General features: G+C 50.1%; 43 protein-coding genes and 1 riboswitch. Of the genes, 18 read left to right on the top strand and 25 right to left on the bottom strand.

Annotated elements, in window-relative coordinates; genetic code table 11:
• Window positions 1–105: 105 nt before the first annotated feature.
• Complete coding sequence (locus tag IE064_RS16110) at window positions 106–246, bottom strand: hypothetical protein (RefSeq protein WP_229800105.1); 141 nt, start codon at window positions 244–246, stop codon at window positions 106–108.
• A gap of 98 nt (window positions 247–344) precedes the next feature.
• Here IE064_RS16110 and IE064_RS16105 point away from each other — a divergent pair, with 98 nt between their 5' ends.
• Window positions 345–1,262, top strand: coding sequence for a LysR family transcriptional regulator (locus tag IE064_RS16105; RefSeq protein ID WP_189618738.1), 918 nt, complete (start codon window positions 345–347; stop codon window positions 1,260–1,262).
• Between the two features lie 107 nt (window positions 1,263–1,369).
• Here IE064_RS16105 and IE064_RS16100 read toward each other — a convergent pair whose 3' ends face one another.
• Complete coding sequence (locus IE064_RS16100; RefSeq protein ID WP_189618737.1) at window positions 1,370–3,199, bottom strand: diguanylate cyclase; 1,830 nt, start codon at window positions 3,197–3,199, stop codon at window positions 1,370–1,372.
• A 367-nt stretch (window positions 3,200–3,566) separates the two neighbouring features.
• Here IE064_RS16100 and IE064_RS16095 point away from each other — a divergent pair, with 367 nt between their 5' ends.
• On the top strand, window positions 3,567–5,849 hold the full coding sequence (locus tag IE064_RS16095; protein ID WP_189618736.1) for a S9 family peptidase: 2,283 nt from the start codon (window positions 3,567–3,569) through the stop codon (window positions 5,847–5,849).
• Between the two features lie 73 nt (window positions 5,850–5,922).
• Here IE064_RS16095 and IE064_RS16090 read toward each other — a convergent pair whose 3' ends face one another.
• The 4 genes from IE064_RS16090 to IE064_RS16075 all read right to left on the bottom strand — a co-directional run bounded on the left by IE064_RS16090 (window position 5,923) and on the right by IE064_RS16075 (window position 12,437).
• A complete protein-coding gene (locus IE064_RS16090) occupies window positions 5,923–7,080 on the bottom strand; it encodes a DUF4340 domain-containing protein (protein WP_189618735.1) in 1,158 nt (385 codons plus the stop codon).
• 4 nt (window positions 7,081–7,084) lie between these two features.
• Window positions 7,085–9,946 (bottom strand): Gldg family protein, encoded by a 2,862-nt coding sequence (locus tag IE064_RS16085; RefSeq protein WP_189618734.1) that lies wholly within the window; start codon window positions 9,944–9,946, stop codon window positions 7,085–7,087.
• Entirely contained in the window at window positions 9,939–10,853 is a 915-nt protein-coding gene (locus tag IE064_RS16080; protein WP_189618733.1) for an ABC transporter ATP-binding protein, read from the bottom strand. Before IE064_RS16080 ends, IE064_RS16085 begins: the two co-directional genes overlap by 8 nt.
• A gap of 519 nt (window positions 10,854–11,372) precedes the next feature.
• Window positions 11,373–12,437, bottom strand: a complete 1,065-nt coding sequence (locus IE064_RS16075) for a GGDEF domain-containing protein (protein WP_189618732.1) — start codon at window positions 12,435–12,437, stop codon at window positions 11,373–11,375.
• A 317-nt stretch (window positions 12,438–12,754) separates the two neighbouring features.
• Here IE064_RS16075 and IE064_RS16070 point away from each other — a divergent pair, with 317 nt between their 5' ends.
• Entirely contained in the window at window positions 12,755–13,795 is a 1,041-nt protein-coding gene (locus tag IE064_RS16070; RefSeq protein ID WP_189618731.1) for a GGDEF domain-containing protein, read from the top strand.
• Between the two features lie 23 nt (window positions 13,796–13,818).
• On the opposite strand, the gene IE064_RS16065 is transcribed toward IE064_RS16070, so the two are convergent.
• From IE064_RS16065 to IE064_RS16050, 4 genes are all read right to left on the bottom strand, one after another.
• Window positions 13,819–15,717, bottom strand: a complete 1,899-nt coding sequence (locus IE064_RS16065; protein ID WP_189618730.1) for a methyl-accepting chemotaxis protein — start codon at window positions 15,715–15,717, stop codon at window positions 13,819–13,821.
• A gap of 270 nt (window positions 15,718–15,987) precedes the next feature.
• Entirely contained in the window at window positions 15,988–17,376 is a 1,389-nt protein-coding gene (locus IE064_RS16060; protein WP_189618729.1) for an efflux transporter outer membrane subunit, read from the bottom strand.
• 4 nt (window positions 17,377–17,380) lie between these two features.
• On the bottom strand, window positions 17,381–19,324 hold the full coding sequence (locus IE064_RS16055) for a MacB family efflux pump subunit (protein ID WP_189618728.1): 1,944 nt from the start codon (window positions 19,322–19,324) through the stop codon (window positions 17,381–17,383).
• A gap of 3 nt (window positions 19,325–19,327) precedes the next feature.
• A complete protein-coding gene (locus IE064_RS16050) occupies window positions 19,328–20,596 on the bottom strand; it encodes an efflux RND transporter periplasmic adaptor subunit (RefSeq protein WP_189618727.1) in 1,269 nt (422 codons plus the stop codon).
• A 307-nt stretch (window positions 20,597–20,903) separates the two neighbouring features.
• Here IE064_RS16050 and IE064_RS16045 point away from each other — a divergent pair, with 307 nt between their 5' ends.
• Both IE064_RS16045 and IE064_RS16040 read left to right on the top strand, forming a co-directional pair.
• Window positions 20,904–22,832 (top strand): methyl-accepting chemotaxis protein, encoded by a 1,929-nt coding sequence (locus IE064_RS16045; protein ID WP_189618726.1) that lies wholly within the window; start codon window positions 20,904–20,906, stop codon window positions 22,830–22,832.
• Between the two features lie 125 nt (window positions 22,833–22,957).
• Window positions 22,958–25,399 (top strand): PepSY domain-containing protein, encoded by a 2,442-nt coding sequence (locus tag IE064_RS16040; RefSeq protein WP_189618725.1) that lies wholly within the window; start codon window positions 22,958–22,960, stop codon window positions 25,397–25,399.
• A 6-nt stretch (window positions 25,400–25,405) separates the two neighbouring features.
• Here the strand turns inward: IE064_RS16040 and IE064_RS16035 are convergent, their stop codons facing one another.
• Complete coding sequence (locus tag IE064_RS16035; RefSeq protein ID WP_189618724.1) at window positions 25,406–26,374, bottom strand: alpha/beta hydrolase; 969 nt, start codon at window positions 26,372–26,374, stop codon at window positions 25,406–25,408.
• Window positions 26,375–26,401: 27 nt separating this feature from the next.
• Window positions 26,402–26,524, bottom strand: coding sequence for a hypothetical protein (locus tag IE064_RS18250; RefSeq protein WP_268244784.1), 123 nt, complete (start codon window positions 26,522–26,524; stop codon window positions 26,402–26,404).
• An 83-nt stretch (window positions 26,525–26,607) separates the two neighbouring features.
• Here IE064_RS18250 and glyA point away from each other — a divergent pair, with 83 nt between their 5' ends.
• From glyA to IE064_RS15990, 9 genes are all read left to right on the top strand, one after another.
• Window positions 26,608–27,861, top strand: coding sequence for a serine hydroxymethyltransferase (gene glyA, locus IE064_RS16030; RefSeq protein WP_189618723.1), 1,254 nt, complete (start codon window positions 26,608–26,610; stop codon window positions 27,859–27,861).
• A gap of 105 nt (window positions 27,862–27,966) precedes the next feature.
• Window positions 27,967–28,419 (top strand): transcriptional regulator NrdR, encoded by a 453-nt coding sequence (gene nrdR, locus IE064_RS16025; RefSeq protein WP_133039304.1) that lies wholly within the window; start codon window positions 27,967–27,969, stop codon window positions 28,417–28,419.
• A gap of 2 nt (window positions 28,420–28,421) precedes the next feature.
• Window positions 28,422–29,546: a bifunctional diaminohydroxyphosphoribosylaminopyrimidine deaminase/5-amino-6-(5-phosphoribosylamino)uracil reductase RibD gene (gene ribD / locus IE064_RS16020; protein WP_189618722.1), complete on the top strand. Its 1,125-nt coding sequence runs from the start codon at window positions 28,422–28,424 to the stop codon at window positions 29,544–29,546.
• Window positions 29,547–29,548: 2 nt separating this feature from the next.
• A complete protein-coding gene (locus IE064_RS16015) occupies window positions 29,549–30,205 on the top strand; it encodes a riboflavin synthase (RefSeq protein ID WP_189618721.1) in 657 nt (218 codons plus the stop codon).
• 135 nt (window positions 30,206–30,340) lie between these two features.
• Entirely contained in the window at window positions 30,341–31,459 is a 1,119-nt protein-coding gene (gene ribBA, locus IE064_RS16010; RefSeq protein WP_189618720.1) for a bifunctional 3,4-dihydroxy-2-butanone-4-phosphate synthase/GTP cyclohydrolase II, read from the top strand.
• Window positions 31,460–31,562: 103 nt separating this feature from the next.
• Complete coding sequence (gene ribH, locus IE064_RS16005; protein ID WP_133039243.1) at window positions 31,563–32,039, top strand: 6,7-dimethyl-8-ribityllumazine synthase; 477 nt, start codon at window positions 31,563–31,565, stop codon at window positions 32,037–32,039.
• Between the two features lie 11 nt (window positions 32,040–32,050).
• Window positions 32,051–32,458, top strand: a complete 408-nt coding sequence (gene nusB / locus IE064_RS16000; protein ID WP_189618719.1) for a transcription antitermination factor NusB — start codon at window positions 32,051–32,053, stop codon at window positions 32,456–32,458.
• A gap of 80 nt (window positions 32,459–32,538) precedes the next feature.
• Window positions 32,539–33,498 (top strand): thiamine-phosphate kinase, encoded by a 960-nt coding sequence (gene thiL / locus IE064_RS15995; protein WP_189618718.1) that lies wholly within the window; start codon window positions 32,539–32,541, stop codon window positions 33,496–33,498.
• A complete protein-coding gene (locus tag IE064_RS15990) occupies window positions 33,495–33,986 on the top strand; it encodes a phosphatidylglycerophosphatase A family protein (protein ID WP_189618717.1) in 492 nt (163 codons plus the stop codon). The genes thiL and IE064_RS15990 overlap by 4 nt, the downstream gene beginning before the upstream one ends.
• A gap of 133 nt (window positions 33,987–34,119) precedes the next feature.
• Here IE064_RS15990 and IE064_RS15985 read toward each other — a convergent pair whose 3' ends face one another.
• From IE064_RS15985 to nadK, 6 genes are all read right to left on the bottom strand, one after another.
• On the bottom strand, window positions 34,120–34,689 hold the full coding sequence (locus tag IE064_RS15985; protein WP_189618716.1) for a LutC/YkgG family protein: 570 nt from the start codon (window positions 34,687–34,689) through the stop codon (window positions 34,120–34,122).
• A 1-nt stretch (window position 34,690) separates the two neighbouring features.
• Window positions 34,691–36,070 (bottom strand): lactate utilization protein B, encoded by a 1,380-nt coding sequence (locus tag IE064_RS15980; protein ID WP_189618715.1) that lies wholly within the window; start codon window positions 36,068–36,070, stop codon window positions 34,691–34,693.
• Window positions 36,071–36,081: 11 nt separating this feature from the next.
• A complete protein-coding gene (locus IE064_RS15975; RefSeq protein ID WP_189618714.1) occupies window positions 36,082–36,825 on the bottom strand; it encodes a (Fe-S)-binding protein in 744 nt (247 codons plus the stop codon).
• Window positions 36,826–37,125: 300 nt separating this feature from the next.
• Window positions 37,126–39,930: an FAD-binding and (Fe-S)-binding domain-containing protein gene (locus tag IE064_RS15970; RefSeq protein WP_189618713.1), complete on the bottom strand. Its 2,805-nt coding sequence runs from the start codon at window positions 39,928–39,930 to the stop codon at window positions 37,126–37,128.
• An 82-nt stretch (window positions 39,931–40,012) separates the two neighbouring features.
• A complete protein-coding gene (locus IE064_RS15965; RefSeq protein WP_133039235.1) occupies window positions 40,013–41,653 on the bottom strand; it encodes an L-lactate permease in 1,641 nt (546 codons plus the stop codon).
• Between the two features lie 582 nt (window positions 41,654–42,235).
• Entirely contained in the window at window positions 42,236–43,117 is an 882-nt protein-coding gene (gene nadK / locus IE064_RS15960) for an NAD(+) kinase (RefSeq protein ID WP_133040606.1), read from the bottom strand.
• Between the two features lie 101 nt (window positions 43,118–43,218).
• On the opposite strand from nadK, the gene grpE reads away from it, so the two are divergent.
• Window positions 43,219–43,836, top strand: coding sequence for a nucleotide exchange factor GrpE (gene grpE / locus IE064_RS15955; RefSeq protein ID WP_133040607.1), 618 nt, complete (start codon window positions 43,219–43,221; stop codon window positions 43,834–43,836).
• A 105-nt stretch (window positions 43,837–43,941) separates the two neighbouring features.
• Here grpE and IE064_RS15950 read toward each other — a convergent pair whose 3' ends face one another.
• From IE064_RS15950 to IE064_RS15920, 7 genes are all read right to left on the bottom strand, one after another.
• Window positions 43,942–45,654: a proline--tRNA ligase gene (locus tag IE064_RS15950; RefSeq protein ID WP_189618712.1), complete on the bottom strand. Its 1,713-nt coding sequence runs from the start codon at window positions 45,652–45,654 to the stop codon at window positions 43,942–43,944.
• Between the two features lie 96 nt (window positions 45,655–45,750).
• On the bottom strand, window positions 45,751–46,407 hold the full coding sequence (locus tag IE064_RS15945) for an acyltransferase (protein WP_189618711.1): 657 nt from the start codon (window positions 46,405–46,407) through the stop codon (window positions 45,751–45,753).
• Window positions 46,394–47,140: a tRNA (N6-threonylcarbamoyladenosine(37)-N6)-methyltransferase TrmO gene (tsaA, locus tag IE064_RS15940; RefSeq protein WP_189618710.1), complete on the bottom strand. Its 747-nt coding sequence runs from the start codon at window positions 47,138–47,140 to the stop codon at window positions 46,394–46,396. The genes IE064_RS15945 and tsaA overlap by 14 nt, the downstream gene beginning before the upstream one ends.
• A gap of 10 nt (window positions 47,141–47,150) precedes the next feature.
• On the bottom strand, window positions 47,151–47,528 hold the full coding sequence (rcsF, locus tag IE064_RS15935) for an Rcs stress response system protein RcsF (RefSeq protein ID WP_133040611.1): 378 nt from the start codon (window positions 47,526–47,528) through the stop codon (window positions 47,151–47,153).
• Between the two features lie 64 nt (window positions 47,529–47,592).
• On the bottom strand, window positions 47,593–48,870 hold the full coding sequence (locus IE064_RS15930; RefSeq protein ID WP_373295283.1) for an amidohydrolase family protein: 1,278 nt from the start codon (window positions 48,868–48,870) through the stop codon (window positions 47,593–47,595).
• Window positions 48,867–51,917, bottom strand: a complete 3,051-nt coding sequence (locus IE064_RS15925) for an amidohydrolase family protein (RefSeq protein ID WP_189618709.1) — start codon at window positions 51,915–51,917, stop codon at window positions 48,867–48,869. The genes IE064_RS15930 and IE064_RS15925 overlap by 4 nt, the downstream gene beginning before the upstream one ends.
• Before the next feature lie 169 nt (window positions 51,918–52,086).
• The gene (locus IE064_RS15920; RefSeq protein WP_133040613.1) at window positions 52,087–52,482 is read right to left on the bottom strand and encodes an H-NS histone family protein; all 396 of its coding nucleotides are present in this window, start codon (window positions 52,480–52,482) and stop codon (window positions 52,087–52,089) included.
• A gap of 319 nt (window positions 52,483–52,801) precedes the next feature.
• Between IE064_RS15920 and IE064_RS15915 the strand changes: the two genes are divergently transcribed.
• From IE064_RS15915 to IE064_RS15905, 3 genes are all read left to right on the top strand, one after another.
• The gene (locus IE064_RS15915; RefSeq protein ID WP_189618708.1) at window positions 52,802–53,551 is read left to right on the top strand and encodes an electron transfer flavoprotein subunit beta/FixA family protein; all 750 of its coding nucleotides are present in this window, start codon (window positions 52,802–52,804) and stop codon (window positions 53,549–53,551) included.
• Between the two features lies 1 nt (window position 53,552).
• Entirely contained in the window at window positions 53,553–54,476 is a 924-nt protein-coding gene (locus IE064_RS15910; protein ID WP_189618707.1) for an electron transfer flavoprotein subunit alpha/FixB family protein, read from the top strand.
• An 82-nt stretch (window positions 54,477–54,558) separates the two neighbouring features.
• A riboswitch (Lysine riboswitch) is annotated at window positions 54,559–54,751 on the top strand.
• A 96-nt stretch (window positions 54,752–54,847) separates the two neighbouring features.
• Window positions 54,848–56,407 carry a Na+/H+ antiporter NhaC family protein gene (locus tag IE064_RS15905; RefSeq protein WP_189618706.1) on the top strand — a complete coding sequence of 520 codons (1,560 nt, stop codon included), beginning with the start codon at window positions 54,848–54,850 and terminating at the stop codon, window positions 56,405–56,407.
• The last annotated feature ends 140 nt before the right edge of the window (window positions 56,408–56,547 follow it).

The raw sequence follows: 56,547 nt of genomic DNA, 5'->3' as shown, positions 1-56,547 counted from the left end.
CATAGTGGTGCTAAGATGGCCATTCTCAGTCCTCGGCGAGTGGTGGGTTTGTTTGGCGATAGATCTGATCGCTCAAACAGGACTGAGTTCCCTTCCTGTGATCTACTATTTGGAACAGTTATTTAGGTCTAGCGTTGCCAGTGATTCCTGTTCATCTGCGGCACCATAGAATTCACTCATGCCCATGCAGCCAAGTGCCAATGCTGAAACCTGTGGGCCATTGGCCCCTAACGTTCTGTGTTGCATCTTGAATCTCCCTTATGTCGGTGGACATAGCATCTTTGTTTTTACTTTTAGGATAAAGATGCTTATAACAGTTTTAGAATTCATAAATCACGAACAATATGGATAGGCTGCAAACCCTAGCGATTTATCAACGCGTGTGTGAAAGTCACAGTTTTACCAAGGCGGCGGTGAGCTTCAATCTGCCGCGCTCGACCGTAACTCAGGCGATACAACGCCTGGAGCAGCAACTGAATATGCAGTTGTTGCAGCGTACTACGCGCCAGGTACGGCTGACGGAATCCGGGACAGCCGTTCTGGAAAAAGCCCGGCAATTGCTGGCGGATTGGGATGAACTGGCAGGATTGTTTGCCGAAGATCACCAGCCAAGTGGGGTGTTGCGTATCAGTGTGCCAACGCATTTCGCGCGGATGCTGATTATCCCAGCGTTGGCGGAATTTCGGCAGCGTTATCCAGGGATCGAGCTGAATATCGGCGTCACTGATAGTCGGGTGGATCTGCTCGAAAGCGGTGTCGACCTAGTGTTACGTGCTGGGCCTTTGAATGACAGCAATCTGATTGGGCGCGACCTTGGCGCTATTCCTATTGTTACTTTGGCGAGTCCAGGCTATTTGCAACAATTCGGTGTGCCGTTATGCCCAGATGATCTTAATGAACATCAGATGGTGGGATATGTACTTCCTTCCTCTGGCCGGGTGGAACCGCTGGAGTTTTTGCTAGAGGGCAAATATCAGAAGTTAATGTTGCCCCATCCCATTACCACTAATGGTTCGGATGCCTATATCGCGGCAGGATTGGCGGGCATGGGATTAGTGCAGGTGCCCGTTTATGGCATTGCACAATATCTGCAACAGGGATTACTGCAACGGGTGCTGGCGGATTATCCCCCATCAGCAATGCCAATCGCCATGTTGTACCCTAAAAATCGCAATACCAGCCAGCGCTTACAAGTGTTTATCGATTGGTTGTCGCAAACTATCCGAGAACAAGTGCCGTTGCAGCGTGGAGTCCCGCGATAAGTTATTACTGTGTCTGCTGCCTTGGCTGTTATAGGGCGCGACTGGACAACATCGCAGTGCACCTTGGTCATTAGCTGCTGACGGTTTGGATAAAATACGCCACAGGGTTAACTGTTAGCGCGACGTCGCATATCGTCGATGGCAACATCATTTTTTTCAAAATGTTTAATTAAGTACATGGCGCTGTCGGCACGGCGCAATAGTGATGATGAGTCTACCAGATGGGGATCGCCAAAACAGATGCCGATACTGGTGCCAATTCTGACGGTGCTGCCGTTGGGTAACAACACCGCCTGAGTCAGTATCTGTTTCACTTTCTGCCCAAACTGCTGCAAGGTGGGTTTGTCGTGAAAACGGTCAGATAACAGCACAAATTCATCCCCACCTAAGCGGGCCACCATGTCGTTTTCAACGGCACAGCTATTGAGCCTTTGGGCAATGATTTGTAGCAGATGATCGCCCATGCTATGGCCGTGTTTGTCGTTAATCAGCTTGAAATCATCAAGGTCGATCAGCAGCAGCGCCAATATCCGTTGCTGGCGGCGCGAATGCTGGTACACCTCATCCAGCATATGTTCGAGACCATTGCGATTATAGAGTTTGGTCAGAGGATCTTTATAGACCATATTCTCTAACTCCAGCTTGGCCGCTTCCAGTTCGGCTGTGCGCTGTAACACTTTTTGTTCCAGTAGTGACTCCTGATGCACCAGGGTTTCGACCAGTGCTGCTTGGGCGGCTTCTTTCTGGCGTTTCATCTCATTGAAACGGGAGGCCAATCCCAACGACAACAGCAGCATTTCGATGGTGGAGCCAAGTTGCATACCGTAAAAGGTGATGAAATTGTCAGGCAACCAACCCATGTTACGCAGCGATACCATAGCGGTGCCGATTAACATACAGATCCATCCGGCTAAAAAGTATCGGGCGGCAGGTATCTTACGATAAACGCCGAAAACACCACACCACATCATCAACGCGGCAATGGATACGCCGATTGCCGACATAATCTGTACGCCAATCTGCACTGGTAATATTACGGTTGCCAGTGCTGCCACCGTGCAAAATCGGGCCGCCCACTTGAGGGTCATATCTACAACAGGTGCCCGCTGTTTGGTTGCCATATAATCCCGGGCAAATAGCAATGCCAGCACTACGGCGGTGGAATAGCCGGTGGGCACCACATGATTGATTATCGGCCCTAATAGCGGCCACAGATACAGGGAACCGTGCCCAATAGCGGTGACAGTAGTGATGCCAAATACCAGCAGATAAGCACTGTAGGACAGGTAAGGGCGCTGTTTCAGTACCAATCCCAGAAACATGTTGTAGCACCACAATGCCAAAAACATTCCAGCAAAGATCGTCTGAAATAAAAGGTTACGGTTACTGTGTGCGTGAAATGCCCACTGCGGATAGAGCGTGGCATTGAGTGTCATGCTGCCGTAGGCTTTGACTCGAATATAGACGGTAACAATTTCATTAGCGGGTAACGTTAACCAAAATGCCGGGGTACCATTAGCGATAGCACGGTCAACCGGTGGCACCGCAAAACCGTTGCGCTGATGTACTGTTCGGCCATCCGAGTATTCGATATAAGCATCTAGTTGATCCAGATACCCATAATGGAAATCCATTACCCAGGGGGCTGGAGCGTTTGCAGTGGCACTAAGTTGTAGTTTCAGCCAGACGGCATCAGTGGTGTAACCAATATGCAATGCTTCACTATTGCCATACTGGTGAAATGTACGTTGCTTGACCTCGGATAGTGATAACTTACCCGATGGATCCCGTAACATCGCAAAGGCACTGTCTAACAATTTCGGGGTGTTGAGGTCTTGCAGCTGTAGTGGTGAAGCTTGAGCCGTTGCGAGCGCCAGCAGTAGCCAAATGCACAACTGCAGTCCACGACGGTAAAAAATATGTAAAACAACGCTCATATTACGGACGGCCTACCGAACAGCGAGAAAGGCGCATTGTAACGAGTTCGGCCCGGTAATACAGCTACTGAGTGACGTAAAAATGTAAGTTGGCATTAATCGAATTACTGTCAATACCATAAACTCACTTTATGAAATGACATTCTATATCACCATGATTAATAAGATAAATATTATATAGTGTTCACTTTTTGTATATTTTATTCATATTGAATAAACAGTTAGCACATCAATTATCATGGTCAGAATGATATTGATTGTATATTGCACTGATTTGCAATTATATATATTTGGTATACGGTATTCAAAATAACTAATGACAGTACCACTGTTTACGGGTGGCTTTTAAGGGAAAGAAAATATCACTATGACACATGCTTTATTACCGAGATTTCTGGCAAGTGCGCTGTTATTAATGATTACGCCTGTGTCAGTAATGGCAGCAACCGCTGCAGATATTCAAGCCAGTGTTGAGCTACGCCAGAATTGGCAGGGACTAACGCGTGATCTGGCCTTTCCGGCTCAGTGGCTGCCGGGGACTCATGAATTCTATTACCGCGTGACGGTTGCGGGTGGCTTTGCTTTTATCAAAGAAAATGCCGACAGCGGACAGAAAGGCCCGGCCTTTGACCAAACCCTGGTCGCCAAAGGGCTGAGCAAGGCTCAAGCTGACAATGTAACGGCGTTAGCACTGCCATTTGACGACTTCTGGTATGAGGATGACGGCATCGGCTTTTACCTGCACTATGAGCCCTGGCATTGCAGTTTGACTCAGGCCGTTTGTGCCAAGAAACCTGAGACTTCGCAGTCGATTGCCGATGATGAAGTGCGCGATCTTCGCGTGCCTGCGGACAATCATTTACGGCCATCGCCAGATGGCAAGCTACAAGCGCATGTGTTTGATCATAACCTGCAAGTTATTGATCAACATGGTCAAACTGTATTGTTGAGTCAGGAGGGAACCGCCGGCAATTTTTACGACCCACAAACCATTCAGTGGTCGCCAGATTCCCGTTATTTAGTGATCTTCCGCGTAACCCCTGGTTATGCGCGTTATGTGACGCGGGTTTTGTCATCGCCGCAGACGCAATTGCAGCCCGAGGTGATCAAACAGCTCTATCCTAAGCCCGGCGATGCTATCGATATGGAGCAACCCGTCCTATTTGATCTGCACACTGGCAAACATACCGATATTGATGCCAGCTTGTTCCCGAATGCCTATGATCTTGCCAATTTACACTGGCGAGCCGACAGCAAAACCTTTGCTTTTGAATACACTCGCCGAGGGCATCAGCAGGCGCGTTTAATTGAAGTTGATGCCGCCAGTGGCAAGGGGCGGGTGGTGATTGATGAAACCAGCAACACCTTTATCTATCAATGGCGGGGCTATCGCCATGACGTCAGTCAGCTTGGTAAGGAAGTGATCTGGCTGTCGGAGCGCGATGGCTGGGCGCATCTGTATCTGTATGACGGCAAGCGCGGCAAGGTGAAAAACCTGATAACTCAGGGTAACTGGCCAGTGCGTGAAGTGGTGCATGTCGATGATGAGAAACGACAAATCTGGTTTGCCGCCAGCGGTGTCAACGCGGGGGAAGACCCTTACTTTGTGCACTATTATCGGGTGAATTTTGATGGCTCAGGACTGACGGAAATCACCCAAACGGCAGCCAATCACCACGTCAGTTTCTCTGATGATATGCAGTATTTTGTCGACAACTATTCACGGGTTGATTTGCCCAATATCGCCGAACTGAAAAAAGCCGATGGCACCTTAGTGCGGGTAATTGCTAAAGCCGACATTTCCCAATTAACGGCGGCGGGATTCAAAGCGCCACAGGTGTTTGTGGCAAAAGGCCGTGATGGCAAGAGTGATATCTGGGGCTTGATAGTAAAACCGCAGCATTTTGATCCCAGTAAACACTACCCGGTAATTGAGAATATCTATGCCGGGCCACACGATAGCTTTGTGCCAAAAGATTTCTGGCCGTTTGGTTATCACTCCGGTGGCGACAAAGTCATCGGTATGCAGGCGCTGGCAAATTTGGGTTTTATCGTGGTGCAAATGGATGGCATGGGTACTGCCAATCGCTCCAAAGCATTTCACGATGTGGCCTGGAAAAATCTGGGGGATTCAGGTTTCCCAGATCGTATCTTGTGGCATCAGGCGGCTGCCAAGAAGTTCCCCTGGTATGACATCAGCAAAGGTGTGGGCATATATGGTGCTTCTGCGGGCGGCCAGAGTACGCTGAGTGCCTTGTTGTTCCATCCAGATTTTTACACTGTTGGGGTCGCCTTTGCCGGTTGCTATGACAACCGCATGGATAAAATGAGCTGGAATGAACAGTGGATGGGCTGGCCGGTAGATGAGAGCTATCTGCGCAGTTCGGCGGTGGTGAATGCGGCCAAGTTGCAAGGGCAACTGCTGATCATCTTTGGTGAGCAGGACAGTAACGTCGATCCCTCTTCGTCATTGCAGTTGGTGAATGCGCTTATTAATGCCAATAAAGATTTTGAGCTGCTGGAAGTGCCGGGCGGCGAGCACTCGGTTGGTCGTTCTACCGGGCCGATTGACTATGTGCAGCGGCGGCAGTTTATGTTCTTTATTCAGCATCTGTTACAGCAGCCAACTCCGAACTGGAATAAGCAGTAATAGCGCGGCTTTATTATAAAAAGGCCACCATGAACGGTGGCCTTTGGCTGCTTTGGTTGGGGGGAAGAAAATGTTACTTAACGTGCTCCTTTGGGCCAGTTGTTGACTCAGCCACAGTTTTTGGGGGATTGCTACCGAGCTTAGCTTTATCGGTTTTGGCGGGTGTTAGTGGTTCACTAAAGGCGCTGGGGTTAAATGCAGCGGCAAAAGCGGCACCTTGCGCTTGCGGCAGACGGAAATACTGCTGACTCAGTGAAGATTTGAGTACATAGTCTTTACTGTCACTCATTTGCCCTAAGCGGTAGTTGACATCATCTCCCTGATTACGTTGTACCGTAAGCTGCAACAGGGGAGTATCCAGGCCAAAATTGGCTTTTTGCTCCACCCCGAGCAGGTCACTGACACGCAGGGAGGTCAGTTGCTGTAGCGCCTGATTGACGGCACCCAGATTGACGCGATTACCGGCAGGTAATGGAGTCAACTGCCAACCTGAGTTCTCAGGGGGCGTTGATGCTGCATTTTTCAGGTCTTTGCTATTGCCGTTATCATCAATCAGTTTATCTACCATTTTCTGTACTTTGCCATTGTCGGCAATGGTTGCTGGCAACGGCTGCTGGGACGCTGAGGTTTGGGCATGGTCTATTTTCCGGCTCAACGTCATATCGCCTATTTTTAACGCTTTGATGTTAGTGGTTTTCAACTGCAGTAAATCCTGCTGCATCCACTCCTTATTGGTGACTGGCAAGCGGTAAACCGGCAGATTGGCCAGATACACTTGCGCTTCACCTTCCAGCCGCAAATGGGTTTCCCGCATACTTGCTGACGTGCCCAAATACAGGGTTGCCATATCAACGTGCTGCTGTGACAACACCACTTTTCGTTCAAAGCTGTCTTTTGCCACTTTGAAGCGGTGAGCGGCGTTGTCACTGTCAGCAACAGCCAAACCGTGTTTCAGTGATAGGATCTGCGTCAGCAGCGATGTTACCTGCTGCTGATTAGCCGGAAAATCTGACTGGTCGGACAGCAGCCATTTGCCGTTGGTTCTGGCGAGGTTAACGACTTTGCCATCGTTACCACTGATGCTGATATGGTCGATATCATTGTCCTGCAGTGCCAGTAACGCCTTGGGTTTTGCGGCACCTTGAATGCCACTGTGCTGCGCATTCACGACCACGGTTAGCAACAGTTGCAATACCAGCAGACCACTCAGAATATATATGAGTTTTTTCATCTTGTTATACCTCCGCCAGGATCTGCTGATAACGGCGCAGATCGCTGCTTTTCACCTGTCGGCGCCACAGCCAGATCAGTGCCAGTCCCAATAGCACCAGACCGTAGTTGAGATATTCCCAGTACTGCTGTTGCTCCAGTTTCATCCCTAATAGGGTTCTGGCTAGCTGGGTACGTCCACGCAAGGCCAGCAATGCCGGGTCTTCCAGTGACCAGTCGATACTGTTCTGGATGAAGTCCAACGGTTTGGTGTAGTAAGTGCTCAGCCCCTGAGATTCCAGTTGCAGCGTCGCATCACTGGCAAAGCCGTTACTGGCCACCAGGATTAACCGTGCAGACTCAGGCGAGTGCTCGATGACACCATCAAAACTATTATCGGGCTGCGTTTTTGCCGGGGGATTCGCATTGGCGGTTGTGGTGGTGCTGTTATCTGCGAGTAACGGCGACGGTTTGCCGGCAAAGAAGGAATCAAAACTCCCGGTTTCAGCGACTGCCAGTGGATATGACTGCTGTTTGCCTTCCAGCTTGAAGCCATTACTTGGATAACCGCGGTAATCCGGGACTAGGTTCATGCTGGCAGAACTCCAGCTATCGGCAGAACTGGTGAGTAGTTTGCTGATATCGCGGTTACCGGCTTTGTTGCTGTCGATAGTCACCGGAGAGGCCCAGTTCAATGTCAGCTGGCCCAGTTGCGCGGTGACCGGATTGTCTGGTGACAACTGATTACCACGTAAGTCAGGGAAATACGGATAAGGCAGCATGCGTACTTCTCTTAAGGTGATACCACCCACATTGCGCTCTACGGGCAGCGGTAGCGCCGCATTGCGCGGATCGAGCACCATGCGTGGCGCGATGCTCAAGCCATAATGTGCCAGCCATTTATCCAGACCACTCTGTTGCTGTTGGGCAGTGAGTGACTGGCTGATGTTAACGGCAAAGGGGGAGGTTGCCATCATCACACTGCCGCCACGCATCAAGAACTGATCAATGGCAAACAACGCTTTATTGCTGAGGTTTTCTGGGGCCATGACCAGCAGGAAGTCGGCATCCTGAGACACCTTGCCATCGCTAAGATCTTCGTCAACTACCCGCAGGTTTTTGCTCAACACTTCCCGCAGCATACTGTAGCTAGCGCCACCTTGCTGCATGTAATTGGGCTTGGGGACCACTAAGGCCACAGTCTTCATAAAACCAGGCGCTAACCGTTGCAACGCCGACTGAATGCTGCGTTTCAAAGCGTCCTTATCCAGTTTCTCTGGCAGTGGGATCTGCACATGGCTGCCACCGTTTTCCAACGTCATGTAAAACCAGAATGGATGACGATCTGTTAACCCCATCACTTGTGGCGCAAAGCCGTACTGTTGCTTCAGCGTTTTTGCTAATTCACTGTTGTTTTGCGGATCATCAAATTGGGTCAGCAGTTTGCCATCGGCATTTTTGCCAAGCTGTTTGAGCACTTCGTCCAGTTCTGCACGTAACTTTTGTAATGGTTGTGGCAACTGCGTCGTGGCCGACATATAACCGTGGAAGGTCACTTTGCCATTGATTGCCGCAAACGGGCTGCCACCATCCTGCCACTTGTGCTGGACATTACGAATGGCGCTGGTGATAGCGTATTCTGGATTTTTCAACAATACATCCAAGTGGTCGCCGCGACCTTTTACTTCAATTAGATCTTGATAATTCAATACCTTGTATTGATCGCCATAGGCAATTACCACGTTAAAGTAGGAACTCATGACCCCCGCGGAGTATTTACTGGCGGTTTCAAACGACAATGGCTGGATACCATAACGAGCGGCGGCTTCCTGCTCGGCTTTTTGGTTCTTCTGTGGGTCGACAAACTCTACCCGGACTTTGTTACCTGAGGCGACTGCGTATTCCTGCAATAGGTCCTTTATCTGCGGTACTAAGGGTTCCAGCAACGGGTGGGTTTTAGCCGAAAAATAACCACGGATCAGTAACGGTTCTTGCAGTTGTTGCAAATAATGCTTGCTGGCATCAGAGAGGGTGTATTGTTGCCCTTGGGTCATATCCAACCGTGCCCAGCCTATGGGGGTCAACCACAAATTGGCCGCCACCAAGTTGATGATGGCTAATGCACTCAGCAGTCGCCACTGGCGGTGATGACGGTTATCTGGATTACTGGCCCAGCGTAAACGCTCCAGTCGCAGCAGATTCAGAGTAATAAAAATTCCCACCAGCGACAGGTAATAGTAAAGATCCCGCAGATCCAGTACCCCGCGAGTGATTGACTGGAAATGGGCATCGGTGCTGAGGGCGCGCAGCATATCGCCGGTTTCGTAGCCAAACAGATTGGTCAATTGTGGTGTGCCAATAAGGTAAAACAGACCACAGACCACTACGGTCAGGATCAATGCCACGATTGCATTATCGGTACGGGAACTCATGTACAGACCGATAGCGATATAGGCTGCCGCCAGAAACAGCGAGGCGACATAACCGCCGATCACTGGCCCCCAGTCCAAGGGGCCCATAAAAGAAACGGTAATCGGCAGTGGCAACGTCAGCAGTAACGCCAGTGCCACTAACGACAGCATAGCGACAAATTTACCGACCACCAGCTTGAGCGGGGTGACCGGGCTGGTCAGCAATGATTCCAGCGTGCCACTGCGTTGTTCTTCTGACCAACTGCGCATAGTCAATGCTGCCACCAGAAAGATCATCAACAGCGGCATCCATTGAAACAGCGGTCTGATATCGGCGATGTTACGGGCAAAGAAGCCCGCAACCCAGAACACCACAAACAGACAAATCGCGAGAAACGCACCTAAAAACAGGAATGCCGCCGGGGAATTGAAAAAACCACGAAACTCTTTACGAGCGATTTGACGGATCTCAGCCATGAGCAACCTCCCGGTTAACATCCGCGAACACACTTTCCAGATTACGTTTCTGGATTTCCAGGGTATACAGCTGTAAGCCTGCGTTGCAGATGGCATTGGCAATCTGTGGCGCCAGTGTTATTTCTGCCTCAACATGGCAGTGCCATAGACCATCATTTGCTGCATGTGGGGTGATGGTGGTAACGCCGTGCAGTTGCTGCAAGGTCTGGCTAGCATCTTGATTGACGGCTAGATGCAGACCATGAGCTGTCTGCAATTCATCAATTCTGGCATCCACGACTAACTGTCCTTGGCGCATAATCAGTACCCGTTCACACACGGCCTGCACCTCCTGCAGAATATGGGTCGATACAATAACCGTGGCCGTTTCTGCCAGTTCTTTGATCAATTGCCGCATCTGTAAGATCTGTGTGGGATCAAGACCATTTGTCGGCTCGTCCAGAATGATAATATCTGGCTGGTGCAGCAGTGCTTGCGCCACGCCAACGCGCTGGCGATAGCCTCGAGACAGGGTCTGAATGGTGGCAGTTGCTTTTTCTTTGAGAGCGCAGCGCCGGATCACCTCGGCTACGCGCCGGGGAATGAGTAGTGGTGCCACGCCATGCAAAGCTGCCTGATACTCCAGGTAATCAATCACGGTCATTTCCGGCCATACCGGACAGTTTTCCGGCAGGTAACCAATGCGCGCCTGGATCACCTGAGTGTCTTTACCTATCTGGAGTTTATCGATGTAAATATTACCGGCAGTAGGTTCAAGAAAGCCGGTCAGCATTTTCATGATGGTGGATTTACCGGCACCGTTATGGCCCAGCAAACCGACCACTTCGCCTTGGCCGATTTGGAAACTCACGTCATTCACTGCGGTAAATGCGTCGTATCGGCGGGTCAGGTGTTCAACCTGTATCATATTGTTCTCCGGTGTTTGGGTAACAATTTCCGCGATAACAAATCGCGGCATTAAACGAATAAGAAAAGACCCGCTTGGGGGTTAGCGGGTGTCGGGCCAAGGAGAGCCCGTAGGAAGCCGCCGATAAAGGGGGGTAGCGGCTTTGATGGAAGCTGTGTTGGTTAAACGATGCAGAGGCAAGATAGTTGGCGCTGTCATCATTCCGTTCTCCATAGGAATAGATCTTTGTTAATGTTGTTGTTGACCTTAATGGGGTCCTCTTTGCAAGACTCAGAAAAATTTAGGTAAGTTCCAGAAATTAACGGATGTTAATCTGACGGAAATATTGCGTTTGCTAAAATAAAATTAATGTTTTGATTTAATTGTATTTTTATGAGTTGCATGTGTGGAAATGTTAAACGGGATCTAACGACTTTAGCCCGCATTGGCGGGCTGGATGGTATCAGTTAGGCGAGTCTTGGTGATAGACGTCAGCGCAGCCAGCTAAGTGAATCGACATTCACGCTGATCAGTGCGGAATTAACCGCGGCCAGTCACAATTTGGTTGCGGCCTTGGCGCTTGGCTTCATAGAGGTGCATATCTGCTTGACGATACAACCCGTCAAAATCACCGCCATCGACAGGCCATTGTGCTAAACCGATGCTCACAGTGAAATGAATCGGATGTTGATGGAACATGAGATGCAGTTGCTCGACATCGGTGCGTAACCGTTCTGCCAGTTCTATGGCTTTGGCTTTAGGGGTTTTAGGTAATAGGATGCAGAATTCCTCACCGCCAACGCGGAACAGCCAGTCGCTTTCACGGGTATGGTGTGTCATGCATTGACTGAGTTGGCACAACACCATATCGCCTGCCTCATGGCCGTTTTCATCATTGATGTGTTTAAAGTGATCAATATCTAGCAGCAACAGGGTAAATGGGGTGCTCTCTTTGGCATGCAATGCCGCGATCTGAGCAAATATGTTCTCCAGATGCAGACGATTGTGTAATCCGGTCATGGGGTCTCGCGCTGCCATTTCCCGTAATTGACGCACCATCTGGCTGCGTTTTAATTCAAAAATATGGCTCATTCCCCACAGGAATAGATAACTGACGCTGGCATTGATTAACAGCGCTATATCCAGACTGCCATCGAGTGCTGGTTGTGCCCATACCATTACGGCAACGCCCAGTACCCCAAAGCAGAGCGTGAACACGCCGCCTAGAAGCAGTCCCAGCAGTAGCAAATTGGCGGGGGGCATCAGCAGCAGCCAGTAAAAACCATCGGTATAGAGCCCTTTGCTATACATACCATAAATGATGACACTGCCGATGATCAGCATCAGGCCGGAGGTCCACCAAAGCAGATAAGGCGTCTGTTGCACCCGTAATAGAAACACTAAGCAATACAGTGCAATACAGGACTCCATCACGGAAACTATTTTCACATCGTGGTGCAGATTACTCAGTGACAAAGCGAAAGCCACCAGTGCTATCACCCACAGAATGATACGCAGCAATGTACGGCGATATGCCATTTCATCTTCCCACATTGCTGGGGAACGCATAATCGCTGGAGAACGTATAAATGAACGCGGTGGCATTCAATCACCTTCGACCTCTGTCCACGACAGTAAGCCGCTAAATCGGATATTTATTGGCGGACAAAATACCTTGCTTAACAATAGATTTCCATGATTCGCTCACTGATATGATGAGTTGTATCAATAATTGAAATCTTGCGGATAAATAAACAGTTTGTTAGGCATTGATGCATAGCCTGTGCCGGAAAATAACCATCAGCCACAGGATTCGGCATTGAATGAGAATTTTTTATGGTTTTACAGGGAGTTTACAGTTAAGGTTTGTGACCTGTTTCATAATATTAGGTCGCTACCGTTCCTGTGAAGGGTTTATCACCATGTCGATGCTACAACATGATGTTTATTTTGAACAATCTCCAGAACAGGAAGATGATAATCGTCGGGCAATTTTGCGCATCATTCTGTGGATCATTGCTGCGCTTGGCCTCATTCTTTGTCTCTCTAACCTGCATCACGGATCTGTAGTCGTTGCCTGGCTGGAGTTAGGGATTGTACTGTTTTGTAGTGTTTTTTTATATAAGGTGAAACGGACATCCAAGCTGAAGTTGTGGACCACATTGTTACTGATACTGGTATTTGTGGTGGTGGTTTACAGCATGCAGATACGTGCACTCAGCGCTGGCAGCTATTACTGGATCCTTGTTATGCCGCCGCTGTCATTACTGTTATTAGGGTTGCATTGGGGCAGTTGGCTGTCGTTGCTGTTTGGCATTGGGGCCATGCTGCAGATGCTGTATACCCAGGCGACACAATTGCAGCAGCTTAATGTATCTCTGACTAATAACGCACTATTCAGTTACCTGACAATTTGGGCTGTTAGCCATGTTTATGAATACAAACGTAGTTATGTCGTCCAACAACTGCAGAAGCTGGCATCGGTGGACCCGTTGACCGGACTCTATAACCGACGGCAACTGACAGCAGTATTTGAGCACTGTTTAGTTACGCATCGGCGGAGTGAAGAGCAGTTTGGTTTACTGCTGTTGGATGTTGATCATTTCAAAATCATCAACGATACATATGGCCATGATGCTGGCGATCTGATGCTGACACACCTCGCCAGCCTGATGAAAGTTCACAGTCGTCATAATGACTGGGCATTCCGTGTCGGTGGTGAAGAGTTTTGTTTACTGGTGACGCAGTCAAATGCGCAGCTGTTGCCACAGGTCGCAGAACGCTTACGCCAGGATGTTGAACAACATCCTGGATTGTACAACGACCAAAGGATCTCTTTTACCGTTAGCATCGGTATCGCCGTGTGGCCGGAAGATGGCAGTACCTTTGCCAGCCTCTATCGCCAAGCAGATCGCCGGTTGTATCAAGCAAAAAAAGACGGTCGTAATACAGTCGTGGCGTGAGAAAACGGTTCAGATAAACGTTTTCAAATGCGGAACTGTCCCACTTCGGTCGCTAGTTGCTTTGCCAAAGATTCTAAGGTTTGTGCCTGTCGGGCCGATTGCTCCACTTCCGCTGACAGACCACCTGACACTTCGCGGATAGACTCAGTATTGCGGTTTATTTCGGCCGTAACGGATGTTTGTTCTTCCGCCGCGGTTGCAATCTGCCGTGCCATATCCGAAATCTGATTGATGGCCGCGCTGATCTGTTGCAGGCTGACATTGGCCGCTTCGACATCTGTTACCGATACTTCTGTCATCTGCTGACTCTTGTTCATGGTGTTAACCGCATTGTTGGCGATCTGCTGCAACGTGGTGATCATGGTTTGGATCTCTTGAGTGGAGGCGTGCGTACGTTGCGATAACACCCGTACCTCGTCAGCGACTACGGCAAATCCTCGACCTTGATCGCCAGCGCGAGCGGCTTCAATGGCCGCATTCAATGCCAGCAGGTTAGTCTGTTCTGCAATATCACTGATGGTCAGCAAAATACTATTGATCTTGCGGGAGTGCTGATCCAATTCGGCAATAATCTGACTGGCGTTACCAACTTCAGAGGCTAATTGGAGGATAGAATTACGTGACTTGCCCGCCTGCTGTTGAACCGTGGACGTGAGTGCTACGGTTTCTTCGGCAGTATGGGCTGTCGTTTCGGCGTTACCGGAGATCTCCTGTGTTGCAGAGGCCATTTCGGTCACCGCGGTAGCCACCATAGTGACATCATCAAGCTGTGTTGCGATGGCGGCGCTGTTGTTGTCGGCAACCTTGCGGGTGTCACTGGCCTCGCTCGTCAGATGTGTGGCGATAGTTTCTAGGCGTCCGACCATTTGCGCCAGCAAGGCGACAAAACGGTTGAATCCCTGCGCTAACTGACCAATTTCATCATGCTGGTTGTGCGTATGGATACGCACTGTTAGATCGCCTCCACCGTTGGAAATAGATTCCAGTGCTTGAGAGACATTCTCCAGATCGCGGAACTGACTGCGGAAGATAAATATCAACACCACGGCAAAAACTAATAAAGCTGTAATTGCTGTGGCTATCATGGTGACGGTTAACTGATCGGCCTGCGCTGTGATAACGTTTTTGTCCATCACAAACAGTAATGACCAGTCGGTGCCGGGAACCTGAGTGAGGTAGAACAGGTTCTGCCGACCCTTGAAACTGTCCTCATGTAATGAATCCTGCGCCGTCAGCTGTTGTAGCCATTGGGTGGTGAACTCGGGATCAATGTCAGTCAATGACTTGTTATTAAAAGCTGTGTCAGGATAACTGATCACATTGCCGTGGTTATCTATCAATGTGGCAAAACCGTTGCCAGGTACTTTAAGCTGTCCAATTTTATCGGTTATTTGGGTTAGTGTCATATTACTGCCAACCACACCTCTCAGCTTGCCGTTATCATCCATGACGGGGGCGCAAAATGTGACGACCATTTTTTTGAGCGAGGTACTTATGTGTGGTGGTTCAATAGTCAGCTGTCCAGATGCTTTAGTTTTTTTGTACCAATCACGGACTCTAGGATCAAACCCGGGCACGTATAGTGCCGGATCATGACGATACATTTCCCCTTGTTCGTTGCCATACATAGATAAACTGTAGTTAAGCGCACTTTGGGCAAAAGCTAACATGAATGTCGGATCTTGATCGGCTGGCAGACGTTCTATCGCGTCCCGTAAACTCAGTAAGCCATTTTTCTTGCCTTCAAACCAACTGCTTATATTGGATGCGAACAGTTCGCCAGTCTGTTGCACTTGTTTTTTTGTCAGACTCAGGGACATCTGGTGGATAGCGCTGAAAGATAACGCGCTGAGAATGACAGATACAATCAATACGGCCGACAGGCTAGCGCCTAACAAACGGGTTTTTAATGTAATTTTCATGAGTCACGATATGGACATTGATATAGCGTTTTTTTATTATAAAGGTCAATTGTATTTCATTGATGTTATTAATAAATTTTGAAAACGGCTTCAGTATTTTTTAAATTCATTATCGCTGAATTGCGGTATGAAAGAGGCGTACTATCGTTTTAGTCGCAGGCGTGTAGAGAGGCTCTTAATTGGCGTAGCGGTGAGCCGATATTGTTCAGGGTTCAGACGCAACGACTCATCAAAAAAACGGTGTTTGCACACCGTTTTTTGTCTCTAAAACTAAGGTTGTTTGGGGGCCACTTCGCTTCCGCCAAGCGCTTGATACAGGGTCGCTTGGGCGGTCAACAGGTTGTAATGGTTCTGCAACAGTGACTCTTCCGCGCTACGTCGAGTCTCCTGTGCATCCAGCCAGTTCTGTATGGCGATGGCACCGTGGCGATACTGGCTTTCATAGATTTTTTCTGCAGCCGCGGCTGCATCGTATTGTAGCTGCAACTTCTCGCCTTGGTAAGCATACTGGCGTCTGGCTGAAATGGCGTTGTCTACATCTTCAAACGCTTGATACAGGGTTTTACGGTAAGTTACCACCGCCGTTTGATAATCAACATCGGCAATCTTGTTGTTGATTTTCATCTGTTGCCACTGCAAAAACGGCAAAGTCAGTCCGGCGCCAAGTGTGCCGATAGGGTTGCGTAGCAGTTCTTTAAGTTCATTAGATGAATCCCCGACGCTGCCTGTCAGGCTTAAACTCGGAAAATAACTGGCGAAGGTAGCATCCTTACTGGCAAGTGCCGCGCGCAATGAGTACAACGCCGCTTTGACATCTGGACGACGAACCAGCAAATCTGCGGGTATACCCGCCGCAATTTGCGGCACGGCCCCCTCCGGCAGTTTTGCTATCTGCAACGGTAGTTGCTCTGGTGGTCGGTTAAACAGTATTGCCATCGCATTCTGTGCTTCGGTCAGCTGCTGCAGTAGTTCACTATGGCTAGACTCCTGTCCCGCGAGGTTACGCTGGGCTTCGAGGACATTAAGCTTAGAAACGGCGCCTGCGGCATATTGGTTTTGCGTCAGTTGCAGTGTTTGTTTGGCATAAGCAATGCTGTTTTGACTGAGGGCAATGCGTTGTTTCAGATAGCCAATCTGCCAGTAAAGTGACGCGGTAGTCGCCACCAGACTCTGGGCGGTACTTTCCCGATCTTCAGCACTTGCCATAGCATTCCAACTGGCGGCATCCACATCGGCAGAAACTTTGCCCCACAGATCCACTTCGTAGCTTACTGACAGACTGGCCTGATAGCTGCTACTGCTGTCACCGCCGTCTAATGGCTTGCTCTTGTTGGCAGCACCATTTGCCGATAACTGTGGCCACAAGTCGGTACGGGTTAAACCAGCCTGTAGTCGCGCTTTTTGCAGCGTCAATGTTGCCAATGCAAGGTCGTTGTTGGTGTTTAAGACCTCGGTGATCAGTTGGTTGAGTTCTGGGTTATTGAACTTCTGCCACCAGGGATCAAGACTGACTTGCTGATTAACACTGGTCTGTTGCCAACTGGCGGGAATGTTAACTTCTGGAGCCTGAAAGTCACTGTGGGTAAACATCCCACAACCACTGAGCGCACCGATGCTGAGTGCGATGGCTGAAATACGAAATATGTTAATATACTGCATTGCATTACTCCCGGGCCAAGGCTTCTACCGGATCCAACTGGGCAGCATTACGTGCCGGCAGGAAGCCGAACAGGATGCCAATCAAGGTAGAGCAGGCGAAGGCCGCCACAATCGAGGTGGTGGAATAGATCATTTTGAAATCTGTGCTGGCTGAAGAAAACGCGGCACCTATTAGGAATGACAGCGCAATCCCTAGGACACCGCCACACAGGCACACCAGCACGGCTTCAATCAAAAATTGTCGCAGAATATCTCCCTGACGGGCACCAACGGCCATGCGAACGCCAATTTCCCGTGTGCGTTCTGTGACGGAGACCAACATGATATTCATCACCCCGATGCCTCCCACAACCAGTGAAATCACCGCAATAGCGGAGATCAGCAAGGTCATGGTCGCCGTTGTCTTCTCGATACTCTGGCGAATGGTATCGGTATTAATGGTGAAAAAGTCCTGCGTGCCGTGACGCATTTTCAGTAACGTGATAATCCCTTGTTCAGCGGCATTGCTGGGGGCAGACTGGTTAATGCGCACCGTGATGCCGCCAAGATAGTGTTGGCCCACCATTCGTCCGCCAACCGTGGTATAGGGCACCCAGATGGTCAGGGCGTCATTATTGCCAAAAGCACTGTCTTTTTTCTGGGTGACGCCGATAATCCGTATCGGCAATTTACCAAGGAACACCACTTGTCCGAGGGCATCGTGATCAGGAAACAGTTCTTTTTCCGTGTTGTAATCAATGACCGCTTCCTGCGCCAGCGCATCGACACTAGCATCATCGAAGTATTGTCCTTCTGCCAGTTCATAGCCCCGTACCCGGAAATATTCCGGGCCAACACCTGAAACAGAAGCCGACACGGCCTGATTGCCATAACGGATGGTGACGCTGGTACTGATGGTCGGCGTAACGCTGTCAACAAATGGCAGATTTTTCAGCGATTGTGCATCGTTGGCCGTCAGGGTTCGAATACGCCCAGCGCGTCTGTCACCAAAACCACTACCGGGGCGGATATCAATAGTATTGGTCCCCATTGAACTGATGTTTTTGAGAATTGCTTGTCGCGATCCTTCCCCCAGTGCTACTACTGACACCACTGAGGCAATGCCAATAATGATCCCCAGCATGGTCAGAAAAGTACGCAGCCGATGCGATGACATTGCCAATAGTGCCATTTTCAGCGCTTCGCCGTAACGATCTAGCCCGCCAAACCAGCTACGTTTGGGCTTGGTTTCTGGTTTAACATCGGCAATGTCTGGGCGCTGTTGCTTGCGATGGTCGGCAATAATCACCCCATCTTTGATTTCAATGATGCGGTCGGCATACTGCGCTACATGCATATCGTGCGTTACGATAATGATGGTGTGGCCGTCGTGGTGCAGCTCTTGCAGCAGTTTCATCATCTCTTCGCCGCTGTGGCTGTCGAGCGCGCCAGTGGGTTCATCGGCTAGGATAACATCGCCGCCGTTCATCAATGCCCGGGCCACGCTTACTCGCTGTTGCTGGCCGCCACTGAGCTGACTGGGTTTGTGATCCAGCCGGTCTCCCAAACCTAGACGACTGAGCAGCAGTTCTGCGCGATCGCGTCGTTGCTGTCGATCTTTGGCCGCATAAACTGCCGGAACTTCGACATTGCCCACCGCTGTAAGATCGCCTAAGAGATGATAGCGCTGGAAGATAAAACCGAAATGTTCACGGCGTAGTTCGGCCAGTTCATCAGCTTCCATCGCCGAGGTATCCTGGCCATTGATGAAATATTTGCCTTGGCTAGGTTTATCCAGACAACCCAAAATATTCATCAGCGTTGATTTGCCGGAACCCGAGGCGCCAACGATTGCCACCATTTCACCGCGCGCGATGCTGAGATTGACATCTTGTAGCACCGTCAGTTGCTGGTCGCCTGCGGGAAACGAGCGGTAGACTCCGGCGACTTCAAGTAATGCTGTACTCATCAATTAGAATCCCATCGGTGAGCGGCGAAAGCGATTGTTACTGCCTGAGGATGGCATGCCAATGATCACTTCTTCACCTTCCTTGAGGCCCTCGGTGATTTCTGCATTGATTTTGTTATTAATGCCGACTTTGACATCGCGATATTCTACCTGCCCGTTGACCAGCACAGGGACTTGATAGTGCGCCTGTTCCTCACTGTTAATTCGCGGGCGTTTAGCCCCTGCGTTTGGCGCTTGTGCCGAGGCAGAAGCAGTAGGTTTAGCCGCCATTTTCGCTGGTCGACCACTCTTTTGGACGAGGATCTGCGATGGAACCAGTAACACGTCTTTGGCTTGCTTCAAAATAATAGAGACTTGCGCCGTCATGCCGATGCGCAATATCCGATCGGGATTTTCGACATCAAACAGACCGTTGAAATAGATAGCATCAGAATCGCTGGAGGTCATGTCCTTATCGTTACCATCCATAGAGGTTGGCCCGGGTTCGATAGCCCGCAACTTGGCGCGGTATTTATGGTACGGTTTGCCTAGAATGGTGAAATACACCTCTTGGCCTGGGTGAACGTTCACAACGTCGGCTTCAGAGATCTGTGCCTTGATGGTCATGGTGTCCAACTGGGCAATCTCAACGATGGTTGGTGTGGTCTGATTGGCGTTGACGGTCTGGCCGACTTCCACGGCGGTGTACACCACTGTACCGTCTAATGGCGCGGTAATGGTGGTATAGCCCAGATTGACCTTGGCGCTGTCTACCTGGATCTCTGCCTGTTGTCGCTGTGCCTGTAACTGTTTCAACTCGGCTTTATATACAGTGAGGTTGGCTTCGGCACTTTCATAATCGGCGCGAGAACTGGCGTTATCCACCAACATGGCCTTCTGGCGGTCATACTCCAGCTGTGCTTGGCGGATTTGCGCTTGTTTGGCGTCATATTGGGCATTAATGCTGTTCAGCGATGCCTGTGCCTCTTTCAGACTATTTTGCTGATTCAGACTGTCGATCTGCGCAATCAGCTCGCCTTTTTTAATTTGTTGCCCCAAGGTTACCGGCAGGTTTTTGATCTGACCGGATACCTGCGCACCCACACTCACCAGTTTGTAGGCTTGCAACATGCCGTTGGCCAGCACCGTATTTTCAATGTTGCCACGGTGTACCGCTTCGGTCGCGTAGCTTGGCGCTGGTGCCTTACGCATAGCAAAGAACAGCACCGTAGCCAGCACAACCAGAGCGATGATCACCAGGAACACCCATTTGCGTTTGGAGGACTTTTTCATTTTGGCAGTTTTACCCTGATGCCTGTCGGACTTGTGAGGCCGAAAATTAGTAATGTCGGCAGTATATCGACATGGTGGGCGCAGCAAATGGGAAAAGTGTAAGGATTGCGTAAATTTCTTCAAAAATGTGTACGAATCCCCATGACACCGTTGCGACAGACACATCTCCTTATAAATATTAACTTTTTGAAATATTTTTGATTGCCAGTTGCTAACAGGTTGGCGTCAGCACTGTCATCTGCGTGTCATCAAAACGTCTTAAACTCGGCCATTGTCCAGGGTGCCGGTTGCGGGAGAACAGTTGTATATGGCCAGACCGCTGTCATATGTGTCAAAACCGCTGCAATTACTGTTTGCGCGAATGAAGCTGTCACTTACCCAGAAAGTAATGTTCGGGTTGCTATTGCTGGTGTTGTGTCTCCTAATGGGCAGTGTCACCAATATGCTGGCCTCGGCCCAAGTACGACATCAGGTCGCGACCATGACCGACAAAACCACCCCTTTGGTGCTGAACGCTAATGCGCTGGCGCAAGTGCTACTCAATGCTGATCGTCAGTTAAAAACAGTACCGGGTCTGCAGGATGAGCATCTAACCATCACCACCATCAATAATTTTGCCGAGTTGCAGCAACATTTTGCTGAGGCGCTGGCGCGTTTAAAGCAAACCGCTGGCGATAGCGAAGAGTTGCAATCGCTGATTTCACCGCTGGATAGCTTGGATGAAGATTACTTTGCCCAAGGCAAAGCGCTGGGACAGCAACATTTGGCGCAGTTAACGGCGCGCGCACAGCTGGATGAGTTGCGCCATCAATGGCGCGAAGCGGCGGTTACTACTGCTGCGCAGGGTATCGATATTGGCCATTGGCAAAGTGCCATGTTGCAACTGTTGGAGGCCGAAGATGATTTTGCGCTGTCACGGGCCACTGACGCGGTAGAACAGGCTCAGGGAGATACGGCTACCCATCCACAAGCGGCAGCTTTAGCTGCGCTGTTAAGCAAAATGTTGCAAACGCAGCAGCAATATATTGCGGCAACTACCGAATTGGCGTCTTTGACTGAACTGACCGGGGGCAGTATTGACTACGCCACCGCAGTATTGGGTACGGTTGATCAGGTGGCTCATGATCGGGTGGGGCAAGGGGCTGATAAGATCCATCGGTCACTAGATCTGGGTTTCTGGTTGTCGATTGGGCTACTCGGTGGGTCATTAGTCCTAGCGTTATTAGTGTCCATCAATATTTACCGCTCTATCAAACGCCCTTTATCAGAACTTCTAGCCGTGCAACGAGCCGCAGTTGATGGCGATGTGACCCGCAATGTCGCTTACCAAAGTCACAACGAGTTTGGTTTGCTGGCTGACAGTACCAATCAGCTGTTGGCACATATCCGCCAGTTGTTGACGCAGTTGAATCATGGGGCCGCGCAGTTGGCGCAAGTCTCCACTGAAAATCGGCGTCAGGCTGGCAATGCCCATCGGTCGTTGGAGCAGCAGCGGCAGCAAACTATGCAGGTTACGGTTGCCATGGGGCAGATGGGCTCGGCAGTTCAAGAGGTCGCACAAGCTGCAGCGGCATCGCTGGAAAGTGTCCTGACGATGGAACAGGCGGTGCATGTTGGTCGTGAGCAGGTGCGGGAAACGATTACCGGTAGTCGCAAGCTGGCGGCACAGTTGCAACAGGCGGCGGTATCACTGCAAAGTGTGGATCACTCTTCACAGCAGATAGGGGGCGTGTTGGATGTTATCCGCGGGGTGGCGGAGCAGACTAATTTGCTGGCGCTGAACGCCGCTATTGAAGCGGCCAGAGCCGGTGATCATGGGCGCGGTTTTGCAGTGGTTGCCACTGAAGTACGGACGCTTGCCCAGCAAACGGCAGAATCAGCGAATACTATCAAGAGCATTATCGAGCAACTGCAATTAGGTGCTCAAAGCACGGTAAAGTTAATGCAGCAATGTCAGCAGCAAATGGATACTGACTTGCAACAAAGCGCCAAAGCAGAAGCCTGTATGGACGATATTCGGCAGTTGATTGTCACGGTCAGCCGCAATAGCGAACAGATTGCTAGCGCGGCCACGGAGCAGCAAAGTACCACTGAACATATCGCCGAGAACCTGCAACAAATTGCCGCAATCACCGAAGACAATTATCAGGGGATCAGTGGTTTTGTCAGTGCCAGCCAGCATCTGGAACAGCTAGTACAAGCTCAGGGTGAGCAGGTACAACAATTCCGTTATTGAATCGCTTAATCCATTGTTAATTATTCCCTTCCATCCTCTTTCGCCTTAATTGACAGTGCGCGGGGTTGCCAGCCATTGTTTTATCGGTATTATATACACTAATGAAAATCATTCTCATATAAATTATGTCAGGAAGTTGGCGTCAGCGGATTAGTTTTCGCATTCATCAGTGGCTGGGGCTTGCCAGTGCGCTAGTGTTGCTGATTGTGGGAGCAACCGGGGGGTTATTAGCGCTAGAGGATGATATCACCGCTATTTTGCCCGGGCCGGAAGTAGCCGCTGGGCAGTTGTTACCTATGCCAGTGCTTGCCCCAAAGCTGCAATTACCGGGTAAAACACTGCAACGTATTTATCTGGAGCCGCAGGCGCAACGTCCAGGGCGGGCACTTTATCAGGATCGCCAAAGTAAACAGCGGGAATGGCGCATTTTTAATCCTTATACTGGCGAAATCCTTGGGGCACGCCCGGCTATCAGTGAATTTTTTGCCGATGTTATGGCATTACATCGTTGGTTGCTGCTGCCCAATTCTATCGGCAGTGTGATTACAGGCACTGCGGCATTGATGGCAATTATTCTGTTAATTGCCGGCTTTATCCGGCGAGCGCCGGATCGGCTCAGCAGTATCAAGGACTGGCTGTGGTGGAAACGTGGTAGCAAAGGTCGCCTAGCGCTGTGGCAATTTCACGCGCTCTTAGGCACTTGGCTGTTTATTCCTATCTTTATCATGGCGCTGACTGGTCCGTGGTTTGCTTTTGATTGGTACCGTAGCGGCCTCAAGCAGATGCTGGGCTCACCGGAAACACCAACTATCAAGGCCGATGCGAACATAAGCGCCGATGCCAATGCGGTCTGGCGCAGCTTTTTGACCGTCAAACCTGATGGCCGTTATGCCCGTTGGTATCTGCCCCGTGAAGCCAATGGCGAAGTGCGGGTGCGTTATCTGGAGCCGGATGCACCTCATTCCAGAGCGTATTCTGCGCTGACATTTGATGCGGCTGGTCATCTGTTACAGCAGCAACGTTATGTCGATCTCCGTGGTGGCGATTACCTGTTAGCTAACATGTATGCCTTCCATACCGGCAGTTATTTTGGGCTGCCGGGGCGGGTGATTTGGTCTTTGTCAGGGCTGGCTTTCGGCTCTTTTGCAATTACCGGTATCTGGCTGTTTTTTAATCGGCGGGCGCGTCCGAAGGAACAGGCCAGTGGCACTGCATCGACCCTGATCGCCTATGCCAGCCAGAGTGGTACTGCGGCAGCGTACGGACAGCGACTTAAGCTCTGGTTAGAACAGCAAGGTCAGGGCGTCCATCTGCGCTCTATGGCGAATATGCAACCCCAGGAGTTTGGTGCCTATCAACAGGTGTTGTTACTCGCCGCTACTTATGGCGAAGGGCAAGCGCCTGACAGTGCCTTGCTGTTCCAGCAGCAGTTAGCGGCCGCGGCCGTGAAACTCAACCATGTCAACGTGGCGGTGCTGGCATTCGGTGACCGTCAATATCAGCAGTTCTGCGCGTTTGGCCATTGGTTAGCTCGGCGTTTCAATGAACTCGGTGCCGGTACTCTGTTGCCGCTTCAGGAGGTGGACCGTGGTGCCGAACAAGCGTTGCAGCATTGGAGTGATGCGTTGGCCCAGACGCTAAAGTTGGAGCATGCGTCATTGGCCGCAGATAGCTGGCAATCTGCTACGCTGCTACAAAATCGCTGTCTCAATCCCGGCAGTGACAGGCCCGTGCACCAGGTGCAATTAGCACTGCAAGGTAACTGGCAGGCGGGCGATATTCTAGAGATTTTACCGGTATGGTCAGAATCTCAGAGTCGCCATTATCTGCAACAGCAAGGGCTGGACGGCGATGTTATGGTCAGCACTCACGCAGGGGTTATGCCGTTATGGCAAGCTCAGGCACAATATCTAGAAGCCACAGTGGTGACTGAGCGCGAGTTAACTCCCCAGGCATACGTTAATGCGGCAACACCACTGGGGGCCCGCAGTTATTCAATTGCCAGTATCGAAAATCCGTTACAGCTGATGGTGCGACATGTGCGCAAAGCTGATGGTATTGATGGTCGTGCGTCTGGAGCGCTGGCGACAGCACCCGTTGGCAGTGAGTGGCAGGTACGCTTGAAACCTCATAGTAATTTTCATTTACCTCCGGCTGATGTGCCTTTGATATTACTGGGCGCAGGTACCGGACTCGCGCCTTATTTAGGCTTTTTAGCGCAGCGGCGTAAACAAGGTTTTAAAACACCAATATGGTTGCTATTTGGTGAGCGTTACGCCGAACAGGATAACTACTACGGTGCTGAATTACAGACATTTAGGGCGGAAGGGCTGCTGACCCATCTGGACTTTGCCTGGTCACGGCCTAATGGACGATATATACAGCAGTGTTTATTGGCAGAGAAAGACAGGTTGCAGCGCTATTTAGCGGCGGGGGCTCATCTTTATGTTTGTGGTGCCATAGCGGGGGTTGGCGCCGGGGTACAACAAACACTGGTGCAACTGCTGGGTGAGCCGCAATTATTGCGGTTGCAGCAGCAAGGCCGTTATCACCGCGATCTCTATTGAAATATCTCAGTTGCTAACGGCATTACTGCACGGTGGCTGTTGGCAACCACTGTGCAGCACTGCTCTGAGCCATGTATCCATTAACTGTTGTTCTTGCTTACCCGGTTTTAGCACGGCCATGTGATTGCCTTGTTGCTGATATTGTTGCATTTGCAGACTATGTAATTGCGCTGGCCAACTACGCGAAATCACCTCGTCTTGTTGCGCACTGACAACCAATGTCGGTTTGTTCCAACCGTTAAGCATGATGCGAAGATCGGTATCAACATCTTCAATCTGCAGTTGTCTCAATGCTTGTTGGGTGCCGGCATTAATACTGGCATTGGGTACCAGCAAGCTTAACAAGGGATTAAAGGCTCTTGCGGCACTGGGAGCCGCTTGTGCTAGCGGGCTACTCGGTGCTAATAACACTAGTGCCTCCGCATCCACGGCTTTCGCCAGATAAGTGGCACTTATTGCCCCCATGGAATGCCCCACAACTATCAATGGATGTGGTGCCTGCTGCTGATTAAGCCAAGGCTCCAGATAGTTGACATCTCGGGCACCGAAACTGAAATCGGCCACAGTGGTGCCCGCCTGACCGGGTAAATCTGGCATCAATGTGTGAAAACCTCGGCTCTGGAAATAGAAACTCCAAGGCGTCATCCAGCTCCAGTTATCACCGTAACCGTGCAGTAACACCACCGTTCCGTGGGCCTGAAAGTGACTGGCCGAGATTTCGGTTTTGCCGCCAAACACATTGTCCTGAATTTCGGCGTCGTGTGGCGGTAATTCAGTCCAAGGATTGCCGCTAACATAGTGAATACAGGGAGATTGGCAGTCGTCATGCAGTTGCAGTTTCGTCGCACGATAAAATGCCTGTGGTGCCGCTATCACCGCGGGGTGGCGTTTTGGTTCAGCTATCCGATTGGCCACATAACTGGCGCAGCCGGTAAGCAGTGTCAGTAGCAACAACGGTGATAATAACGCTTTCATATCTGATGCTTATCTTTAAACGGTATCTCAGGGTTTCCTGATACTGGCATTGCTGTTAGGGTATTGCAAGTCATTGGCTGACGCGTTAAAAAACGACTGTTGCTGTTCGCAAAGTGAAACACTGTCATCTTCCAGCAGAAGGATTTTCATCAGCCTCTGCGCTGGGATTGTGACGCAGAGCAGAGTAGAATACGCGCAACCCTACCGATAAGACTGTCCAGCTGGAGTAACCAATGCTGAAGAAGAGTATGAACATCGCCGATTATGATGCGGAGCTGTTCCAGGCTATTGAAGATGAGAACCGTCGTCAGGAACAACACATTGAGCTGATTGCTTCCGAAAACTACACCAGTCCACGGGTCATGCAGGCCCAAGGCTCGCAGTTAACCAACAAGTATGCCGAAGGCTACCCCGCCAAGCGTTACTATGGCGGTTGTGAGTATGTGGATGTAGTAGAAAACCTCGCGATTGACCGCGCTAAACAGCTGTTTGGTGCCACTTACGCCAATGTGCAGCCGCATTCAGGTTCGCAGGCTAACTATGCCGTTTATATGGCGCTGTTGCAGCCTGGCGACACCGTATTGGGGATGAATCTAGCCCACGGCGGTCATCTGACACATGGTTCTCCAGTTAACTTCTCTGGCAAGCTGTTCAACATCATTCCTTACGGTGTGGATGAGCAAGGTAAAATTGATTACGCTGAGCTGGAAACGTTAGCCTTAGAACATAAGCCCAAGATGATCATTGGTGGTTTCTCGGCTTATTCTGGCATCGTTGACTGGGCCAAATTGCGTGAAATTGCTGATAAAGTCAGTGCATTCCTGTTTGTGGATATGGCACATGTTGCCGGTCTGGTAGCTGCGGGTGTTTACCCAAGCCCTATCCCTCACGCACACGTGGTGACTACTACTACGCACAAAACACTGGCGGGGCCGCGCGGTGGTTTGATCCTGTCTGCTGCCGATGATGAAGATCTGTATAAGAAACTCAACTCAGCGGTATTCCCAGGAAGTCAGGGTGGCCCACTGATGCATGTGATTGCCGGTAAAGCGGTGGCCTTCAAAGAAGCGCTGGAACCTGAATTCAAGGCTTATCAGCAGCAGGTTGTGACCAACGCCAAGGCGATGGTAGAAGTGTTCCTGGAACGTGGCTACAAAATCGTTTCTGGTGGCACTGACAACCATCTGATGTTGGTAGATCTCATTGGCCGTGAACTGACCGGTAAAGAAGCCGATGCAGCCCTTGGTCGCGCCAATATCACCGTTAACAAAAACTCAGTGCCTAATGACCCACGTTCACCTTTCGTGACTTCCGGTATCCGTATTGGCACTCCCGCTATTACTCGCCGAGGCTTCAAAGAAGCGGAAGCCAAGCAGTTGACTGGCTGGATCTGTGATGTCTTGGATAACGCCAACGATGAAGCTGTGATTGCCGCCGTTAAAGCCAAAGTGCTGGAACTGTGCGCCCGCTTCCCTGTTTACGGTTAACCTTTTCAGGGAGATCGATTAAACTGGCATGGCCGCTGCATTCAGCGGCCATTTTTGTTTCTGTTCCGTTAAGAAACGGTCCCGTTGACTTGCGCAGGAGGCATGATGCATTGTCCATTTTGCAGTGCGACCGATACCAAAGTGATTGATTCAAGGTTAGTGGCTGATGGACATCAGGTTCGCCGTCGGCGCGAGTGCACCTTATGCCACGAGCGTTTCACTACCTTTGAAAGTGCAGAGTTAGTCATGCCCCGAGTTATCAAACGCGATGGTTCCCGCCAACCGTTTGATGAAGACAAACTGCGTGGTGGCATGTTACGCGCGGCCGAAAAACGCCCGGTGTCCATCGATAAAATCGAAGAGGCTATCAACAAGATTAAATCGGCATTGCGCGCTACAGGTGAGCGCGAAGTGACCTCCGAGATGATTGGTAACCTGATGATGGATCAACTGATTGAACTGGATAAAGTCGCTTATATCCGTTTTGCGTCTGTGTATCGCGCGTTTGAGGATGTCTCGGAGTTCGGCGAAGCTATCGCCAGCCTGCAGAAGAAGTAATCATGTGGTCAACTACTGATATTGCCATGATGAGCCGTGCCATTATGTTGGCACGCCGTGGCCGTTATACCACCCGCCCCAATCCCAACGTTGGCTGCGTTATCATTGATAGTCACGGTACAATTGTCGGTGAAGGCTGGCATCAACGTGCAGGCGGCCCACATGCCGAAGTGCACGCTTGGCGCATGGCGGGTGATAAAGCCCGAGGAGCCACCGCCTATGTCACGCTGGAACCTTGCAGCCATTACGGGCGTACGCCTCCCTGTGCCGAAGGCTTAATTGAACATGGCTTGCAACGGGTGGTGATTGCCATGACCGATCCCAACCCACAAGTCGCTGGGCGTGGTATTACCATGCTGCAAGATGCGGGAATTGAGGTTGTCAGTGGTTTGATGGCGGATGAAGCCAGACAGCTGAATCCAGGATTTTTATCGCGAATGGAACGCGGCCGTCCTTATGTCACGCTGAAGTTGGCGGCAAGTCTTGATGGTAAAACTGCCTTGGCTAACGGTGAGTCAAAGTGGATTACCGGCCCGGCAGCTCGGCAGGATGTGCAGCGGCTGCGGGCATTAAACTGCGCCGTTATTACCGGGATTGAGACAGTATTGGCGGATGACCCGTCAATGAACGTGCGTTACCAGGAGTTGGGATATTTACGGCAGCAACTTGGCGAAGATGCGCTTATACAGCCCTTGCGTGTGGTGCTGGATAGCGCGTGTCGGATGCCGCTTGATGCCCGATTGTTGCAGTTATCTGGCGCGGTGCTGCTGGTCAGCTGCCAGCCATATCCTGCGGAATTCTGCGAGGCGCTACCAGCACATGTGCAGTGTGTGCAGCTCCCCGGTATCGATGGCCGTGTGGACTTAGCGGCATTGTTGCAATATCTGGGTAAAAGCTGCAATTCGGTACTCGTCGAAGCTGGGGCAACCTTGTGTGGTGCTTTTGTGAGTTGTGGCTTGGCTGATCAACTCATCTTGTATCAAGCGCCCAAAATACTTGGGGCGGCAGGCCGTAATCTGTTGCAGTTGCCGCCATACCAACAGTTGTCGGAAATCCCAGCCTTACAATTAATTGAACAACGGAAAGTCGGCGTTGATAATCGTCTGACGCTGAAAATAGGGTACTAATCATGTTTACCGGGATCATTGAAGCTGTCGGGCATCTTCGTCGTATCGAACGTCGTGGTGATGATATTCGTTTGACCGTAGCCAGCGGCAAGTTGGATTTAAGCGATGTGCAGTTGGGTGACAGCATTGCCACCAATGGCGTGTGTTTGACCGTGGTGGAACGTTTAACTGACGGCTATGTTGCCGATATCTCGGCGGAAACCGTTAGCCTCACTGGTTTCAATCATTACCAGGTCGGCCAGGCAGTGAATCTGGAAAAAGCGGTGACCCCCAGCACCCGCTTAGGCGGACATCTGGTCAGTGGGCATGTGGATGGACAGGCGCGGGTCGTGGAAGTGAGTGCTCGCGGTCAGGCTACTGAATACTGGCTGGAGGCGCCACAGGCGTTGGCGCGTTATATTGCTCACAAAGGCTCAATTGCCATTGATGGCGTTAGTCTGACGGTTAATGAAGTTAGCGGTGAGCGTTTCCGGCTGACCATCGTGCCGCACACATCTGGCGAAACCACATTGCCGCTATTGAAAGTCGGCGATAGCGTGAATCTGGAAGTGGATCAGATTGCGCGCTATCTGGAGCGGTTGATGCAACAGACTGCAACCACGCAATCGACAGCGGGCGTTTCGTTAGCGCAACTCGCTAGAGCCGGATTTATCCGCTAGCAAGTCGCATTTTTCTGGTTATGCACTGGAGCTTGGCCGAATACCCGTTAGAATTCATCACACTTAATTACCGCAAAGCCGTGCCGCGCATGACTTCGCGGAATGTAACCTGAAGTTTGTACATGGGGTTGTATCATGGCGTTACACAGTATTGAAGAGATCGTCGAAGATATTCGTCAGGGCAAAATGGTGATCCTGATGGATGATGAAGACCGGGAAAACGAAGGTGACATTATCATTGCCGCTGAGAAGATCACCCCGGAAGCCATTAATTTTATGGCCCGCTATGGCCGAGGACTTATCTGCCTGACCTTGACCAAGGCCCGTTGTCAACAGTTGCATTTGCCACTAATGGTACGCGATAACGGCGCCCCTTTTGCCACCAACTTTACCGTTTCCATTGAAGCGGCCGAAGGCGTTACCACTGGCATCAGTGCTCATGATCGTGCCGTAACTGTGCAAAAAGCGGTTGCCAAACACGCCAAACCTTCAGATGTGGTGCAGCCAGGTCATATCTTCCCGTTGATGGCACAGGATGGTGGCGTGTTAGTGCGCGCGGGCCATACCGAAGCCGGATGTGACTTAGCGCGTCTGGCAGGATTAGAACCTGCCGCGGTGATTGTGGAAGTGCTTAATGAAGATGGCACTATGGCTCGGCGGCCTCAGTTAGAGGCGTTTGCTCAGACGCATGGTATTAAAGTTGGCACCATTGCGGATTTGATTGAGTACCGCAACAACACCGAAACTACTGTGATCCTAGAAGGTAAATGCCAGTTGCCCACCCGTTTTGGTGAGTTTGAACTGCACGCTTTCCGCGACACCATCGATAACCAACTCCACTATGCGATGGTGCGTGGCGAGATCCAGGATAATCTGCTGGTACGGGTACATCTGCAAAATACCTTCCATGACTTGCTGTATTCCGAACGTGATGAGGCTCGCAGCTGGCCACTGGATAAGGCGATGTCGCTGATTGGCAAAGAGGGCGGCGTGATGTTGCTGCTAGGCAATCAGGAACCAATGGCCGATATTATTGCCAAGGTGAAAGCCTTTGAGGCCGAAGACAAAGGTGAGCAACTGCTACCTCCACGCCTGCAGAAAACCTCACAACGAGTCGGGGTCGGTTCACAGATATTGGCTGCTCTAGGTGTTAAGCGCATGCGTTTACTGAGTTCAGTGAAGCGTTATCACTCGTTGGGCGGTTTTGGACTGGAAGTGACGGAATATATTCCGGACGACACCGACGGTAATTAAACGATATTTCGTAAATCTCAGCGGCGCAGGTGGGGATTGCATGCTATCATAGCGCCAATTTTTGCCCTTAGCTGGGTGCTCTTTAGTTTAGTTAGGTAACGACATGAACGTGGTTCAAGGTAATATCGAAGCAAAAAATGCCAAAGTGGCAATTGTAGTGTCCCGCTTTAACAGCTTTATCGTGGACAGCCTGTTGGAAGGGGCACTGGATACACTGAAACGTTTTGGCCAGGTGAACGAAGACAACATCACTGTGGTGCGAGTTCCTGGTGCTTATGAGTTGCCGTTGACCGCGCGTCGTGTTGCTGCCAGCGGTAAGTTTGATGGCATTATTGCACTGGGTGCGGTGATCCGGGGTGGTACACCACATTTTGACTTTGTTGCTGGTGAATGCAACAAAGGTCTGGCGCATGTAGCTCTGGAATTTGACGTGCCGGTCTCTTTCGGCGTGTTGACCACTGACACCATCGAACAAGCGATTGACCGTGCTGGCGTCAAAGTTGGGAACAAAGGCGGAGAAGCTGCGCTGAGTTTGCTGGAAATGATCAACGTGCTGCAACAGCTTGAGCAACATCTGTAACGGGAAATAGCATGAAACCTTCTGAGCGCCGCAGAGCCCGCCGTTTAGCGGTACAGGCCATGTACTCATGGCAGTTGAGCGGGAACAATATTGCAGACGTTGAACACGAGTTTCTGACCGAGCAGAACATTGATGGGGTTGATGTGCCCTATTTTCGCGAGTTATTTGTTGGTACAGCTGGCAAACAGGCTGAGTTGGATAAGCTGGTGACGCCTTATCTGGAACAGCGTCCGTTGGCTGAAGTTGATCCGATCGAAAAAGCGATTTTGCGACTGGCTGCGTTTGAACTGAAGTACCGCAAGGATACCCCGTTCAAAGTAGTGATTAACGAAGCCATCGAACTGGCGAAGACCTTTGGTGCGGAAGACAGCCATAAGTTCGTTAACGGTATTCTGGATAAGCTAGTTAATAGCAAGTAATTGCGGGACTCGATAAACGGTATCTTCGGGTACCGTTTTTTTCATTGCCAGACGGGAGGTCGGCGACGGCCAGAGTAACAATGAAAGAATTCCAACTGATAGAACATTACTTTACCGGCCAGAGTCAGCATCGCAAGGATGTGAAACTAGGCATCGGTGACGATTGTGCGCTGGTAAAACCAGCAGAAAATAAACTGCTGGCGATCTCCACCGATACGCTGGTGGAAAATGTACACTTTTTACCACAAATGCCACCTCAGGCGTTGGGCTATAAAGCGCTAGCGGTCAATCTGTCAGATCTGGCGGCTATGGGCGCAGAACCCGCTTGGATGACACTCGCGCTTACCATGCCAAGCGCCGATGATGTGTGGTTGCAGGGCTTTGCCGCAGGTTTATTTGAAGCGGCTGATTACTATATGATTTCACTGGTAGGTGGTGATACTACTCGAGGCCCGAAATCCATCACTATCACGGTACACGGGCAGGTGCCAGAAGGTAAAGCACTGACCCGTAAAGGCGCCAAACCCGGCGACTGGATCTACGTCACCGGGACTTTGGGTGATTCTGCTTTGGGGCTGAATATTCTACAGGGCAGGCAAAGCACCAGTAATGAGCACCGCGAATTTCTGATTAATCGGCACTACCATCCGTCACCACGAGTGTTAGCTGGGCAATCGCTACGCGGCCTAGCATCCAGCGCCATTGATCTTTCTGACGGGCTTAATTCCGATATCCGTCATGTACTGAAGGCTTCCGGTGTCGGGGCGGTGATCGATGTGGAGAAATTACCGTTATCACCAGCAATGCGTGATAGCGTGACGCTGGAAACGGCACTTAATTATGCGTTGTGTGGCGGTGAAGACTATGAGCTGCTGTTTACTGTACCAGAAGCCCAGCGGGGCGCTTTGGATACAGCGTTGAGTCATGCCGGGGTACGTTTTACCCAAATAGGTCAGATCCAGCCAGTTAACAAACTCAAATTGCAGTTCAAGGGTGAAGAGTTTGTACCAACGCAACGTGGGTTCGAGCATTTTCAATGAGTTTTTTTTCTAAAGACAAGACACTGGCAGCGCTTAGTCTGCGCAACCCTATCCATTTTCTGGCACTGGGTTTTGGTAGTGGTTTGGCTGCCATCGCTCCTGGCACTTTTGGTACCTTGGCTGCCGTGCCCTTGTATCTATTGCTTAGCTTGTTGCCATTATCGACCTATGTCATTGTCACCCTTATTGTTTGTGTTGCGGGGATTTATATCTGCGACAAAACCTGCCGCGATCTTGGTGTGCATGACCACAAGGCGATTGTCTGGGATGAAGTCGCAGGTTATCTATTGACCATGCTGGCGGCTCCTGTCGGCTGGCAATGGCCGCTGATCGGTTTTGTGCTGTTCCGCTTTTTCGACATTCTCAAACCCTGGCCGATCCGCTGGTTGGATAGAAACGTAAAAGGCGGTCTTGGCGTTATGGCTGATGATATTCTCGCTGGCGTTGTTGCTTGTCTGGTATTACAGCTGCTTGTGCTGTGCTTCTGAAAATAAGGGGTAGCCCCTTCGGTGACTGTTGCCGTAATTCTCTATGACATGTTAACCACTATAGGTATCAGAAATTCCTAGCTGCAGTTAGCAAAAAGCCGCATTGCTGCGGCTTTATTGACAGGCTTGGCTGTTAAACCAAATACACGTTCAAGGTACAAGCACCGTGGGCACCAATGACCAGTGCTTGTTCAATGTCGGCGGTTTTTGATGGACCAGCAATGAACACGCCAAAACCGGTATTATCCAAGCTGATTTTTGCCAGCGCTTGGTGCATGTTGGCAACAATATCTTCCGCTTTCAGTACCAGCATCAGGTTTTCACAGATGAATGGGGCAATGCGGATCCCGGCGAGATCTTCTGTTACCCAGATAGAACCATTCTCTGCAACGCCCAATTGCCCTGGGATCACCGCATAGTTGATATCTTTCAGCTCATGGGGATCGCTTGGCACCTCACGGTTACCGGTGACGGCATCCACTCTGGAGATTACCTGCTTACCTTCGGCAATCAGCGTATCGACTTGGCTTTGCAGCGCGGCTAACGCATTGTCTCTAATGAGCGTACCGCCACAGGCCTTAAGACCGGCTTCATACTGACCGATGAGATCATCCAGACGGGGCGCAATCTCAACTTTGGGCATCGGATGTTCAGGCAGAGCCACTGATTTAAGCGCTGCCAGTATTTCGGCTTTACTGGACATGTTATTTGCTCCTGTTCTTTTTGTACCATGCCTCAAAACTGGAGGCGGGCGCTTTTGGCAATTCACGGTATTTACCCCATGCTCCGGCGAAAGGCTTGAGCAGGCTCCCCGGCAGATAGCGCAGACTGAAGCGCGCCACACTCATGGCACAGTTGAGCAGGGTGGGGCTGGACATCACTTTGCCGACCATTGGCATATAGCCAGCTTTGCCATAAGGCAGCTTGCCAGCCTCGGCTTTTAGACGCCGCTGGTAGGCAATAATGTTGTGTAGCGGTACTTTTGTCGGGCAGACATAGGTGCAGGAACCACACAAGGTACAAGCCCAAGGAATAGTGTTGGTGTCGTCCTGATTAGAACCAACGGCAATACCGATAGGGCCAGGAATAAAATAGTTATAGCTGTAGCCACCACTGCGGCGATAAACCGGGCAGGTGTTCATGCAGCCGCCACAGCGGATACATTTCAGACTTTCAGCCAAGAGTTTATCTTTCAGCATCTCACTGCGACCATTGTCGACGATGATCACGTGCATTTCTCCACCGGGTTTAGGCCCGTGATAGAAACTGCTGTAAGTGGTGATCAACTGACCAATGGCATTGCGCGCCAAAGTACGTAACAGCACTGATGCTGCTTCGTTGTTGGGGATCAGTTTGTCGATCCCCATGGAGTGCAGGGTCAACTTGGGCAGATTGCAACCCATGTCAGCATTACCTTCGTTGGTACAAACCACGATGGCTCCGTCTTCGGCAATAGCCATGTTGACCCCGGTCATCCCCGCATCTGCCGTCAGGAAGTGTTCACGCAAGTGAGCTCGAGCTGAACGGGTCAGATAGGTTGGGTCACTGGCACCTTTTTCGGTGCCGATTTTGTTGTGGAACAGCTCACCCACTTCCTCTTTTTTAAGATGGATGGCGGGCACCACGATATGGGATGGCGGCTGCTTGTTGAGCTGAATGATGCGCTCACCCAAGTCGGTATCGATGACTTCAATCCCTTTACTTTCCAGATAAGGATTGAGATGACATTCTTCAGTCAGCATCGACTTGGATTTCACCAGTTTTTTCACCTGGTGTTTACTGAGGATTTCATGGACGATGCGGTTGTGTTCCTGACCGTCTTTGGCCCAGTGCACAATAATGCCATTTTTCTGGCAATTGGCTTCAAACTGTTCCAGATATTGTGGCAGATGGGTCAAGGTATGCAGTTTGATTTCGGAGCCAAGTGTCCGCAGCTCTTCCCATTCTGGGATGGCCGCTGCGGCACGATCGCGTTTCTGACGCAATAACCACAGGGCTTTGGAGTGCCAGTCTACACGGGCTTCATCTTTGCAAAATATATCGGCCTTTTCGGCGTGGCCAACGCTGGTTTGTGCTTGTGACATCACGTGGCTCCCTAGATAGCGTCGTTGAGGATCTGCGCCAGATGGCGGATTTCAATCGGCAGTTTGTGGCGGCGGATCAGCCCATCCAGATGCATCAGGCAGGAAGGGTCAAAGCCGACGATATATTCTGCCCCAGTTTTGGCATGGGCCTGCGCTTTGTCATTGCCCATTTTCGCCGATACTGCGCCTTCATCCATGGCAAACGTACCACCAAAACCACAGCATTCATCACGCGGTTCCGGATAGAGGATCTCAACCCCAGGGACTTTTTCCAGCAATGCTGCCATTTTGTTGAACCCAGGCTTCATGGATTCACTGGCATTGGCTAATTCCAACATACGCAGCCCGTGGCAGGATAACTGCAGGCTGACTTTATGCGGGAATGCTCGTGGGAAGCTGTCTACTGGCGCCACATCATGTAGGAATTCGGTCAGTTCGTAGAGTTTGTCGATGACCGCCTTGGCTTCAGGGCTATTGTCATATTCGTGGAAATTTTCTTTTGCAGCCACCAAACAAGAGGCCGCCGGGCAGACGATGGCGTCACATTCAACGCCCTTAAAGGCGTTAAGCAGTTTCATCACAGTACTGCGGGCTTCGTTAAAACAGCCTGAGTTGGTCATGGGTTGACCACAGCAGGTCTGTCCTTCCGGCAGTATCACGTCATGTCCCAGTTTTTCTAGTAACTCCGTTGTGGCAATCGCTACCTGTGGCAGCAGCTGATTGACCAGGCAAGGAATAAATAAAGCTATCTTCATGGCGTTTCCTTAGTGCTTTTATCAAGGTTGCTCACATTCGGACCGGTGGCAGTTTGGCTCACTGCTTCAGCTTATGTTGATTGCCGATTACCGTATGCGCTAGCGAATATATACCTTCGGCTAGCAGAGCAACAGTGTCTATTCAGTAAATGACAAAATATATTTTCTCAAAAATGATAAAATATAACTATTTGATTATTATCGTTTATTTTTGATTTATTATTGGTATCTATCCAACGAAATTTTATTACATCACATAAATGAAAAAGGGGAGTAAATACTCCCCTTATTTTCTGCTTATCAGCGGCTGCATTCTTCCAGCAGGTACGCCAGATGGCGGTACGACACACCACTGTGGTGGCTCAATCCCACTTCACACATGCGGTTGGCGTAGTAGCCTTCATTGACCTCCGCTGGCAACAATTTCTTAATGTTGCGCAGGGCTGTGGCATTGATTTCTGGCTTGTACAGACCTTTTTCGCCAGCATAACCACAGCAGTCAATACCTGCGGGTTTTACAATGCTGTCGGCACAGGCTGCTGTGATCGCTTCCATTTTCGGTTCGATATGCATCTTGCGCGCTGAACAACCGAGATGCAGTGCCACCTTAGGTTTTTTGGTCAGCTTCAGCTTTGGCATCACTTCATCGTGGAGGAAGTCCACCAGATCGAGGATCTTAAAGTCTGGGTTGCCTGTCAATGTACGGTAAGTGCACGACAGCGCATCAATCACAATTGGTATTTCACCATTGTTGGAGATTTTCCGCAGTACTTCAATCAGCTCGTCACGTTTACCGTTAGCGTTTTTGAAGTCGCCTTTGGATTCCCACATCTGACCACAGCACAGGCTGCGAGTCTTCGGTGGCGTGATGATATTGTAACCAGCGCGTTCCAGCAGGGTAACCACGACATCCGGCAAGGTACGGTCATCTGGGTCTACTGGTGTTGGGCCAAAGGTACGGCCACCACAGGCGGCAAAGTAAACGACGGTAGGTTGACCTGGTTTTGGCGTAGATGGCTGTGGCAGATTACCGCCTTTCGGGAAATCTGGATTCCAGTAAGGCACTTCGGCTGAAAGCGCCCGGCCAGCTTTCATCATACCACCAGTGATGCTGTCGCCAGTCACTTTATGGATGATGTTGAGAATATTGAAGCCACTGCTTAGCACAGTATTCACGGCGCCCCAGTTTTTTGCTTGGAAATCCAAGACCTTCTGCTGGGTGCTAGTGATATAAGGGGTACGCAGTTTACGTACCAGTTGCCCCATGCTGTTGTCTACTGGACAGGCGATAGTACAAAGTTGGCATGCGGCGCAGGTATCGACCACATCATATTTGGCCGCAACCCTCATCTTTTCTGCCGCTTCTTTGTCACCGGTTTCTTCTAAACGGGCAATTTCACGCAGGGTGGCAATACGTTGTCTAGGGGTCAGATTCAGTGCTGAAGTCGGACAGGTTTTTTCACAGAAACCACATTCAATGCAGCGGTCTACGAAATCATCAACCACCGGGCATGGCTTGATGTTCTTAACGTGAACTTGTTTGTCATCATTGAGGATTACGCCAGGGTTCAGCAGTCCTTGTGGATCGAAGATCTGCTTGATGCTCTTCATCAGTGTGTAAGCTTCATGACCCCATTCCAGTTCCACGAATGGCGCTACGGCACGGCCGGTACCGTGTTCGGCCTTCATTGAACCATCGTACTTGTTGATCACCATGTCAGCGACAGCGTCCATGAAGTCATGGAAGCGAGTGATATCGGCTTCAGAATGGAAGGTCGGCGTAATAATGAAGTGGAAGTTACCCGCCAGTGCATGGCCGTAAATAACCCCTTCATGATAACCAAACTGGTGGAACAGCGCGGTCAGATCATGAGCGCAGCTCGCCAGATGCTCTACTTCTACCGCAATGTCTTCAATGATAACCGAGGTGCCTTTTGGACGCGCACCACCGATAATTGGGAACAGGCCTGAGCGCATTGCCCAGTATTTACCATATACCGCAGGATCAGTACTGAAGGTGATAGGGCGTTCAGTCTCAATGTGTGACAGTTTTTGGATCACGTCCTGCGTGTATTTTTCCAGTGTTTCTTTGTCGTTGGCACGAGACTCAATCAGCAGAATTGCAGAACCTTCCGGCAACTGGCTGAGCCAGTCTGGCATCCCAGGTTTACCGGTAACCGCTTTGATTGAGGCCCAGTCCAGCAGCTCGCCTGCGGCCACACTTTCGCCCTGGATGGGCGGAATGGCGCGAGCGGCATCTTCCATATTGAAGAATACTGCCAGTGCTGAGGCTTTAAATTTGGCTTCATCGACGGTGTGATAGGTCACTTCGTTAACAAAGGCCAGCGTCCCTTCGGCACCGACTAATACGTGGTTGATAATGTCAAACGGGTCTTCAAAATCTACTAGCGAGTTCAGGCTGTAACCTGTAGTGTTTTTAATTGCATATTTTTTGCGAATGCGCGCTGCCAGCGCTTCATTGGCACGCGCCATTTCGCCCAAATTCTTCAGCGATTCTAACAATTCGCCATGCGATTTGCGGAACGCTGCTTTTGATGCGTCAGAGCCGGTGTCCAACTCAGTGCCATCTGCCAAAACCAGTTTGACAGAAGAGATTGTCTGGTAACTGTTTTGTGCAGTACCACAACACATACCAGAAGCGTTGTTAGAAACGATACCGCCCACCATGGCTGATGTCAGCGTTGCTGGGTCAGGGCCAATCTTTTTATTCAGGGGCTTCAATGCCGCATTAGCATCGGCACCAATGACAGCCGCGCCCAACGTCACCTTATTGGCATCGGCACTGATATTAATGGTACGGAAACCATCAAATCCCAGCATTAGCAAAATACCTTCGCCGATCGCTTGACCGGAAAGACTCGTCCCAGCAGCCCGGAAGGTCACCGGTGCTTGATACTGGCGGGCAACTTCTAGGGTCTTTTTCACATCATCGAGCGATTCAGCGTGAACAACCACTTCCGGCACAATGCGGAAATAACTGGCATCAGTCGACCAGGCAAAGCGTCGTACTGGGTCATTACTGACAGCGCGTTCCCCGAGTAGCTGGCGCAGACTTTCAGTTACAGCTTGATAATTGATTGACATAAGACATCTCTTTTGAACATTAACCCACATGAGTTGGCAGGGGCTACGTCGGCCCCTGCTTCCGGTCTGTTATATGTTGTGTTTAAAAACCGCCCCATACGAAGGCGATTGTGCCAGCCAGCAGGGCATAACCCAGCGCTACTGGCATGGTTTTACGAATAATTTCTGATTCACGGCCTGCCATACCTACCACTGTTGCAGCAGCAACCACGTTCATCACACACATCATATTACCAGCGTTTGCGCCCATACCCTGCAACGCAAGGATGAGAGTGTGATTACCGTTGATATTTTCGGCAACACTATACTGCAGACCTGAGAACATCATGTTAGAGAAGGTGGCACTACCTGAGAGGAATGCCCCGAAGATACCCACAATGGGTGCCACCCATTCCCAGATGGAACCGAGGCTAGAACCCAACAGGTTGGCGAGAGCTACTGGCATGGAGGACAAGCCAGCTTCGTTGGCTCCTGAGTTCAAGAAGATTTTCACCATAGGTACGGAGGCACCCAGGGAAATGATGGTTGGGATCATTGATTTGCAGGAAACGGTGACAGAGTTTTTGATGGCATTACCGTTCATACGGAACAGGAAGAACCCCAAAATACATACGGCAACGAAGAATGCACCAGGCGCATACAAGGTGGCAAAACTGGCTTTCAGGCTGGTGCCCATAATGCCGGTAATGCTGATGTTAAAGCCAGCCAACCAAGCTTTCAGCGGTGCCACAGTACGGGACAATACCAGTAAGGCAGCCATAATCAGATAAGGTGTCCAAGCCGCAAATTGACTGAAGTGGGCTTCAGCATGAGCAACGGCTGCACCTTCTTCATTTTCCGCAAAATCATGCCAGGGTTGTTTCGGCAGCAGCCAGCCTTTACGAGCCACTGGGATCACCAGTGCCATACCGACAAGCGCCCCAATCACTGATGGAAATTCTGGACCCGCAAAGTAGTTAATCAGCCATGCCGGTACGGTAAAGGCTAACCCAGCAAACAAGGCAAATTTCCAGATGGCCAGACCTTCTTTAAAGGACTTCTTGCGGCCAAAGAATCCGGTCAGAATCGCCACCATTACCAGCGGGATGAGTGAACCGACAATCAGGTCCATAGAGATCATGTGCATGGCGATGAAGCGACCATAGCCGGCATAGGTTCCACCATGTTCGGCAATCTGAGCTGCTGCCATACTGGTGCCCCCTTGCAGCAGGCCCTGTTCCATACCGAACAGTACCGGCAGACCGATAGCGCCAAATGATACGCATACTGAGTCAGCGATCAGCGCTACCACTGCAGCGGCTACCGGCGGAATACCCAACAGCACCAACAGTGGTGCCGCAATTGCCGCTGGTGTACCAAAACCCGCTGAACCTTCGATAAAAGAACCGAAAAGCCAGCAGATAATAATGACCTGTACCCGTGCGTCGGCACTGATGTTAGTAAAACCTGCGCGGATAGTGTCCATTGCCCCCGAATATTTCAATGTGTTCAACAGGAATACCGCACCAAAGATGATGGTCAGCGGAGTGATGGCGGCCAACAGGCCTTCCACTACTGAAGCTGCCAGCAGATTGGTATCCATGTGCCAGATAAACGCCGCCGCCAAACCAGTGATCACCATAGAGATGGGCATCGCTTTGGACGCTGGCATACGTAACAACACCAGGAACAGCATGACGCTGATTACTGGGCTAAGACTAGCTAGAAGTTGCAGAAAGGTCATGTTTGCCTCTTGTTTTCATGTTGCTTGTAGTTGTTGTCATTATTCCGGTCTGCTCCCCCAAATGGATGTCAGCCGGTTATTTAGTTATGTGTGGATAATCTTTGCTAATTCTTGCAGCGTCAACATGATCTGGATCATCTAGAAGCAGCTGAAGAAAGGCATTTTGCGGCTATGAGAACTTACGCAGGAAAGCAATTGTATTATTTGTGATTAATATCACAAGTGTTTTTAATAGATAATGCTGTAAAGGAATGATGTTTTGATTATTTATGTGGCATTTTCATTTATAAGCATTATTTCATCTGTTTTTGAAAGTTATTGATCTGATTTTTTCACCATTGATTAAAAGTTCGGATTTATTAAGTAAAAACTAATGTGATGGTTATCACATTAGTCAATGCTAAATAAGTATAAAACATAAGCAAATGTAAATGTAGCTTTAAAAACAGATGGTTAACAGCAGGTTAAAAAGGCGGAGCGAGATGTCGATGATTGGCGTATGAAACTTTAAAAAAAGTCATTTTATGAAATAAAGTATCAAAAGTGTTAGTAACTGTCAGATTTTCTATCGGAAAACAGCAATTAAAATAGCTTACTGCCCCAACCAAGTTTATGTCGTAACACATGGAAATAGTTATACCCCTTCGGATGGATCAGTTTCAGTTGCTCACTCGTATTGCGCCGAATGATAATTTCATCGCCGGGCATGACTGCCAGCGTCACATGACCATCACAGCCTACTTCCAGTGTTTCGCCATTATCGGGTGATACCAATAGTTTAATGGTACTAGAGGCATCGACAACAATGGGACGACAGGACAGTGTATGTGGGAACATGGGCACAAGGATTAGCGCTTCCAAATTGGGGGTAAGGATAGCGCCGCCAGCAGACAACGCATAAGCGGTTGACCCGGTGGGGGTGGAGACAATCATACCGTCAGCGCGTTGGCTGTACATGAATTGATCGTCGATATACACCTCGTATTCAATCATATGCGCGATTTTACCTGGGTGCAGTACCGCCTCGTTTACGGCGGTGTTAGACGCTTTCAGTTCCCCATGACGGTGAACTTCTGCCTCTAACAAAAAACGATGTTCAGTTTCATATTCGCCTTTTAATACTTTGGCGAGTGATTCCTCAAAGGCATCTGGCGGCAAGTCAGTCAGAAACCCCAAATGCCCACGGTTGACACCGATAACTCCAATATCATATTTGGCCAGCACCCGTGCCGCTCCCAGCATATTGCCATCGCCACCGACCACAATCGCCAGATCACAGCGTTCGCCAATTTCCAGTAAATCGACGGCTTCTACCCCCTGACCAAGTTCGGACGCGACACGTTCTTCAACCAAAACTTGATGATGGCGAGCCTGCAGCCAGTGCAACAAACGTTTGAGTGTCTGGGTCGTGCCTTGATGGTGTGGTTTGCCTATCAGACCGATAGTGTGGAATTCGGAGAGCATACTTTTTGGAAGCCCAGGGTTGAAACAGCGAAATTGATCCCCATAATATGCGCAGAGTATGCAGAAACAAAGCATTTAAAGCATTTTTAGCCGGAGTGAAAATGAGCAACGAATCACATAAAGCAGAACCAGTGCAGATGGATGAAACAGTCGCTGCGCCAAGTCATGCCGCAGACGCACAGGCGGCAGATGCCAGTGTGGTGGATGAACTGACCCAGGCCAACTTCCGTATTGAAGAACTGGAAAAAGCATTAGCTGAAGCCCAGGCAAAAGTTCTGGAGCAGCAAGACTCAGTGATACGTGCTGCTGCCGAAGCCGACAATGTCCGTCGCCGTGCGGCACAGGATGTAGAAAAAGCCCATAAGTTTGCTCTGGAAAAATTCGTTAACGAGCTGCTGCCAGTGATCGACAATATGGAACGTGCTTTGGTGGGGGCGGATAAAGCCGATGAGACCACCAAAGCCATGTTTGAAGGGGTGGAATTGACCCAGAAAACGCTGTTGGCCGCCGTGGAAAAATTTGGGGTGAAGCAGGTGGATCCGTTAGGCCAACCATTTAACCCGGAACAGCATCAGGCCATTGGCATGCAGCCCAGCGCAGAGCATCCTGCCAATAGCGTGATGTTGGTGATGCAGAAAGGTTATCTGCTGAATGATCGGCTGTTGCGCCCAGCCATGGTGATGGTGTCTCAAGGCGGTGGGGTTGATACCCAGGCTTGATGCTTATCGTCGAATAAAAAAACGCAGCTTAGGCTGCGTTTTTTTATGAGTGAAACCGGCATTAGCGCTTAGGGTTCCCCGGCCAACCGGGGAACGGCATTCGGCTTAAATTGCCGTGTTTTTGATGAAATCGACAATCTCCGCCATCGGGATTTCTTGCTTTTCCCCGGTACGGCGATTTTTATACTCAAATACCCCGGCGTCAATATTGCGGTCGCCAATCACGATAGTATGTGGGATACCCAGCAGTTCCATATCGGCAAACATCACCCCTGGACGCTCTTTACGATCATCAAACAGCACTTCAATCCCTGCGGCCTGCAGATCTTTATAAAGCTGTTCGGCGATGTCTGTGACCCGATGTGACTTGTGCATGTTCATCGGCAGAATGCCCACTTTGAACGGCGCAATCGCATCTGGCCAAATAATACCGCGATCGTCATGATTCTGTTCAATTGCAGCCGCTACGATACGACTAACGCCGACACCATAACAGCCCATCAGCATGATTTGTGATTTGCCATTTTCATCAAGCACGGTGGCGTTCATCGCTTGTGAATAACGGGTACCGAGCTGGAAGATATGGCCCACTTCGATGCCACGGGCAAAAGCATAAGTGCCTTTACCATCCGGGGTGGCTTCACCTTCAACCACGTTACGAATATCAAATGCCTGTGGCAGGGTAACATCCCGTTCCCAGTTGATATTGAAATAGTGCTTACCATCAAGGTTAGCACCTGCGCCAAAATCACTCATCACGGCAACTGCGTGATCAATATACAGTGGCATTTTCAGCTTAACAGGACCAAGGGAACCTGGGCCGGCACCAATGGCCGCTCGGATTTCCGCTTCAGTGGCAAATTCCAGTGGAGCCAAAACTCCCGGTAATTTGCTGGCCTTCACTTCGTTCAGCTCGTGATCGCCACGCACCATCACTGCGATCAATGGGGTTTCTTCACTGTCACCCCGGACGATCAATGTTTTAGCGGTTTTTTCGATGGCGAGGCCAAACTGATTAACCAGCTCTTCAATCGTTTTGGCATTGGGAGTATCCACCAATTGCATTGCTGCTGTGGCTGCTGCGCGAGTGGTGGTGGGTAGTGGTGATTCGGCTTTCTCAATATTGGCGGCGTAATCGCTGCCGGTTGAGTAGGCAATCAAGTCTTCACCGCTTTGCGCCAGCACATGGAACTCATGGGACATGCTGCCACCGATAGAACCAGTATCGGCCAGCACCGGACGAAACTCTAAGCCCATGCGTGACATGATATTGCAGTAGGCGGTGTACATGGCGTGGTAGGTATCATCCATGGTCTGTTGATCCAGATGGAAAGAGTAGGCATCTTTCATCAGGAACTCACGGGCACGCATTACCCCAAAACGTGGTCGCACTTCGTCACGGAATTTGGTCTGGATCTGGAACAGGGTCAGTGGCAACTGCTTATATGAACTGATCTCTTTGCGGATCAGGTCGGTGATCACTTCTTCGTGTGTCGGGCCGAGGACAAAATCACGGTTATTACGGTCAACAAAACGCAGCAGTTCTGGACCAAACTTATCCCAACGACCACTTTCGACCCACAGGTCGCCCGGCTGCACCATTGGCATCAGGATTTCGATGGCTCCGGCTTTTTCCATCTCTTCGCGCACGATGGCTTCGACTTTACGCAGTACGCGCAAACCTGATGGTAACCAGCTGTATAGGCCAGAAGCGTTACGGCGGATCATCCCCGCGCGCAGCATAAGTTGATGACTAACCACTTCTGCGTTGGCAGGAGTTTCCTTTTGAGTTGATAGTAGGTATTGGCTGATTCGCATTTACCCAGGACCCCATGAAATTGAATGGCCGACATTTTATCACCTGCTCTGATGATGTCACGCTACCGCTGCGGGTAAATCCACAATTTTATGCTTTCAGTCCAGTGGTGAATCGATATTACTGCCCGTCAGGGGTTTTTGCCGCCGATCGCCTATGATAACCGCCGGGTTGCCAGCCACAATGGCCCACGCAGGTACATCTTTGGTGACGATAGCGCCCATACCGATAACCGCACCATCACCAATGGTCACGCCATCGACAATCCCTACTTGCGCGCCCACCCAGACGTCTCGACCGATAACGATGCCGCGGGATTGGCTGCTTTGGCGATATATTGGCATATCCGGTGCCATGCCGTGATTGAAGGCATAGAGGGTGACATTGTTGGCAATACGGGTCTGGTTGCCGATCACAATGCCTTTGCTGCCGCCATCCAGTGAGCAGCTGTGATTGATACTGACTTCGTCACCTAAAGCGACAGGTCCATGAATAAAACAGTTAGCGGCGATCATGCACTGCTTGCCAATGGTTATGGGGCGACCGGGTTCAGCAAACAGTGCTGCCTCGGGGGCAATAAAACAGTTCTCGCCAATGGTGATAGTTTCCAGTGCCGTGAGTTGTTGCTGAACTTGTTGTTGCCACGGTGCAGCCCACAGCAGGTGTTTGGGTTTTAGCCGATACCAAAGCCAGGGCATCCATGACAATCGCTTTTTATGCTGTGCCTGCATGGCTTCAGCGCTAGACGGTAGCATCGCAGTTTTGTTCCTGTCGCTTGGCGGGGGCTGGTTGTAGTGCCACCACTTCAATCCCCGCAGCGGTGGCATACCAGAAGATATCGAGATCGTATAATGCCACCTGATAGCGTTTCGGGTCGTCTTTTGCTTTTTTGTAGGCGGGTCGTGGATCTTGCGCTAACACTGCAATAATTAACTGTTTAAGGCCAGGATACCGTGCACTGATGCTAGCGATTTGGGCATCTGCGTCTGCGCTAAAACTGACATTCACTTGTTCTGGAGCTTGCTGGGCAATGCCGCCTAAGGCGTCAGGAATCGCATCGGAAAATGGAATGTAGGGTTTGATGTCAATAACCGGCGTGCCATCCAACAGGTCCATGCCGGAAATTTCCAATACCACTTTGCCTTTTTGCTGATGCACTGCGTGTAATTTCACTACTGACTGACCAATCCCGTTCGGGCGGAAAGTGGAGCGGGTGGCGAATACGCCGAGTTTCTCATTGCCGCCAAGCCGTGGCGGTCGCACTGTGGTTTTCCAGCCTTGTGCCAGATTTTCGTGGAAACAAAACAGTAGCCACAGATGGGAATATTGTTCCAGTCCTCTTACGGCATCGATATGGTTATAGGGCGGCACCAGTTCCACATAACCCCTGACAAAGTCTACCAGCCCTGGTTGTCTGGGGATGCCAAATTTCTGCTTATAAGGCGTTCGGCATACGGCAACGGCTGCGATTTTGTTTTCAAACTGCATAAAGGAAAGTTCAGTTCTTTTGGTGCAGACGGATAGCTTGGCCAACACAAATAGCGCTGCTGTAACATCCTTTCCCAGGTTCTTTCAGTTCAGTGCAGCTTTTGATAATCAGTCCATTAGCTTTAATATCGGCGGCTTTACGGCGCGCATCGGTGCGTGCATCCGCTAAACTGGCAGGCACACCATTTTCTTCCATCTGACAAGCACTGCCTTCTACCAACCCTAAAGTATCGTAAGCCACTGTTGGCTGACTATGATCAAACAGTTGCACTTCGGAAGGTTTGAAGTATTCCTTGAACGCCTTACGGTCGAGGTTGGAATTGAAGGTATAATCGCTGCCACAGGCGCATAGCATTGCTGCCAGTGGAAAAATAACCAGTTGTTTCATGGTCGTACCTTATGGATAGAGGGCGGATTACGTCCTGCAATGGTGCAGGACGATTAGGCTGATTCTATCGCTTGAGGTACTTTTGATAAAGCTGACGATGACGATTATTCAGATCAACTTGCCGTCCATCGATATATAACGCGTCAATTTTACTGGTCATCGGGTCGAGAATGTCGCCATCACTTACCACTAGACTGGCATCATAGCCTTCAACTATTGCACCGAGTCCATTGGCGCCTAGTAACTGGGCCGCGTCATAAGTGATGGCTTTTAAAGCTTCTTCTTGGGTCAATCCCCATGCGACCGTTTGCGCTGCCGCTAACGGTAAATTACGGCTATCCCAGTCATCGCTAAAGCCAATGGCAAACGGGATGCCTACTTTTTTCAGCAATCCCGGAATTTTAAAGGCTTGTGCTATTGGGTCGTCGGTTCGCTCTGGTAGATCCAGACAATGGGTATAGATAACGGCAGCATGGAGTTCGTTCAACATATCAGCTAGGCGCCAGGCATCGTAGCCGCCTACAATAACCAGTGGCAACTGGTATTGGCGGGCCAAAGCTGCGGCTTCTTCAATAGCCTGCTGCTGATCGGCATGGACAAACAGTTTGCCATTCCCCTTGAACAGCGGCTCAAGTGCCTGCCAGCGAATATCCTCTTTTTGATGTGGTTTACCGGTAATGCTTAGCTGATAGCGGTACGCCGCATTAAAGTGTTGTTTAATGCGTTTGACGGCTTGTTGATAGGCCTCGGCTGCTTTCTTAGTGCGTTCGCTATCAGCATAAACCCTAGGTAACTCAGGCCAGTACAGGTGATATTGCGCAGTGGCGGCATGTGTGGCGTCTTCAATGGTCCAGGCATCTAAGTTGACCAATACCGATTGCCCTGCCAAGCCATCACCTCGAGGCGTGCTTTGGGCGTGGGTGATACCGTTGGCCCTGACTGTTGGCAGCAGTTCTGAATCGGGATTGTAGGCGGCTGCGGCCAGTAATTGTGGATTATCATCACCGACATCACTGGTATCGTTGGTGGAACGAACCATAGAGATTTCGGTGAGTCCTAACGTGGTATCAAGGGCTATCAGCCCCGGATAGACATGTTTATCTGTCAGATCTACCACAGTGGCGCTAGCGTCTGTTAAGTGACTGCCAATGGCTTTGATTTTTCCGTTTTCAAGTAATAAGTCTGTGTGTGGCAAGGTGCCATTCAGCACTGTGTGTACCGTAGCGTTTTTCAGCAAGGTGGCAGCTTGTGGCTTCGCTGCCGGTACCATGTCATAGGCAAACGCCGTACTGCAGCAAGTGCTTAAGAGCGTCAGGAACAGCGTACGTTGAATAATGTTCACAGGGCATGCTCCTTCTGACGGTTCCAAGCATTGTATTCAGTATCACAGTGCCACATCGGTTCCTGTTCTAGCGCTGATTGTTCACCTCGCTTGCGCTCTTCACTGCTGTGCAACACTTTCTGGATCAGCGCTTCGCGTTCTTCGGCAATGGCTTGCGTTTTCTGGGCATCCTGTTGCCGGTCAAAGTAGCGTTTACCGTTAATCCACACCGCCTCAGTCTTGGCGTAGGCGGACAGTGGATTATGATCCCACAGCACTAAATCCGCCTGTTTGCCGACTTCTATTGAACCGGTGACATCATCCACGCCCAGTTGCTTGGCTGGGTTGATGGTGACCATCTTCCAGGCATCTTCTGCTGACATGTTGCAATACTTAATCGATTTGGCAGCCTCTTGATTCAGCCGTCGTTGCATCTCATTGTCGTCTGAGTTAATGGATGTGAGCACTCCATGCTGTTGTAGCAAGCAGGCATTTTGTGGAATGGCGTCATAGACTTCAAATTTATAGGCCCACCAATCCGCAAAGGTGGATGCTCCGGCTCCATGCGCCGCAAGTTCTGGCGCAACTTTGTAACCTTCCAGTACATGGGTGAAAGTTTTCACTTTGAAGTCATAGGCTTCTGCCAGACGCATAAACATCAGAATTTCAGACTGGACATAGGAGTGAATGTGCACATCGCGCTCGCCCTTTACCACTTCAGCAACTGTCTCCATGCGGTAGTCTGGTCGAGGCTCCAGTGTTTTACGCTTATCGCGGGAACGAAGTTCGGCATATTCCTGGCGTCTGGCGTCGTAATCAAGCGCCGCGTTAAAGGTATCCGTAAACAGGGTTTGTACTCCCATGCGGCTCTGTGGGAACCGTTTGTTATAGTTTTCACCCCAGTTGCTTTGTTTGACGTTTTCTCCTAATGCAAACTTGATCCCTTTATTAGCTTCCTTAAATTTCAGACCTTCAGCGGTTTCGCCCCAACGTAATTGGATCACTTGCGCTTGCCCACCGATAGGATTAGCACTGCCATGCAGCAGATTAGCAGTAGTGACACCTCCCGCTAAGGACCGATATATCGCAATGGCATTGGGATCGATAACATCGCCGATGCGCACTTCGGCGGTGACGGCTTCAGAGCCTTCATTAACGCCGCCGTTGATGGCAATATGCGAGTGCTCGTCAATGATACCGGCTGTTAGATACTTACCATTGGCATCAATCACTTGATAATGCGATGGGGTTGCCAACTGTTGGCCGATGCGTTCAATTTTGCCGTTGGCTATCAAGACATCGGTGTGTTGTAAAATCCCTGCGGCAGCAGAGGTCCAAACGGTGGCATTCTGGATGTGGAGCTTTTCCGTGACAGGCAGAGAGTCTACGCCAAATGCCTGTATCGGCGTCACTTGATGGCCTAAGTAGTTGACATCTTTCGGTGTCTCATGCGCAGTGGCCGGTGTTGGCATGGCGACTATTTGGCCGTTCACTGGTTCTACTTTTCCATCGGCTAATAACAAGCGGCCTCGAATACCTTCGTTATCCCGCCACAGCGTAAAGCGACTGATGCCCGGCAAGCCGGCGCTACTGAGATCTGACGTGAAATTCAGCCGCTGCTCATCGGCATCAATTGCAGTAATCGCGAGTTCTTTATCACCACTGATGAAACTGCCACGGGATTTATCTGCCGTGCTATCTGGCATTGTCAGCGACAGATCCAGCTCCATCTGCGCAAAACGCAGTTTGTAATCCCCGTGCCAGCGGTAGCTTTTCGGGCGTAAAGCGTGTTCTTTTCCTTGTAACCAGACACTGACGATTTTGCCGTCCACAAAGGGATTGCCTTGGGTAATGACCAAGTCCGCCATATATCCGGGTGCCAGCTTTCCGGCAACATTCGCAATACCGGCAAGTTCTGCAGCCTGAGTGGTTAGGGCGGTGAGGGCCTGTTTCTCAGTTAATCCGGCGGCTACTGCCATTTTTAAGCGTGGCCAGAAAGCGTTAGCTTCAATGCCGTGTTGTGTCAGCGCAAACGGAATATTCGCCGCGGCTACCGCCACAGGATTAGCTGGCGCGCGTTCCCAATGACGTAGTTCAGACAGTGTCACATTAGCGGCTGCCGTTTCGTTGCTGACATCAGGGGCTGCTGGAAAATTTAGCGGCAGTATTAACTGCGGATGATAGGCGGCCAGTTCGCTGATACGGGCATATTCTTCACCGCTGCCCAACAATTGCACCTTTAGCCCTTGCTGTTTCAATAGCTTGGCCGCACGTAATTCACTATTAAGATTGCCGCTATTAAATATCACGCCCTGTTCTTTAATATTGCGTAAGCGTTCTAATGCAATATTAAAATCTGGTGCTTTAACATCATCGGGATAATCTTTTACTTTTGCAAGGCTGTCATTATACCAGCGTGCATCGCTGAAGGTTTGACGGATAAGCGCGATACTCCCCATCAATGATGTGGGGTAATCTTGGGGAGAACTTCCCTTATTGAACGCCATAAACTGTTTGCCACGAGCGTTATAAATTATCTCGTTTGCTTTCTTATCCGCCAGAGATAATGTCACTGCAGTACCTTGGAATATTCCATCAAGGTGAGCACTTTGAACGCTGGTGAATCCGTTATTCATCCAATTCTCTGCCGCCTTGGGATCTGGATAAACCTTGGAAAACCACTCTTTTTCTGCGTGAATAGCACCATTGGCGGCGTTACCCCCGATGCGTTTAATGTTATATACCGGAGGTTGGGCTTTAGCAGAATTTTGTGGCAGTTCAATGCCATATTCAGCATAAGGATCGATAAAACCCGGATAAATCCGCAAGCCAGAAAGATTTATTTCAAAGGCATTCTGAGGAATATTATTTTCCGGAAGAATCGCTTTAATGCGGTTATTCTCTAACAGTAGTGTTGCGTTAGATAATTCACTCCCTGGTGCGAGTATCAATGTCGCATGAGTCAGTGCGGTAAGGGTGGGAGTGTTATCTGTTAACTGGCTTTCTCCGGCCTGAGTTGTCAGGCAGGCTAGGGTGCAGAGACCTGCGGTGAAAGTCTTATAATTCATGAAGGTTCAAACCTTTCCTAGACTTGAAGGGCTGAACTAACGTTAACGTAGATAATGTGTAAACACCAATAGCGAATTGTAAGGCTTTTTAAAATATATTGTATCTTGACTATCAAATACCGAAACAAAAAAGCCCCTGAGACAGGGGCTTTTAAAATCAACTGTAGTTTCAGTCGATCAGGAAATCGTCCATGGAGCGGCCTTTTTCCACTTCATTTTTGAATACGGTTGGCATACGTCCCTGACCTGTCCAGGTAACAGTTTCACCATCGATTTCAATTTTGTATTTAGGTGGACGTGGTGCGCGTTTTTTAACCGGTTTTGCAGCAGCAACTACCCCCAGATCTTCAACAGAAAGACCTACTGATTCCATTTGTTGCCGGATTTCTTCAATTTTAGCCAGACGATCAGCTTGTGCTTTAGCTTCTTCAGCGGCTTCTTCTTCACGCTCAGCCACAATCTTTTCCAGTTTATTTGCTAGATCACGTAGTTCTTCCACGCTTAGATCTTTGACAGCAGCCTTAAAGCGGCGGGCGTGAGTCAATATTTCGAGAAATTCGCTCATAATTATTTTGATTCCACTCTATATAGAACTTGGGATTAATATGACACCAGCACGAATAATAGAAACATTATTTAAATGGATCAAATGAATTTCCGTTCATTCTTAGTTTTTTTTAATTTCCAATATAACTAAGTCAATATTTAGGTCACTTATTAGAAATAAATAAGATAATAAGTCAAAAGATTGTCGTCTAAACACTCGTTTAAATCAGTTGACGTGAACGTAAACGTAGCATAGAGTTGCAGCAACTATAGAGTCATCTATAAAGGTGGCTTCTTACATATTAGAAATCTGTTACGAGTGCAGCAAAGGAAGTCCTATGAAAGTAATGGTACCCGTAAAAAGGGTGGTGGATGCCAATGTCAAGATCCGTGTAAATGCGGAACATACCGCAGTGGACACCGCTAATCTAAAAATGGCTTTGAATCCCTTCTGCGAAATCGCGGTGGAAGAAGCCGTAAGACTGAAAGAAGCGGGTAAAGCTGATGAAGTTGTAGTGGTGAGCATTGGTCCCAAAGTGGCGCAGGAACAACTGCGTACAGCTATGGCATTGGGGGCTGACAGAGCCATTCTGGTTGAAACCGATGAACCTATGCTCCCTTTATCCGTTGCCAAGATACTGCTGGCAGTGCAGGCGCGCGAACAGGCTGAATTGATCCTGATGGGTAAGCAGTCAATTGATGGCGACAATAATCAGACTGGACAGATGTTGGCCGCTTTAGCCGATATGCCGCAAGCCACTTTTGCCTCTATGGTTGATATCACGGATGGGCAACTGACTGTTAGCCGTGAAATCGACGGCGGAATACAGCAACTGCAACTTCCTTTGCCTGCCGTGGTGACCGCCGATCTGCGACTCAATGAACCGCGTTATGCATCGTTGCCAAATATTATGAAAGCAAAGCGCAAACCGCTTGATACGCTTACGGTCGCTGAACTTGGTGTGACCTTGAAACCACATCAGCAGATACTCGCTGTGACGCCTCCTGCAGAGCGCAAAGCCGGTGTAATGGTTGCCTCGGTAGAGGAACTGGTAGACAAATTGAAGAATGAAGCAAAGGTGATCTGACATGACCGTATTAGTAATTGCAGAACATGATAATGTCAGTCTCAAATCAGAAACCGCCAAAGTGATCGCGGCAGCAGCGAGTCTGGCGGGTGATATTGATGTGCTGGTTGCTGGGAGCGCTTGTGCGGCGGTTGCTGAGTCCGTTGCCAAGTTGCAAGGCGTTAGTCGCGTGTTAGTGGCGGATAATCCGGTATATAAGGCGCAACTGGCTGACAATCTAGCTAAGCTGGTGGTGGGACAGGCATCGGGGTACAGCCATATTTTCGCTGCCGCAACCTCCACGGGAAAAGATCTATTGCCCCGCGTAGCAGCTTTGCTGGATGTGGCGATGATATCGGAAGTGGTCAAAATCGAAGACGCAGATACTTTTGTTCACCCGATTTACGCCGGGAATGCGTTGGAAAAAGTTAAAAGTCTCGATGCAGTGAAAGTTGCAACGGTACGCGCCAGTGCTTTTGATGCGGTGCCGGCAACCGCTAATGCCGCGATAGTGGCTTTAGATGTTGTGATAAATTCGGTGTGCAGTGAGCTGGCGCACACCACCGTGGCATCTGAGCGTCCTGAATTGGGGAATGCCAGAGTGATTGTATCTGGTGGTCGGGCGCTAGGCAGTGCCGACAACTTTGCCATGCTGGAAACGTTGGCGGACAAACTCGGTGGTGCGGTAGGCGCTTCTCGCGCAGCCGTGGATGCTGGCTATATCAGCAATGATTTGCAGGTGGGACAAACCGGTAAAATCGTTGCACCTGAGCTTTATATTGCGGTGGGGATCTCTGGAGCCATTCAGCATCTGGCGGGTATGAAAGATTCGAAAGTTATTGTGGCGATTAATAAAGATCCACAGGCACCTATTTTCCAGGTGGCAGATTATGGTCTGGAAGCTGATCTGTTCGAGGCGGTGCCAAAATTGGTAGAGTTGATTTAATTCAGCTTCTGCGTCAGGATAGGCAGCTATGGGCAGCACCATCGCTGCCTTTTTTGTTTTCTGCCTCGCGCCAAACGGCGTTCTGAGAAGTAGAGGCGCGCCTGATATGAGTAACGACAAGCAGGGTGATACCGTTTGATGTGTCGTGAAAGGATCCGGTGCCGAAACAGCTGGAACCATCAATTCCGTTGTTGGGGCTGTTCCCGAACAGGGACAGCACTGCCATGGTGGGCTAGAAATAGCTGGATTAACTGCCGTGGAGCGCTACTGAAAAGAAGTCGGTCTTTGATGATCGGCCAGGTACACGGGACGATACTGTCTGTTGTGTGCCTTTTTGTGCCTCCGCCGGTCACACAAGAATATATTAGAAAATGACAGTACTCAGTTATGCCGATTCGGCACTTTCGTTATTGCCGCCTGTGGTGGCTATCTTGTTGGCGATTCTCACCCGTAAAGTACTGCTATCGCTTGGCGTTGGCATTCTAATCGGTACATTTTTGCTGAATCAGTGGTCTATTCACGATTCTGCGCTGTATCTGGCCGAAAAGGTCTCTGGCCTGTTTTGGAGCGATGGTGCCATCAATAGTTGGAACCTATACATTCTGGGCTTTCTACTAGTCCTCGGCATGATCACCGCGCTGATAACCGTCAGTGGTTCCGCTCGCGCCTTTGCGAACTGGGCTAAGCAACATATCCGCAAACGTCGCGATGCTAAATTGCTGACCATGTTTCTGGGATGTGTGGTGTTTATTGATGATTATTTTAACAGCCTAGTCGTTGGCAGTATCTGTAGGCCGTTGACTGATCGCTATTACATTTCCCGCGCAAAGCTGGCTTATTTGCTGGATTCTACCGCCGCACCCGTGTGTGTGATTTCTCCAGTATCGAGTTGGGGGGCGTATATCATCGCCTTAATTGGCGGAATTCTGGCGACACATGGCATGGCGTCAACCGGGCATCTCACCGCTTTCGTCGAGATGATCCCAATGAACTATTACCCTTTATTTGCGTTATTGCTGCTGTTATTTGTGGCCCTGTTTGAACTGGATGTTGGTCCCATGCGTCGCCACGAACTCAACGCTCGTAAAGGGCAATTGTACGATGATAGTAAAGGCGTTCCGCCTGGGGCGACCGCCGAGTTGGCGGAAGCGGATAGTGGCGAAGTCGGTGGCTTGTTTATCCCCATTTCGGTTTTGGTCGTTGCCACCTTATATTTTATGGTAAGCAGTGGCTCCTCTGTGTTGTCTAGCGAAGGCAAAACGTTTTCGCTGATTGGGGCATTTGAAAAGACCGATGTCAGTGCGTCGTTATTCTTCGGTGCGCTCTTGGGGTTGGCAACCACGCTGTTGCTGGCGTTTCGTCAAAAACTACCGCTGCGGGATATTGCTGTTGGGCTGTTTGTCGGTGCGAAATCGATGCTCCCGGCGATTTATATCCTGATGTTTGCTTGGACTATTTCTGGTGTTATTGGGCAGTTAGAAACCGGTAAATTCATGGCGAGTCTTGCAAGTGGCAATATTCCATTTGCGCTGTTACCCGCAGTGTTATTTGTGTTGGCTGGACTGACGGCGTTTTCTACCGGGACCAGTTGGGGGACGTTTGGCATCATGCTGCCCATTGCCGCCGATATGGCGATGGGCAGTCATCAAAGTATGATGTTGCCGATGATGGCGGCAGTGTTATCTGGATCAGTGTTTGGTGACCATTGCTCACCGATTTCCGATACAACAATTTTGTCGTCTACTGGCGCTAGCTGCCACCATATTGATCATGTCACCACCCAGTTGCCTTACGCATTGCTGGTCGCGTTTATTTCGCTTGGCGGCTATCTGGTGATGGGGTACACCGAGTCAGTTGTCTTGGGGCTGTTGTGTTGCCTGGTACTCTTTGTAGCGGGATTGTTCTGGTTCAGAAAACGCGCAGACAGCTAGCCTTTGAATAATAAAAATGTATGGTCCGCCTCGTTGTTGCAAGCATAAAATTCAATGACGAGGTGGGTCTGCGCTAATGTATTCGGAGTCTCTGTTGGAGGCTCTCGCCTACCGCTCCACGATGAGTTCCGCGCCGGAAT

It is taken from the genome of Shewanella fodinae, assembly GCF_014651955.1.
Lineage (GTDB): Bacteria > Pseudomonadota > Gammaproteobacteria > Enterobacterales > Shewanellaceae > Shewanella > Shewanella fodinae.
This window is presented reverse-complemented; position numbering and strand designations above follow the sequence as displayed.

Excerpts from the sequence above, each read along its gene's own strand:
- IE064_RS16100 (WP_189618737.1), bottom strand. The coding sequence starts at position 3,199 with ATGAGCGTTGTTTTACATATTTTTTACCGTCGTGGACTGCAGTTGTGC.
- nrdR (WP_133039304.1), top strand. The coding sequence starts at position 27,967 with ATGCATTGTCCATTTTGCAGTGCGACCGATACCAAAGTGATTGATTCA.
- IE064_RS15920 (WP_133040613.1), bottom strand. The coding sequence starts at position 52,482 with ATGAGCGAATTTCTCGAAATATTGACTCACGCCCGCCGCTTTAAGGCT.
- IE064_RS16065 (WP_189618730.1), bottom strand. The coding sequence starts at position 15,717 with ATGAAAATTACATTAAAAACCCGTTTGTTAGGCGCTAGCCTGTCGGCC.
- IE064_RS16075 (WP_189618732.1), bottom strand. The coding sequence starts at position 12,437 with ATGCCACCGCGTTCATTTATACGTTCTCCAGCGATTATGCGTTCCCCA.
- IE064_RS15945 (WP_189618711.1), bottom strand. The coding sequence starts at position 46,407 with ATGCTACCGTCTAGCGCTGAAGCCATGCAGGCACAGCATAAAAAGCGA.
- IE064_RS16060 (WP_189618729.1), bottom strand. The coding sequence starts at position 17,376 with ATGCAGTATATTAACATATTTCGTATTTCAGCCATCGCACTCAGCATC.
- ribH (WP_133039243.1), top strand. The coding sequence starts at position 31,563 with ATGAACGTGGTTCAAGGTAATATCGAAGCAAAAAATGCCAAAGTGGCA.
- IE064_RS16070 (WP_189618731.1), top strand. The coding sequence starts at position 12,755 with ATGTCGATGCTACAACATGATGTTTATTTTGAACAATCTCCAGAACAG.
- IE064_RS15915 (WP_189618708.1), top strand. The coding sequence starts at position 52,802 with ATGAAAGTAATGGTACCCGTAAAAAGGGTGGTGGATGCCAATGTCAAG.
- ribBA (WP_189618720.1), top strand. The coding sequence starts at position 30,341 with ATGGCGTTACACAGTATTGAAGAGATCGTCGAAGATATTCGTCAGGGC.
- IE064_RS16080 (WP_189618733.1), bottom strand. The coding sequence starts at position 10,853 with ATGATACAGGTTGAACACCTGACCCGCCGATACGACGCATTTACCGCA.
- IE064_RS15905 (WP_189618706.1), top strand. The coding sequence starts at position 54,848 with ATGACAGTACTCAGTTATGCCGATTCGGCACTTTCGTTATTGCCGCCT.
- IE064_RS16045 (WP_189618726.1), top strand. The coding sequence starts at position 20,904 with ATGGCCAGACCGCTGTCATATGTGTCAAAACCGCTGCAATTACTGTTT.
- tsaA (WP_189618710.1), bottom strand. The coding sequence starts at position 47,140 with ATGCAGTTTGAAAACAAAATCGCAGCCGTTGCCGTATGCCGAACGCCT.
- IE064_RS16105 (WP_189618738.1), top strand. The coding sequence starts at position 345 with ATGGATAGGCTGCAAACCCTAGCGATTTATCAACGCGTGTGTGAAAGT.
- IE064_RS15925 (WP_189618709.1), bottom strand. The coding sequence starts at position 51,917 with ATGAATTATAAGACTTTCACCGCAGGTCTCTGCACCCTAGCCTGCCTG.
- IE064_RS16095 (WP_189618736.1), top strand. The coding sequence starts at position 3,567 with ATGACACATGCTTTATTACCGAGATTTCTGGCAAGTGCGCTGTTATTA.
- nadK (WP_133040606.1), bottom strand. The coding sequence starts at position 43,117 with ATGCTCTCCGAATTCCACACTATCGGTCTGATAGGCAAACCACACCAT.
- IE064_RS15950 (WP_189618712.1), bottom strand. The coding sequence starts at position 45,654 with ATGCGAATCAGCCAATACCTACTATCAACTCAAAAGGAAACTCCTGCC.
- nusB (WP_189618719.1), top strand. The coding sequence starts at position 32,051 with ATGAAACCTTCTGAGCGCCGCAGAGCCCGCCGTTTAGCGGTACAGGCC.
- IE064_RS15970 (WP_189618713.1), bottom strand. The coding sequence starts at position 39,930 with ATGTCAATCAATTATCAAGCTGTAACTGAAAGTCTGCGCCAGCTACTC.
- IE064_RS15990 (WP_189618717.1), top strand. The coding sequence starts at position 33,495 with ATGAGTTTTTTTTCTAAAGACAAGACACTGGCAGCGCTTAGTCTGCGC.
- rcsF (WP_133040611.1), bottom strand. The coding sequence starts at position 47,528 with ATGAAACAACTGGTTATTTTTCCACTGGCAGCAATGCTATGCGCCTGT.
- IE064_RS15980 (WP_189618715.1), bottom strand. The coding sequence starts at position 36,070 with ATGTCACAAGCACAAACCAGCGTTGGCCACGCCGAAAAGGCCGATATA.
- IE064_RS16090 (WP_189618735.1), bottom strand. The coding sequence starts at position 7,080 with ATGAAAAAACTCATATATATTCTGAGTGGTCTGCTGGTATTGCAACTG.
- IE064_RS15965 (WP_133039235.1), bottom strand. The coding sequence starts at position 41,653 with ATGACCTTTCTGCAACTTCTAGCTAGTCTTAGCCCAGTAATCAGCGTC.
- IE064_RS16055 (WP_189618728.1), bottom strand. The coding sequence starts at position 19,324 with ATGAGTACAGCATTACTTGAAGTCGCCGGAGTCTACCGCTCGTTTCCC.
- IE064_RS16040 (WP_189618725.1), top strand. The coding sequence starts at position 22,958 with ATGTCAGGAAGTTGGCGTCAGCGGATTAGTTTTCGCATTCATCAGTGG.
- ribD (WP_189618722.1), top strand. The coding sequence starts at position 28,422 with ATGTGGTCAACTACTGATATTGCCATGATGAGCCGTGCCATTATGTTG.
- IE064_RS16085 (WP_189618734.1), bottom strand. The coding sequence starts at position 9,946 with ATGGCTGAGATCCGTCAAATCGCTCGTAAAGAGTTTCGTGGTTTTTTC.
- grpE (WP_133040607.1), top strand. The coding sequence starts at position 43,219 with ATGAGCAACGAATCACATAAAGCAGAACCAGTGCAGATGGATGAAACA.
- thiL (WP_189618718.1), top strand. The coding sequence starts at position 32,539 with ATGAAAGAATTCCAACTGATAGAACATTACTTTACCGGCCAGAGTCAG.
- IE064_RS16015 (WP_189618721.1), top strand. The coding sequence starts at position 29,549 with ATGTTTACCGGGATCATTGAAGCTGTCGGGCATCTTCGTCGTATCGAA.
- IE064_RS15985 (WP_189618716.1), bottom strand. The coding sequence starts at position 34,689 with ATGTCCAGTAAAGCCGAAATACTGGCAGCGCTTAAATCAGTGGCTCTG.
- IE064_RS15910 (WP_189618707.1), top strand. The coding sequence starts at position 53,553 with ATGACCGTATTAGTAATTGCAGAACATGATAATGTCAGTCTCAAATCA.
- IE064_RS15975 (WP_189618714.1), bottom strand. The coding sequence starts at position 36,825 with ATGAAGATAGCTTTATTTATTCCTTGCCTGGTCAATCAGCTGCTGCCA.
- IE064_RS18250 (WP_268244784.1), bottom strand. The coding sequence starts at position 26,524 with ATGAAAATCCTTCTGCTGGAAGATGACAGTGTTTCACTTTGCGAACAG.
- IE064_RS16050 (WP_189618727.1), bottom strand. The coding sequence starts at position 20,596 with ATGAAAAAGTCCTCCAAACGCAAATGGGTGTTCCTGGTGATCATCGCT.
- glyA (WP_189618723.1), top strand. The coding sequence starts at position 26,608 with ATGCTGAAGAAGAGTATGAACATCGCCGATTATGATGCGGAGCTGTTC.
- IE064_RS16110 (WP_229800105.1), bottom strand. The coding sequence starts at position 246 with ATGCAACACAGAACGTTAGGGGCCAATGGCCCACAGGTTTCAGCATTG.
- IE064_RS16035 (WP_189618724.1), bottom strand. The coding sequence starts at position 26,374 with ATGAAAGCGTTATTATCACCGTTGTTGCTACTGACACTGCTTACCGGC.